The sequence below is a fragment of the Amycolatopsis sp. NPDC003731 genome, assembly GCF_053586895.1.
Map to the genome: position 1 here is coordinate 56,701 of NZ_JBSFNC010000015.1, position 44,152 is coordinate 100,852.

36 protein-coding genes, 2 tRNA genes and 1 riboswitch (1 of these 39 cut by a window edge) are annotated in these 44,152 nt (G+C 71.1%); of the genes, 12 read left to right on the forward strand and 26 right to left on the reverse strand.

The features are described 5' to 3' along the window. The 7 genes from ACWDN5_RS09220 to ACWDN5_RS09250 all read right to left on the reverse strand — a co-directional run. Nucleotides 1-1,847 carry the 5' end (the start) of a CHAT domain-containing protein gene (locus ACWDN5_RS09220; RefSeq protein WP_449675731.1) on the reverse strand. 2,044 nt of this gene lie to the left of the window's left edge, so 1,847 of the gene's 3,891 nt are visible here — the first part of the coding sequence; it begins with the start codon at nucleotides 1,845-1,847; its stop codon lies beyond the left edge, outside the window. A gap of 10 nt (nucleotides 1,848-1,857) precedes the next feature. Further along, on the reverse strand, nucleotides 1,858-3,402 hold the full coding sequence (locus ACWDN5_RS09225; protein ID WP_449675733.1) for an AAA family ATPase: 1,545 nt from the start codon (nucleotides 3,400-3,402) through the stop codon (nucleotides 1,858-1,860). A 13-nt stretch (nucleotides 3,403-3,415) separates the two neighbouring features. Then, the gene (locus ACWDN5_RS09230; protein WP_449675735.1) at nucleotides 3,416-3,898 is read right to left on the reverse strand and encodes a hypothetical protein; all 483 of its coding nucleotides are present in this window, start codon (nucleotides 3,896-3,898) and stop codon (nucleotides 3,416-3,418) included. A 37-nt stretch (nucleotides 3,899-3,935) separates the two neighbouring features. Further along, nucleotides 3,936-4,091, reverse strand: a complete 156-nt coding sequence (locus tag ACWDN5_RS09235; protein WP_449675736.1) for a hypothetical protein — start codon at nucleotides 4,089-4,091, stop codon at nucleotides 3,936-3,938. Nucleotide 4,092: 1 nt separating this feature from the next. Continuing rightward, a complete protein-coding gene (locus tag ACWDN5_RS09240; RefSeq protein ID WP_449675738.1) occupies nucleotides 4,093-5,829 on the reverse strand; it encodes a hypothetical protein in 1,737 nt (578 codons plus the stop codon). Next, a complete protein-coding gene (locus ACWDN5_RS09245) occupies nucleotides 5,826-6,284 on the reverse strand; it encodes a hypothetical protein (protein WP_449675740.1) in 459 nt (152 codons plus the stop codon). The genes ACWDN5_RS09240 and ACWDN5_RS09245 overlap by 4 nt, the downstream gene beginning before the upstream one ends. A 99-nt stretch (nucleotides 6,285-6,383) precedes the next feature. Continuing rightward, complete coding sequence (locus ACWDN5_RS09250) at nucleotides 6,384-6,917, reverse strand: hypothetical protein (RefSeq protein WP_449675741.1); 534 nt, start codon at nucleotides 6,915-6,917, stop codon at nucleotides 6,384-6,386. Nucleotides 6,918-7,252: 335 nt separating this feature from the next. On the opposite strand from ACWDN5_RS09250, the gene ACWDN5_RS09255 reads away from it, so the two are divergent. The 4 genes from ACWDN5_RS09255 (at nucleotide 7,253) to ACWDN5_RS09270 (ending at nucleotide 12,279) form a co-directional block, all read left to right on the forward strand. Then, nucleotides 7,253-8,173: a hypothetical protein gene (locus ACWDN5_RS09255; RefSeq protein WP_449675742.1), complete on the forward strand. Its 921-nt coding sequence runs from the start codon at nucleotides 7,253-7,255 to the stop codon at nucleotides 8,171-8,173. Between the two features lie 262 nt (nucleotides 8,174-8,435). Further along, complete coding sequence (locus ACWDN5_RS09260) at nucleotides 8,436-10,397, forward strand: NB-ARC domain-containing protein (RefSeq protein ID WP_449675744.1); 1,962 nt, start codon at nucleotides 8,436-8,438, stop codon at nucleotides 10,395-10,397. A gap of 14 nt (nucleotides 10,398-10,411) precedes the next feature. Further along, nucleotides 10,412-11,839, forward strand: a complete 1,428-nt coding sequence (locus ACWDN5_RS09265) for a hypothetical protein (protein WP_449675745.1) — start codon at nucleotides 10,412-10,414, stop codon at nucleotides 11,837-11,839. An 89-nt stretch (nucleotides 11,840-11,928) separates the two neighbouring features. Beyond that, nucleotides 11,929-12,279 (forward strand): UBP-type zinc finger domain-containing protein, encoded by a 351-nt coding sequence (locus ACWDN5_RS09270; protein WP_310971159.1) that lies wholly within the window; start codon nucleotides 11,929-11,931, stop codon nucleotides 12,277-12,279. A 213-nt stretch (nucleotides 12,280-12,492) separates the two neighbouring features. Here ACWDN5_RS09270 and ACWDN5_RS09275 read toward each other — a convergent pair whose 3' ends face one another. The 3 genes from ACWDN5_RS09275 to ACWDN5_RS09285 all read right to left on the reverse strand — a co-directional run bounded on the left by ACWDN5_RS09275 (nucleotide 12,493) and on the right by ACWDN5_RS09285 (nucleotide 16,930). After that, nucleotides 12,493-13,257 carry a DUF1206 domain-containing protein gene (locus tag ACWDN5_RS09275; RefSeq protein ID WP_310971170.1) on the reverse strand — a complete coding sequence of 255 codons (765 nt, stop codon included), beginning with the start codon at nucleotides 13,255-13,257 and terminating at the stop codon, nucleotides 12,493-12,495. Nucleotides 13,258-13,367: 110 nt separating this feature from the next. Continuing rightward, complete coding sequence (locus tag ACWDN5_RS09280) at nucleotides 13,368-16,154, reverse strand: ABC transporter substrate-binding protein (protein WP_449675748.1); 2,787 nt, start codon at nucleotides 16,152-16,154, stop codon at nucleotides 13,368-13,370. Between the two features lie 703 nt (nucleotides 16,155-16,857). Then, a tRNA-Lys gene (locus ACWDN5_RS09285) sits at nucleotides 16,858-16,930 on the reverse strand. 165 nt (nucleotides 16,931-17,095) lie between these two features. Here ACWDN5_RS09285 and ACWDN5_RS09290 point away from each other — a divergent pair. Next, nucleotides 17,096-18,277, forward strand: a complete 1,182-nt coding sequence (locus ACWDN5_RS09290) for an Ig-like domain-containing protein (protein WP_449675750.1) — start codon at nucleotides 17,096-17,098, stop codon at nucleotides 18,275-18,277. Here the strand turns inward: ACWDN5_RS09290 and proP are convergent. The 3 genes from proP to orn all read right to left on the reverse strand — a co-directional run bounded on the left by proP (nucleotide 18,274) and on the right by orn (nucleotide 20,559). Beyond that, nucleotides 18,274-19,701, reverse strand: coding sequence for a glycine betaine/L-proline transporter ProP (gene proP / locus ACWDN5_RS09295; protein WP_449675752.1), 1,428 nt, complete (start codon nucleotides 19,699-19,701; stop codon nucleotides 18,274-18,276). The two genes, ACWDN5_RS09290 and proP, sit on opposite strands and share 4 nt — an antisense overlap. A 96-nt stretch (nucleotides 19,702-19,797) precedes the next feature. Further along, nucleotides 19,798-19,873, reverse strand: a tRNA-His gene (locus ACWDN5_RS09300). Between the two features lie 77 nt (nucleotides 19,874-19,950). Then, complete coding sequence (orn, locus tag ACWDN5_RS09305; protein ID WP_310971174.1) at nucleotides 19,951-20,559, reverse strand: oligoribonuclease; 609 nt, start codon at nucleotides 20,557-20,559, stop codon at nucleotides 19,951-19,953. A gap of 102 nt (nucleotides 20,560-20,661) precedes the next feature. Here orn and ACWDN5_RS09310 point away from each other — a divergent pair, with 102 nt between their 5' ends. Together ACWDN5_RS09310 and ACWDN5_RS09315 are read left to right on the forward strand one after the other, a co-directional pair. Further along, complete coding sequence (locus tag ACWDN5_RS09310) at nucleotides 20,662-22,194, forward strand: helicase HerA-like domain-containing protein (RefSeq protein WP_449675754.1); 1,533 nt, start codon at nucleotides 20,662-20,664, stop codon at nucleotides 22,192-22,194. Between the two features lie 66 nt (nucleotides 22,195-22,260). Then, entirely contained in the window at nucleotides 22,261-22,638 is a 378-nt protein-coding gene (locus ACWDN5_RS09315; RefSeq protein WP_449675756.1) for a DUF3224 domain-containing protein, read from the forward strand. Nucleotides 22,639-22,753: 115 nt separating this feature from the next. Here ACWDN5_RS09315 and ACWDN5_RS09320 read toward each other — a convergent pair whose 3' ends face one another. The 4 genes from ACWDN5_RS09320 to ACWDN5_RS09335 all read right to left on the reverse strand — a co-directional run bounded on the left by ACWDN5_RS09320 (nucleotide 22,754) and on the right by ACWDN5_RS09335 (nucleotide 27,268). Further along, nucleotides 22,754-23,776: a S1C family serine protease gene (locus ACWDN5_RS09320; protein ID WP_449675758.1), complete on the reverse strand. Its 1,023-nt coding sequence runs from the start codon at nucleotides 23,774-23,776 to the stop codon at nucleotides 22,754-22,756. A 98-nt stretch (nucleotides 23,777-23,874) separates the two neighbouring features. Beyond that, the gene (locus ACWDN5_RS09325; RefSeq protein ID WP_449675760.1) at nucleotides 23,875-25,197 is read right to left on the reverse strand and encodes a M20 family metallopeptidase; all 1,323 of its coding nucleotides are present in this window, start codon (nucleotides 25,195-25,197) and stop codon (nucleotides 23,875-23,877) included. Between the two features lie 14 nt (nucleotides 25,198-25,211). Beyond that, on the reverse strand, nucleotides 25,212-26,267 hold the full coding sequence (locus ACWDN5_RS09330; protein WP_449675762.1) for an IS110 family transposase: 1,056 nt from the start codon (nucleotides 26,265-26,267) through the stop codon (nucleotides 25,212-25,214). Nucleotides 26,268-26,497: 230 nt separating this feature from the next. Next, nucleotides 26,498-27,268, reverse strand: a complete 771-nt coding sequence (locus ACWDN5_RS09335; RefSeq protein WP_449675764.1) for a class I SAM-dependent methyltransferase — start codon at nucleotides 27,266-27,268, stop codon at nucleotides 26,498-26,500. Between the two features lie 167 nt (nucleotides 27,269-27,435). Between ACWDN5_RS09335 and ACWDN5_RS09340 the strand changes: the two genes are divergently transcribed. From ACWDN5_RS09340 to ACWDN5_RS09350, 3 genes are all read left to right on the forward strand, one after another. Further along, nucleotides 27,436-28,341, forward strand: a complete 906-nt coding sequence (locus ACWDN5_RS09340; protein WP_449675766.1) for a DNA-3-methyladenine glycosylase family protein — start codon at nucleotides 27,436-27,438, stop codon at nucleotides 28,339-28,341. 756 nt (nucleotides 28,342-29,097) lie between these two features. Continuing rightward, complete coding sequence (locus ACWDN5_RS09345) at nucleotides 29,098-29,874, forward strand: M50 family metallopeptidase (RefSeq protein WP_449675768.1); 777 nt, start codon at nucleotides 29,098-29,100, stop codon at nucleotides 29,872-29,874. 104 nt (nucleotides 29,875-29,978) lie between these two features. Beyond that, a complete protein-coding gene (locus tag ACWDN5_RS09350; RefSeq protein WP_449675770.1) occupies nucleotides 29,979-31,211 on the forward strand; it encodes an aldehyde dehydrogenase family protein in 1,233 nt (410 codons plus the stop codon). An 11-nt stretch (nucleotides 31,212-31,222) separates the two neighbouring features. On the opposite strand, the gene ACWDN5_RS09355 is transcribed toward ACWDN5_RS09350, so the two are convergent. Next, nucleotides 31,223-31,474 carry a hypothetical protein gene (locus ACWDN5_RS09355; RefSeq protein ID WP_449675771.1) on the reverse strand — a complete coding sequence of 84 codons (252 nt, stop codon included), beginning with the start codon at nucleotides 31,472-31,474 and terminating at the stop codon, nucleotides 31,223-31,225. An 89-nt stretch (nucleotides 31,475-31,563) separates the two neighbouring features. Here ACWDN5_RS09355 and ACWDN5_RS09360 point away from each other — a divergent pair, with 89 nt between their 5' ends. After that, on the forward strand, nucleotides 31,564-32,655 hold the full coding sequence (locus ACWDN5_RS09360; protein ID WP_449675772.1) for a dihydrofolate reductase family protein: 1,092 nt from the start codon (nucleotides 31,564-31,566) through the stop codon (nucleotides 32,653-32,655). 14 nt (nucleotides 32,656-32,669) lie between these two features. Here the strand turns inward: ACWDN5_RS09360 and ACWDN5_RS09365 are convergent, their stop codons facing one another. From ACWDN5_RS09365 to cobN, 5 genes are all read right to left on the reverse strand, one after another. Next, nucleotides 32,670-33,875, reverse strand: coding sequence for a chitinase (locus ACWDN5_RS09365; RefSeq protein WP_310971185.1), 1,206 nt, complete (start codon nucleotides 33,873-33,875; stop codon nucleotides 32,670-32,672). A 146-nt stretch (nucleotides 33,876-34,021) separates the two neighbouring features. Further along, nucleotides 34,022-35,095 carry a sensor histidine kinase gene (locus tag ACWDN5_RS09370; RefSeq protein ID WP_449675773.1) on the reverse strand — a complete coding sequence of 358 codons (1,074 nt, stop codon included), beginning with the start codon at nucleotides 35,093-35,095 and terminating at the stop codon, nucleotides 34,022-34,024. Continuing rightward, complete coding sequence (locus ACWDN5_RS09375) at nucleotides 35,092-35,748, reverse strand: response regulator transcription factor (protein ID WP_310971187.1); 657 nt, start codon at nucleotides 35,746-35,748, stop codon at nucleotides 35,092-35,094. The genes ACWDN5_RS09370 and ACWDN5_RS09375 overlap by 4 nt, the downstream gene beginning before the upstream one ends. Nucleotides 35,749-35,783: 35 nt before the next feature. Further along, the gene (locus tag ACWDN5_RS09380; protein WP_449675774.1) at nucleotides 35,784-37,607 is read right to left on the reverse strand and encodes an ArnT family glycosyltransferase; all 1,824 of its coding nucleotides are present in this window, start codon (nucleotides 37,605-37,607) and stop codon (nucleotides 35,784-35,786) included. Nucleotides 37,608-37,698: 91 nt separating this feature from the next. Continuing rightward, complete coding sequence (gene cobN, locus ACWDN5_RS09385; RefSeq protein WP_449675775.1) at nucleotides 37,699-41,262, reverse strand: cobaltochelatase subunit CobN; 3,564 nt, start codon at nucleotides 41,260-41,262, stop codon at nucleotides 37,699-37,701. A gap of 31 nt (nucleotides 41,263-41,293) precedes the next feature. After that, a riboswitch (cobalamin riboswitch) is annotated at nucleotides 41,294-41,403 on the reverse strand. Nucleotides 41,404-41,468: 65 nt separating this feature from the next. Here cobN and ACWDN5_RS09390 point away from each other — a divergent pair. Continuing rightward, a complete protein-coding gene (locus ACWDN5_RS09390) occupies nucleotides 41,469-42,194 on the forward strand; it encodes a hypothetical protein (RefSeq protein WP_449675776.1) in 726 nt (241 codons plus the stop codon). On the opposite strand, the gene ACWDN5_RS09395 is transcribed toward ACWDN5_RS09390, so the two are convergent. From ACWDN5_RS09395 to ACWDN5_RS09405, 3 genes are read right to left on the reverse strand one after another with little or no spacing between them, the layout of a single operon-like run. After that, nucleotides 42,191-42,424 (reverse strand): helix-turn-helix transcriptional regulator, encoded by a 234-nt coding sequence (locus ACWDN5_RS09395; RefSeq protein ID WP_043784651.1) that lies wholly within the window; start codon nucleotides 42,422-42,424, stop codon nucleotides 42,191-42,193. The genes ACWDN5_RS09390 and ACWDN5_RS09395 overlap by 4 nt on opposite strands. A 2-nt stretch (nucleotides 42,425-42,426) precedes the next feature. Next, on the reverse strand, nucleotides 42,427-43,272 hold the full coding sequence (locus ACWDN5_RS09400) for an ABC transporter permease (RefSeq protein WP_310971191.1): 846 nt from the start codon (nucleotides 43,270-43,272) through the stop codon (nucleotides 42,427-42,429). Then, the gene (locus ACWDN5_RS09405; protein WP_449675777.1) at nucleotides 43,269-44,150 is read right to left on the reverse strand and encodes an ABC transporter ATP-binding protein; all 882 of its coding nucleotides are present in this window, start codon (nucleotides 44,148-44,150) and stop codon (nucleotides 43,269-43,271) included. Before ACWDN5_RS09405 ends, ACWDN5_RS09400 begins: the two co-directional genes overlap by 4 nt. Between the last annotated feature and the right edge of the window lie 2 nt (nucleotides 44,151-44,152).

Here is a 44,152-nt window from a genome sequence, read left to right on the forward strand (position 1 = left end):
GCACTCCGGGCGAGCTCGAAGATCTCCCGCATCTCCTTCCCCGCGTGGACGGCTCGGGTCACCTCGTATACCCGGTGAATTGCTGCGGCTTCGGCGCGGTCGGCCGGATCCGCGGCCTCGTCGTCACGGACGCCGGCGAAATGAGCCAGCCCCGCGTCGAACGCACTCAAGGATCCGGTGGCGGACCCCACCATGGCGAGCAAGGGGTTCATGAGCAGCGGAAGGTCGTCCAGGCCCTCCGACAGCTGCGGTTCGGCGAGCGTCCTTCGCAGGGCGGAGAAATCCGCGTCGCCGTCACCGGTGACGATGCGGGCGGTGTTGCCGAAGAATTCCGTCATCGCTTCCACGACGGACCGGAGCTCCGGAGTGAGCTCCAGGACGTCGAGGGCGTTCCGGAACAACGGGCTCATCGAGTCGAGCAGGGTGCGGAATGCGCCGAGGTCGGTGGTCACTTCGTGCGAGCTCTTGGTGACCAGGTAGTACCAGGACATCCCGACCGTGTACGAGAGCCAGGCCGCTTCTTCGGAGAGCGCGCCCGCGGCCGCCGCGTCGTCGACGGCCGCGTGTGCCTGCCGCACCCACCCCACCACCGGCTGCCGGGCCATCAGCTCGCGCAGGTCCGGCCGATGGCCGTCCTGGAAGACCGCCTGGAGCCGCCGAGCGTGGAATTCGTACGTCAAGGCCGGTTCCGGAACCGGGAGCCCGATGCCGTGGCCGACCGCTTCCAGGACCGCGTCCGCGTGGCGCTGGTCTCCGGTCTGTTCGAACAGGTCGCTGTGCGTCTCGGCGAGCCGGCTCCAGACGAGCCAGTCGTCCCCGGCGTCCGGGCCCTGTCCGGTGGCGCCGCGGGCCAGCCACTCGGCGGCCGCGGTGAGGTCGGCGAGGCTGCCGGTTTCCTCCCCCCGTTCGAGCAGTGCTTCGCCGTACCACACCGCGGTTTCCGGATCGGTCGGGTCGGCGACGACGGCGAGGCTGTCGATGATCCGGTCGAGGTCGTCGGGATCCGGGTTCCCGGCCCGGCGCGTCAGCAGGAGCCTGGCCAGCAGCAGGTGACGCATCGGCCGTGCGGGGTCGTCGTGCGGGGTGGCCTCGACGGCCGCCGTCGCCAAGGCGAGGGCGGTGTGGAGGTCGTCCGGGTCCTCGTCCTTCGCGTAGCGGTCGCGGTGGAGTCCCGCCAGTGCCGACATCCCCTCCGGCAGCATGGGATGCCCGGCCGGCAGGCACCCCACAGCGTTGTCCACCAACCGGATCGCGTGCCGCAGGTCGATGTCGGCGGCCAGGAGGTCGTACCGGACGCTGAGCAGCCGGCCGCGGTGCAGGTCCAACAGCGCGCGATCGGCGGGGTCCGCCAGTTGCTCGCCCAGCGCGGACAACACCGCCAGTGTGTCGTCGAGTTCGTGCCGCCGCGTCTCGGCGGACAGGTGTTCGTCGCTCCACAGCGCTGCCAGCCGGTCCGCGTGGATGTCGGCGACCGTGAGCACCGCTTCGGCGTGCTCATCGGCGGTCGTCGCGGTCGCGACCGCCTGCTCGCCCCAGTGCAGCGCCACGGTCCACTGTGCACTGTCCCCGGCGATGGCCCGGTAGGCGTGCCCCACTGCGAGCGCGGTCCGCCAGGAGCACGACAGCGGGTCGTCGGCGGCGAAGGCGAGCCCGTGCTCGAGCAGGAGTGCCGCGGTGTCGAGGTCGGCCGCGAAGCCGGGGGCCGAGTCGTCGAGTGAATCCACCAGGAGGTAGCCGACGGCCCCGGTCCGGCTCGCATCCACGGCCGCCGGATCACGCTCGACCTGCGCGGCCAGCTCGCCGGCCCGGCGGCGGAGCTCGGCTTCGCTCAGGTGCCCGGTCGTCATCGGAACAGCATCAGCCGAGCACCACGCGGCGCGAACCGACCTTCTCGGCCGAATCTCGCACCTTTCCCGACGCCGGGATGGCCCGGTCGCGCAACTGGCGGACCTCGTCGATCCGCTCCGGTGCCGAACGCACCAGGGGCACGATGTTGCGGAAGGCGTTGCGGTAGAACTCGACCGGCACGTCCCGGTCGTCGGCGGCGGCGATCGCCTCGTAACCGATCTCCTTCACGGCCGCTTCGACGTCCGAGCCGGCGAACCCGTCGCTCAGCTGCACGAGCTCCTCGACGACCTCGTCCGCCACCGGGACGCGCAGGTACTTGCGCAGGTAGATCCGGATGATCTCCCGGCGCTCGTCGGCGTCGGGCAGGTCCACGAAGAACATGTCGTCGAACCGGCCACTGCGCAGCAGCTCCTGCGGCAGCGCCCGGACGTCGTTCGCGGTCGCGACCACGAAGACCCGGGCCGGGGACTCCTGCAGCCAGTATAGGAACTGGCCGACCAGCCGGGTGGTGACGCCGGTGCTGTCCGTGCCCGAGCCGGCCAGCCCCTTCTCGATCTCGTCGATCCAGAGCACGCACGGCGCGACGGCGTCGGCCGTGGCGAGTGCCTCGCGAAAGCGGCTCTCGGACTGGCCGACGTAGTTCCCCAGCACCGACGCGATGTCCAGCCGGTACAGCGGGAGCTGCCAGTCACTCGCGATCGCTTTGGCCGACAACGACTTGCCGCACCCCGGGACGCCGACGAGGAGCACCCCGCGGGGCGGCCGCATCCCGCGGTCGCGCAGGTCCATGGTCAGCAGCGGACGCTTGCGGTCCAGCCACCGCCGCAGCCCGGCCAGACCGCCGACGAGGTGGTCGCCGGCGCGCACCGGGACCCGTTCGATGCCGGCCAGCTCGCTGAAGATGGAGTCTTTCGCCCGGCCCAGCTCGACCAGTTCGGCCTTCGTGATGGACTTCCGCACCACGAACGTGGCGAGGATGTTCAGTGCCTCGATCTTCGTGACCCCGGTGAGGATCGACGCGGCCTCCTCACACTCGGCGGGACCCCATTCGATGCGGATTTCGCCGGCGTACTGGTGCAGGAAACCCTCGATCTCCGCGCGCATCTCGTCCACGTCGGGCAGGTCGAGCGTGACCGCCATCCCCATGCGCTGCAGGGTGTTCCAGGTCGGATCGGCGGTGATCACCATGATGCACCCGCCGTGCTCCTCGGCCAGCTGGGCGAGGTCGACGAACCGCCGCGAGATCTCGTTGTCGTCGCCGAGGTGCTGGACGTCGGTGAACACGACGGTCTGGTTCGCTCGCGCCTGGAACCATTCGCCGGCCAGGTCGAGCGCACCGAGCAGCGACTTGTCGTCGGAGAGCACCTGCCGGTTCTTGAGGTCCCGCAGGCCCTGGCTGAGCGTGTGCACGACGATGTCGAGCTGTTTCTTCGTGGCGAGTTCGCCGAGCATCTCCAGCGCGCGCCCGCGTTCGACCGTGCGGACGGACACGAACGGAATGCGCGCCAGCAGGTACGACTCGATGCGAGCCTTGGTCTCCGCCCCGTTGGGCATGTTCCTGTTCTCCCTAGTCGAGGATGACCCGGCGGCCGCGCGCCGGTCCGGCGGGCGAGGGGGCCGCCGGCCGGGTCAGCGCGGGCTCGAGGCTGTTCTGCCGGACCGCGTTGCGCAGCGAAACCGGCGCGTCGCGCACGGAGTCCTCGAGACTTCGCTGCGCTGACGAGATCGTCTCCCGGAGCGCGTCGGCCACGCTGGTGCGCAGCTCGGCCGGCAGTCCGGGGTGGACGGTGAAGGTCACCAGGGGGCCGAGCCGCTTCCGCGCGTCCGCGAGGACGACCGGGAGCACGGTCATCGCCCGCTCCGGCCGGGCGAGCAGCAGCTGCTGGTCGCGCGAGAATGCCTCCTGCCAGCGGCGCACGCGGTCGTGGAAGGCGTCGGCGACGTGCCGGGCCAGCCGTTCGACCATCTGCGGCCCGAGTTCGGCGTCGATCGGCGGCAGGTGACCCGCCGGCAGGTCCTCGCCCCGGCCGAAGGCCGCGAGCCAGCTCACCCACGCGGCGTACGGTCCGGGCGTCCGGTACACGCCGTCACTTCCGGGGGTGCCGTCGAAGGAATTCGGCGGGCGGCAGCAGGTCCCAGCCGGGCAGGTCCAACGCGACCTCGTCGTCCTGGAGGGTGTGCCGGGGCTGCGGCTCCTCGGGACGTTCGGGGCCGTCCGGCCGACCGGTCATCGCTCTCGGCATCTCACGCTCCTCGCTTCGCGCCGGGCGCCGGTGCCGCGAACGCCGTGCTGTTCAACCGGTTCAGGTACGAGCGCAGGGCTCCGGCCAGGGCGAGTTCGCGCTCCCACTCGGCTCGCAGGTCCACCAGCTCGGCGATGCCACCCCGCAGCTGCGCGACCGCGACGGCCCGGCGCTGCTCGCCTTGGCGCCGCAGTTCCTGACGGCGTGCGGGTAGCGCGCGGGCCTGGTAGGCGGACCAGCCGGCGAGGCCCGCCGTGCCGAGGAGGAAGAACACCGCGAGTCCGGGATTGTGCGCCAAGCCCGCCCACAGCGCCAGCAGCAGCACCATCCCGGCGGTGATCGCGGACGCCAGCGGCGGGCCGGTGAACTTCACCTTCGCGACCGCCGCTTCGGTTTCGGCGTCGATGTGCGCGGCCAGGCCGGTGACGAGGTCGGCCTCACCGGTGGTCTGGTCGATCCGCGCCGACCACCCCTCGAGCCGGAATTCGACGGCCGCGGGCTGCGCGGCGACGTTGGCCGCCTCCAGCCGTCCGGCGCCCTCGACGATCCAGTCCTTCGCGAGCGCCACCGCGAACCGCTGGGTGCCCGGCGAAGTGCCGGTGCGCGGGTCGCCCACCGCCGCGTTGCTGACCAGGGTGAGGAAGTCGACCGTCTCCTCGTGCAGCGGGGCGGCCGTCTGAACCGCCTTCGCCGCTTTGGTCTTGTCGCCGTCGGCCTTGACGATCTCCTGCAGCTCGTGCTCCTTGCGCCGCAGGGGAGCTTCCTCGACGTCGTAGCCGGTGACGAGCCCGTCCAGGATGTCGTCGACGCGCTTGCGCAAGTCCTCGCTCTGCGGCAGCTCGCCGGTGAACAGGCCCCGGAACCGCTCCTCCGCGGTGCGGTGCACGGTCGCTCCTTCGTAGAGCTCCTTGAGCTGCGGCCAGGTGGGGCTGATGTCCGGCAGCACGGTGTACCGCGGGTCGACCGGCCGCCGGTCGGCGTCGAGCAGACGGGCCCACCGGTCCACCTGCCGGTCGACGATGTCGCGGTCGTCGGCGAGGCGCTCGTACCACTCGCCGAGCTGCCGCATCACGAGGTGCTTCGACTCGTGCCCGAACGCGCCGGTGCTGACCGCGTCGAGGATGACGGTGAACTCGCGCGACAGTCCGGTGGGGTCCTGACGCGCGGTGTACTGGCGCAGCCACCGCGCGGTGGCCTCGTTGCGCTGGTGCCGGCGAAGCACCAGTGCGAAGAAGAGGGCGGCCTTGTCGTTGTCCCGGCGGGTCGTTTCCACCAGGGCCTTCTGCGCGAGGTCCGGATCGTCGCGGATCCAGGCGGCGACGGCCACGAGCGCGGGGGCGAGCCAGTAGCGCGGGGTGACCAGCATCAGCTCTTCGGACAGCTGGCGCATCGTGCCGTGCGTGACGATCCCGATGTCCAGTGCCTGCAACGCGCCGGTGGCGAGCCGGCGCACTTCGGCGAAGTGCCCGAAGTTCGTTTCCAGCTCTTGGCGCACCTGGATGATCTCGGTGTGGGCGACCTGCAGGTTGTGCCGGAGCTCGTCGCGGCGCAGGAACTCGGTGAACTCCGCGCGCAGGCCGAGCAATTCACCCTGGGTTTGGTCCTGTGCGACGGCGACCTGGCCGATCGACTGCTGGAGCACGGCCTGCTGCTGGTGCAGCGCGTCCTGCGAGTCGGCGAGTTGGCCGACCGCCCGCCTGATGTCTCTGAAGGCATTGGCGACTTGGGGGTCGGTCACGATTCACCTTCCAGGAGCACGACCGAGCCGTCCGCGCGCACGCAGACGAGCCGGTCCGGGTAGACCTCGACGGCCAGGTAGGCCGGTGACACGGCGAGGGCACGGGCGCGTTCGAGTGCCGCGGGCAGCGCCTGACCGCGGCGGTAGTGCTCGACGATCGACCCGTCCAACGCCAGGGTGTGCACTTCGAACGGTTCGCCGAGAAAGCATTCGGCCACGATGCCGAACGGGATCGTGTGATATTTTTCGGCGAATTCGCGGCGGACTCCGTCGACGAACTCGTCGATCTCCACCGCGCTGAGACTTCCCGACGCGTCGAGAGCGCGAACCGCTCGGAGGTAGTTCTCGGATCGGCGACCGGATTTCAGCCTGCCGCCGCTCGCCGACGTGCTGGTCGTGGCGCGCTGCGACCGGGAAAGTATCCCGTTCTGCCGGGTGATCAATGGTTTCGGCACTGTGCCGGCTCCCTGGGGTGAGGCATTTCCTGTCCCTAGTCGTCGCGTGCGCGGCGGCTATTACGGATACCGTCAGCATCACCCGGATGGCCCAACGGATCAGCCCGCCGCCAGGACGAGCAGGGCCGCCGCGGCCGCGAACCAGGCCGCGGCGGCGGCCGCCGCGAAGACTCGGGTGAGCCGGCCGGACGCGGGCGGCCGAGGCCGCAGGACCCGGCCGGTGTCGGCGACCACCAGCTGCCGCACGATCACCCGGCCCGATCGGTCGCGCCGGCCGTAGGCTTCGACGGCCGTGCCCCTTCCCGGCATATCAGGGCCCAGGTTCCCGGCCACGACGCAGACGTGTTCCGTTCCCGTTACGTCCTTCAACACGAGGTCGGCGACGTCCACGGTTCGTGACCGCACTCGCTCCTGCAACGGCAGAACCCACGGCCACCAGGGTGTTTCGGGCTCCCTGGCGGACCGGGGCAGCGTCGACCTCAGGCCGGCGCCGACCAGCGGGAGAACCGCAGCGGCGGCGCCGCAGGCCACCAGCAGCGGGCCGAGTGACGCGTGTGCCAGCACGGCCAGAACCAGCGCTACGGCCGTGAGCGCCGCCCCGATCCGGCTCGCCCACACGAAGCTCCGGTGCACGACCGGTTCCTGACGGACGGGTCCGGATCGGACGACCGTCCCGGTCGCCAGGCGCCCGGGAACGCGGGGTGGCGGTTGCGTCCCGGCCGCGACTCGCCCCGTGGGCGCGACCGGGCGGCCGCCGCACGCCGGGCAATCGGTGTCCGTCGTGCTCAGCGGTGCGCCACAGGAAAGGCAGGATGCCGGCATGATCGTCATTCCTCACCATCGCGGAGTTCGCGGAACCCGAAACAGAACGCGAGCCGGATGCGATTGTGTCGGGTGATGGCGCGCCCGGGAAGTCTCGATTGAGAAACGCTCACCCCGCGCGGCCGCCGAGGTGAAAGGTGCCCGAAGTGAACGGATCTCCGGTTTTCGACGACCCCGGGAACGAGTCGCCCGCGCGGAGTTCGTTGTGGGGCCCGGCGCGGGCTCCCGCCGAATCGACGGAACGCCCGGAATACGCGGAGTTCCAGCCTGGCGGCCCGCCCACGGAACCGATCGCGGCGATCCCGCCCGAGCCGTCCGGTGCGGTCGAGGAGCCGCTACCAGCGTCCGGAGGGGCGAAGAGCACCAGCCGGGTGAAGGTCGTGATCGGCGCTGCCGTGACCGCGTTCGCCGCGGTGACGGCGGTCATCGTGGTTTCCGCGGTGACCTACCGGCCCGCACCGCGGTCCGACGCGAACAGTCAAGTCCTGGGGGCCGGAAGCGGCGCGGGCGCCTACTCCAGCTACGCCCCGACTTACGCTCCCACGTACGTCTTGACCGAGACGCCGACACCGACGACGGCGTCCACGACGGAAACCTCTTCGGCGACGTCGATGTCGTACTCCCCGGGCGCGGTGCCCGACGGCTACCAGCGGGTGACCGGCCCGGCGGGCGTGTCGGTCAGCATCCCGGCCGACTGGTCGGTGCAGCGGGGCGCGTTCGCGACGACCGACGAGGCCGACGCTCCGGACGGGTCCGGCTCGATCATCCGGTACAGCGGAAGCCCGACGCCGGTGCTGTCGCTGCGGGACGCGGTGGTGGAGCTGGAGCGGAACACGCCCACCATCCGCAAGGAGTACGAGCGGCTCCGCCTCGACGAGCTCGCCTCCGGCGATGTCGTGTGGGAGTTCCGGTTCACGACGAAGGCGGGCGTCCAGCGCCATGCGCTCGGCCGGTACTGGCGCGCGAACGACCACGACTACGCGGTCTACGGCTCGGTCGACGAATTCCACTGGACGGACTTCCAGCCGACTCTCGACGTCCTGGTGCAGACGGCGGCGCCACGCTGACCGGCGGCTGCTCGTAACGGCAGTGGCGACGGCAGCGAATGGTCCGGTGAACCGCCGCACCGAGACCGAGCAAGGCCGATCCGGCGCGGGCCAGCGCGGTGATCGGTGCCAGCCACGGCCATGCGGCCACGAGATCGAGCAGGGTGATCAGCATCGTTCTCCTCCAGACGGGGATTGCGGCCAGGACAGCGTCACCTCCCCGGTGTTCAACCTGCGGCAGCTGTCCTGAACTGAACGAACTGAACGAAGCGGGGGAGCGCCGGTGCGGGCGGAAAGCGGCCACGACGTGTTGCGGCTCTTGTACGAGGCCGTCGGATCGCCGGGCTACCAGGATCTGGTCGACTCCGCCGACCGGAAGGGCGCCCTGCTCAGCAAGGGCACGATCAGCAACCTGCTCGGCGCCAGGACCGAGCCGCGACGCCGCACGGTGCTGGTCTTCGTCGAGGCGTGCCTGACCCACAGCCCGCGCGCGCGGAGGTCCGCGCTGTTCCGCGAACTGCCCGCCGAGGCGCGCGATCCGGCCTATTGGGTCGACCGCTGGGACAAGGTGACCGGCAAGCCGGCCCGGGTTTCCGCGAGAGCCGGATGGGACTTCTTCATCGTCTGCCGCAGGCCCGACGCGCCCGCTGCCCAGCGCCTGACGGAACTGCTGCAGCCGCGCAGCCGCGTGTGCGGCAGCGTCGTCTTGGCTCCGGACACCCCGCGGCAGGAGTTCGAGCAGCAACACCGTGCCTCCGCCGTGACGGTCGTGCTCGTCTCCGAAGCCGGCCTCGGAGAAATCCGGCCATCGGTCGAAGTCGCCGCCGACCTCGTCCGGCGCGATCCGGACAGCCACCTCGTGGTTTCCGTTTTGCTCGACGCCACGGCGAAGCTCCCCGGGGAACTCGCCGGGACGGAAGTCCTCGACGATGCGCTGCCCGTCATCGCCGAACGCCTGCTGAAGCTCCTCTCCTCCCGGCGCCGCCCGCACGCACCGGGAGCGGCGGAGCTTTCCGACACGACAGTCGGCCTGCTGAGCGCGATCGACGACCACCTGCTGGGCCGGGCGTCACGCCACGGCCAGACGGTCGAGGCGCTGCTCGAAGAGTTCGGTGATCCCGCCTTCGCCGAGCGGGCACGCCGGCACGGGCTGCAGGCCGCGCTCGTCCTCCGCGGAGCGGAGAACCACGACGAAGCAGTGCGCCACTGGACCAGGGACGACGACGGGACCGCCGCACTCGCGCTCGACCGCTTCCGCGACCACCTGTCCGAGGCGATCGAAGCCGGCCGGTTCTCTCTGCCGGCCGCGCTCGCCGAGCAGGTCGCCGCCACGGTGCGCGGTGGTGCGACCGGGCAGCGCTTGCTCGAGGGCTTCACCGCGCCGGTCCGGTCGACCTCTCGCGAATTCGTCGTGGCGGAGAAGGCGCAGCTGGAAACCTTCCACACGAAACTCGACGAACGCGGTCGCCGGTTGACGCCGGCCGCGCGGCAGATGTGCGTGCTCCCACCGGTCGATCAGCGGTTCTGCGGACGCGACCGGCTGCTCGAAGCCGTGCCGGTCGCCTCCGTCGTCTGGCTCTTCGGTGCGCCGGGGACGGGCACGTCGGCGGTGGCCGTGCACCAGGCCCACCAGGTGTCGGAAGACTTCGACACGGTGCTGTACCTCGATCTGTACGGCATGACCCCGGAAAGCCGCCGCAGTGCGCGGACCGCCGCGCGGATCCTCCTGGATGCGCTGGGCGAGCGGATGGTCGCCGACCTCCGCGAAGACGAAGCACTCTACGAACGGCTGGCCGCGGCCCTTCGCCGGACGAAAACCCTGCTCGTCCTCGACAACGCCAGGGACGCCGACCACGTCGCACCGATCATCCGGGCCGGCGGCCCGCAGGCCACCCTGATCACGTCGCGTCAGCGAGTGCAGAGCTTCACCGAGCGCACGGTCCGGGTTCCCGCCCTGGACCGGAAGGCGTCGGTCGAGCTCCTGGACAGCTACGCCTCCGACATCACGGAAGACCTCCTCGACCGGCTGGCCGAACTCTGCGACGACCTGCCTCTCGCGTTGCGTCTCATCGCGGCCCGCCTCGGTGATCCCGAGCTCCCACCGGATGAGATCGCGCGACTGCTGGCCGCCGAACGCACCCGGCTCGACCTGTTGCAAGCCGGTGACCGAGCGGTTCGCGCCGCGATCGTCTTCACCTACAAGGATCTCAAACGGCTCGCCCGGCGTGCCGCCCGGTACCTGTGATCGGCTTCGGCGCCGTGAGCGACGCCGAGGAGATGGCGGCCGGGCTCGACGACTTCGAGGACCGCACTTCGCTGGCCCTGCACCGAGTCGTGGACGCCAGCCTGGCGCGGTGCGCGCGTGGCCCGAACGGCCCGATGCGGTTCCGGATGACGCCGCTGATCCGGCTGGCCATGCGCGAACGGTCGGCGAAGGAGGACGCGAGCAGCGACATCGCCGACTACCAGCGACGCGTGGCCCGGTACCTGGCCGACCAGCTCACCGCGATCGTCGGGCGGACGGGCGGCGACCCGGAACTCGAGGTCGACCCGACCAGGGCTCACGCGGCGCTCACGGCGGCGGTGACCGGTGAGTGGTGGAGCACGGCGTTGGACATCGGCGAGAACCTGCGGGCGATCTACCAGGCCGAGTTCGATCTCGCCGGGGTGGACGCCACGACCACCGAGCTGGTGAAGGTCCACCTGGCCCTCGGGGAGCCGAAGAAGGCCGTGCGAGCGGCCAAGGGCGCGGCGGTGGACCTGAGATCGAGCGCCCAGCACCGATCCTCGGCGCTCGGCTGGGCGCAGGAGAGCGTGGCATTGGCCCGGGTCCACGACGTCTCCGGCGAGCAGGTCGGGTGCTGCTTGTTGTGCGCGGGCATCGCCTTCCAGCTCGAAGACAAGGAAAAGGCCGTCGAATACTCGCGAATGGCGGTCGAACTGAGCGATCCCACGGCGGCCGGCGCCATCCGGCCCCTGGTCAACCTGGGAAAACTGCTCGTCGACGTCGGCGAGCCGGAAGAGGCGGCGGTCACCCTGCGCCGCGCCGCCGATCTGGCCGATCGGGCCGGTAGCGTCGACGACCGGGCTGCCGCCCACTTCGAATTCGCCGCCGCGTTGAGCGAGCTGGGAAACAACGCCGAGGCGGCAGCGGCCTGGGCCCGGTCCGCCGAGTTGTACGTCGCGGGGAACGAATGGATGAACGCCGCCATCGCGAAGGAGAACGAAGCCGGGGTTTCTCCCGAGCCCGCAGCGGTCGCGGCGCTGACGGACGCGGTGGCCAAATTCCGGAAGGCGGACGAGCCCGCCCGTGCGCTGGCCACCCTCTGCCAGTTGTCCGCGTCCGTCTTCAGGGCCACGCAGGCACCGGAGGAGGCGCTGCAGGTGCTGGATGAAGCCCACGACATCACGTCGGGCCAGCCGGAGCTCGCGCACGAGGTGGAAGTCCGCATGGCGTGTCTGCGTGCCATGCTCGGGCGATTGGCGAAACTGCCCGACGGCGAGCCGCCCCAGCGTCTGGCCGAACACGACGCCTACCGGAACGCCCGGGACGCGCTGCTGCACAGCCGCGACCCCGTGGCGCTGCTCCGGCTCGTTCTGCATCCGGTGATCGAGCAGCCGGAGTACCCGGATCCTTGGGTGTTCGAAGAACAGGGCAGCCATGACCGCAGACTCGAGATCGGCTAGAGCCGGCCCGGCGAGGTTCCGGCCGCCGCGGCCCCGCCGGCTCCACCGCACATAAGGTGGGCAGTGTCGTCACGAGCAGAGGAGTTCGCATGGAAGGCATCAACCCCGCGGTTCCGCCCAGCGGCACCGGCTGCGCGGACTGCGACAGCGCGAACCCGCCGGGCTGGTGGTTCCACCTGCGCCGCTGTGCCGAATGCGGGCACATCGGCTGCTGCGATTCCTCGCCCGCCCAGCACGCCAGTGCCCACGCCGCCGCCAGCGGGCACCGGATGGCGCGCAGCTTCGAGCCCGGCGAAGCCTGGTTCTGGGACTACACCGACGAGGTCCTCTACGAATCCGGCCCGGCGCTCGCCGCGCCCGAACACCGGCCGCTCAGCCAGGCCGTGCCCGGGCCCGCCGGCCGTGTGCCCGAAGACTGGACCCAGCACCTGCACCGGTAATCATTCCTGTCTCGGACAACCGCGCCGACGTCCGGGACAGCGGCCGCGTCACCGGCGCCGACTGGTCGCCACCGGTCCCGACGATTTCCTGCTGTGGCAGGTGAACACGACCACGCGATGTTCGCCGGGATCAACGCGGCCTTCCGCGGGGTGGTCGGCTCCGAGTGGACGCAGACCGCCCGCCACTGCGCCATGACCGTCCCGCAGTGACGTTCACAGCCGGCGGAACCGGGCCTCCAGCAGCGCGAACACGCCGAACACGGCGATCCCCGCCGCGAGGGTCAGCAGCAACGCCTGCCCGTACGGCTGCACGGCCAGGGTCTTTAACGCCGGGTCCAGGCCGCCGGCTTTGGCGGGGTCGTAGCGGACGGCCGCCAGGACGAACATCGCCCCCACCGTGGCGTAGAGGACGCCCACCGCGCACCAGCCGATCTGGCCGAGGCGGGTGGTCGACGTGCGCACGGTGGGGGAGGCGCCGCCGAAGTCGAGGTCGCGGAGGAACTTCTTCCGCGCGCCGCGGTAGGCCAGCCACGCCGCGACCGCGATGACCACGACGCCGGCCGCGATCACCGCGACCGCGCCCCACGGCCGGCTCAGCACGCTCGCGACCACCGAGCCCGCCTTGCCGGACGCGCCCATCGCCGTCTTGCCCGCGCTGTAGGCGACGAGGCCGTACAGCACCACTTCGACCCCGCTGACCGAGCGTCGCACCCACCGCCGCCGGGGTTCCACGTGCCGGTGGCCGGTGATCGCCTCGGCGAGCTGCCAGAGGGCGAGCACCCCGGTGCCGGCGGCGACCAGCCACAGCAGCCACGCGCCTCCCTCGGAGGCGACGATCTGCAGTGCGCCCGCCTTGTCGGCGCGCTCGTTGTCACCGAGCGCCACCTGCACGGCCAGCCACGCGACGATGAGGTGCACCGCCGCGTAGCAGGTCAGCCCGATCCGGGCGAGCAGGCTGAAAACTCTCAGTTCGGACATGAAAGTGAGTTTTACTCACCTTGGCGGGTTCGGCAGCGCGAAGCGGTGACCCGGTGCAGGCCGCCTCCGCAGGCAGGGTTCCGGCGCGACGGCCCGTCCGACCCCGCCGATCAGGGGTCGGGCGGGCACCAGGTGTCGGACGTCGGCCCGTCGGCGGCGCCGCAGAAGCCGTGCACCGACTTGTCGACTTCGCCGCCCGACACGCCCATCACCGCGACCGGCTTGTTCTGCGGCACGTTCCGGCCGATGTCGCCGCCGTAGTCGATCGTGCCGGTGACGCCTTCGAGGTACTTGTTGACCTGCTCGACCCCCGGGCGCGAGGTGTGGATGGCGGTGATCTCGCGCCAGATCGCGCCCGGCGTCACCGGGATCTCGGCCGCCGTCTCGCGCAGGTACGCCGCCGCGACGATCATCACCTGCGCGGCGTCGTAGGCGAGCGCGGCGTGGCCGTCGTACGAGCGGCCCTCCGGCGTCTGCTCGAACGGGAACAGCGTCTCGTCCAGCGTCTTGTAGAAGTCCAGCGCGGCGCCGCTCGGCTCGGTGACCGGCGAGGTGGCGAACGACAGGTAGTAGTAGGGCAGTGCGCGGTTGCGCTGCCGTTCGCCCTGGTCGGCGACGAACCGCGTGACGTCGTCGTCGCCGATCACCGTCGCCCGGCTGCCGCACTGCGCGGCGCTGCTGAGGAACTGGCCGAAGTCGGGCACGCCCCGGCCGGCGAAGAACGCCAGGCCGTCGAACGAACAGGTGTCCCGGCCCGCCGCGCCGGCGTTGCCCAGCAACGTCTCGCCGTACCGCACGTGCGACGGGGGCCCGCCGAGGCCGCCGTCCGGGGTGAACGCCCGCGCGTCGGCCTGGAAACCCTTGTCGCGGAACGACTTCAGGACGTCGTCGCGAAGGTTGGTGCTGTACACGTCGGCGTCGTCGTCGGAGTAGTAGACGCGCACCACGCGCGGACCCGGCAGCTGCTCGGCGAACCCGGCCGCCACCGCGGCCTCGCGCCGGTTCTGCGGTGTCACCTGGAAGTACATCGGATTCAGGTCGGCCAGCGGGTCCGCGGACAGCGTCGAGGCGACCATCGGCAGCCCGGCGTTGGTCAGGGCGGCGATGGTCCGCTGGGTCGGCGCGCTGCTCAGGTCCAGCCCGACCACCCCGACGATGCTCTTGTCCTGCTCGGCCTGCTGCCGCAGCTGGTTCGCCACCCGCACGCCTTCGCGCATGTTGCGGCCCGCGTTGGCGATGAGCAACCGGACGATCGGGTCGGCCGAGCCCGGCGCGTTGAGCTGCCGCAGCTGCGCGACCGCGAACCCTTCGAGGGATTCGCGTTCGGTGGTCAGCCCCTCCGCGAGGTTGTTGGACGAGGTCAGCGCCTCCAGCACGACGAGGGTGATGTACGGCCGTTCCGGGTGGGCTTCGTGCAGCCGTTCCGCGCGGTGGTTCTGGTCCAGCACGACCGCCTCGACCTGCCGGATCGTCGCGTCCGACGGCTGGAAGACGTCCTGGGAGCCGTCCGTGGCGCCGACGCACTCGGTGCCCGTCCAGGTCAGCCAGGGGTTGTCGGAGCCGCAGTGCTCGGCCCAGGTGTCGTGCCGGTCGTAGGCGACGAACCCGGCGACGAGGGCGACGAGGACGACCGGCACGCCGATCCGCGTCCACCGGCTCGCCCACCACGGCGGCCGGACCTGCTTGCGGAACCGGTAGTCACTGCCGAGGGTCTGCAGCATCTGCCGGACCTTCGGCTCGTCGTCGTCCCCGGGCGGCTGGACCCCGACCGGCAGGTACCACGCGGTCGGCCGGCGCTCCCGCCGGTCGCGTTCGAGCTGGTTCTGCCAGGCCACGTACGCAGCGCGCGCCTGCGCGGCCTGGAACTGCGGCCGGTGCGGCGTCGGCTCGGCGTCCGGCGGCGGCGCGGGGCTGGCGCTGACCACCAGCAGCGGGTCGAACCGCCCGACCTGGTTGCGGACGGAGTTGACCAGCTCCAGGAGCCGGTAGCCGCCGTTGCCGACGCTCACCTCGTCCAGCAGCAGCACGGGGTAGGTCATCCGGCGCCGCCGCCACACCCGCCACGGCCGCAGCCGGTAAGCCCGCCGCAGGTCCTCGAGGAAGGCGTTGAGCAGCAGGCGGCAGACGTATTCGGGGGCCTCTTCCTGCCACTGCCCTTCGGTGAGCCGCCGGGCGAACCGGACGAAGCTGCCGGACATCTCCGGCGCCAGGTGCGGTTGCCGCAGGAACCACCGGTACCGCCCGGAGAGCAGCGGCACCCGCCCGGTGACGGCGATCCGGAAGGTCAGCAGGGTGAGCCCGCGCACGAGCAGCGAAAAGACCTTCCAGACGCCCTGGTTTTCGGGCAGCTGCTTGACGGCGTCCTCGGCGGAGGAGCTGAACCGCTCGGCGAGGCTGATCCGCCGGATGGCCCGCCGCAGCACCCCGTCGGGATCCTCGCGGCCGTCGTGGTCCTGCAGCATCAGCCAGTAGACGAGGTCGAAGAGCGGGAAGGGAAGCCGGCTGGTGTGCGCGGTCGCGCTGTCGCCGAGTGCTTTCCGGGCGTCCCGCAGGATGTCCCGCACGACGGTGACGGAGTCGGCGGTCGCGGGCCCGGCTTCGTCCCGCCCTTCGTGCGCGGTGAGCTCCGGCCGCGCGTACCGGATGCTGCCCTGCGGTTTCGCGGTCTTGAGGCGTTCCGCGACGGCGGCGAGCACGTCCCCGCTTTCGGCGGGCCGCACGAGGCACACCATCGGCAGGCCCCGCCGTTCGGACCGTTCGTCCTGGTATTCGCCCCAGTGGCATTGTTCGTCGAGTTTCCGCGGCCGGTCCCCGAGCCGTGGCCGCAGGCAGAGCGCCCCGAGCAGCTTGACCAGTACGTCGGCACCGAGAAAGCCGAGCGGCCCTGTTCTCCCCATCGGGACAGAATGGCACATTTTCGGCGAAACCGGTTCCGCAGTTTTACCGTCACGGGCCCGGCGAGGCCTGGGTCACCCGGCTGCGCGGCGTGGAGACACCCGCCCTCGAAGCCCGGTTCGAACGAGGCAAGCCGGACAGGCGTAACAACTTACCTACGCAAACTCCGAAAAGCCCCGTCCGATTGTGTGTGCAGTTCGTGCACCCAAGTGCCGACTGTCCTCACTGGACTGTCCACAAACACCGCCTGGCCAAGCTGACTTGAGTGGACCGCGCCTCGCGGTCCAGCGGCCGAAAAACCTTTGCTCGGGGGAGTTCCACCGATTCGCGCGTGCCACCTACGCCCAGCTCGCGCCATGGCCATGTCCGCCTACCACGCCATCGACGCGCTGCCCGCGCCCGGAGGCAGCCGGGTCGCTCTGCACGCGGCCAAGTCGCCGCGCACCGTGGCGCTGATCGTGGCCTGCCTGCTCGGCCTGGCGGCCGTTCCTCGTGCCTTCCACCGAGCTGGGCGAGGACGCGCTGGAGACGCTCCTCGCACGGGCCGGCGCCACCCACGTGCTCACCGTCGAGGTCGAGAAGGCCAAGAACAACGGCCGACCGGCACGGCCTCCTTCGGCCCCACGTCGGCCTCACCATGACCAAAGCCCACCGGCAAGATCCTCATGAGAGAGGAACCCGCAGGTGGGCTTTGATTCAGTGGGGTGCGCCATCAGGGACTCGAACCCCGAACCCGCTGGTTAAGAGCCAGCTGCTCTGCCAATTGAGCTAATGGCGCCGGTGTCTGCCGGAGGCTTCCCTCGGCGACGTGGAAAAGATTAGCACCCCTCTCCGAGGCTGTTTCAGGGGGGTCCCCCAAGCCGGTTCCGGCATAGCTGCCCCGGCGTCGCGGCTGGTCGGGCACACTGTAGTCGGACATCGACGGCGAAACAGGCGGGTGGGCATGCGGGGTGTGACGGTGCGGCTGCTGGTGGTCGCCGGGGTGGTCGGACTGGCCGGGTGCAGCAGTACTCCTTCGGGTGAACCTCCCCGGGAGACAGCGCCGCCGTCGAGCCAGAGCAAGCCTGCGCCGAAGCCCGCCGTGCTCAGCCTTACGCCCGCCAAGGATGCGAAGGACGTCGCACCCGGGGAGCCGGTGAGCGTCACCGTCCAGGACGGGAAGGTCGGGGAGGTCAAGCTCACCGGGGCCGATGGCAAGGTCGTCGCCGGCAAGGCGCGGGCCGATGGGTCCGGGTGGGACTCCTCGGAGCCGCTCGGCTACAACAAGACCTACCAGCTGACCGCGACCGCCACCGGCTCCGACGGCAAACCGGTGACGCAGGAGTCGTCCTTCAGCACCGTCAAGCCCGCCCGGCAGCTCGGCGTCTCGGTGAACCTCGGCGAGGGCGAGACCGTCGGGGTCGGGATGCCGCTGATCTTCACCTTCACCGGCAACGTCGCCGACAAGGCCGCGGCCGAGAAGGCGCTGAAGGTCACCGCGGAGCCGGCCACCGAGGGCGCCTTCCGCTGGTTCGGCGACAAGCAGGTCACCTGGCGGCCGAAGGAGTACTGGAAGAGCGGCACCAAGATCAAGGTCGACGCCGCCGTCTACGGCAAGCCGCTCGGGAACGGCAGCTACGGCCGGGAGGACAAGGGAGCCAGCGCGACCGTCGGCGACAAGCTCGTCGCCGTCGCCGACGGCCAGACCCACCAGATGACGGTCACGATCAACGACAAGGAGGTCAAGACCATGCCGACCTCCATGGGCAAGCCCGGCCACAACACGCCGCAGGGCACCTATACCGTCATGAGCGAGCACACCGGCTACACGATGAACTCCGCCACCTACGGCGTCCCCGAGGACGCGCCCGGCGGCTACAGCACCTTCGTGCAGTACGCGGTCCGCCTGTCCTGGAGCGGCATCTTCTACCACTCCGCGCCCTGGTCGGTGCGGCAGCAGGGCCACAGCAACGTCAGCCACGGCTGCCTGAACCTGTCCACCGAGAACACGAAGTGGCTGATGGACACCTCCAAGAAGGGCGACATCGTCACCGTCCGGAACAGCGGCGGCCCGAAGCTCGAACCGACCGACGGCTGGAGCTTCTGGCAACTGTCCTGGGACGAGTGGCGGACGGCGGCGAACTAGCCCGAGCCGCGGACCAGCTCCCGCGCCTCGGCCTCGGTCGACACCGCGGGCCCCGAGCCCCACAGCGGCTTGTTCGCCGTCTCACGGCTGAAGTACACCGCGACCGCGCCGATCGCGCCCGCCGCCATCAGGTACCAGGCCGGCCAGAAGTCGTGGCCGGTGGCGGAGATCAGCGACTGCATCACCAGCGGGGTCGTGCCGCCGAAGAGCGACACCGAGATGTTGAATGCGATGGACAGCGCGCCGTACCGGATCGCCGTCGGGAACAGCGCGGGCAGCGCCGCGGGCATCGACACCTCGAAGCAGAGCAGCAGCAGGCCCAGCCCCATCAGCCCGAGGAACGTGAGCACGAGCCCGCCGTCGTGGACGAGCAGCATCAGCGGCCAGGACAGCACGAGGAACCCGAGGCAGCCGGCCATCATCACCGGCTTGCGGCCGACGTGGTCGGTGATCCGGCCGCCGACCATGATGATGAGCATCATCACGACCATGACGACGATGATCAGCAGCAGCCCGTGGGTGGCGTCGAGGTGCAGCTGCTCCGACAGGTACGTCGGCATGTAGGACAGCAGCATGTAGTCGGTGACGTTGAACACGAGGACCAGGCCGACGCAGATGAGCAGCGCGGGCCAGTACTCGGTGAACATCTTCCAGAAGGGCTCCCCGGACCGTCCCCGCTTCTCGGCCTCCTCGGCGTGCTTCTGGAACGCGGGCGTCTCCTCCAGCTTCAGCCGCATGTAGAGCCCGATGATCCCCAGCGGGCCGGCCACCAGGAACGGAACCCGCCACCCCCAGTCGAGCAACGTCTCGTGCGGCACCCAGGCCTTCATCCCGGTGACGACGGACGCGCCCAGCACGTACCCGGACAGCGTCCCGAACTCCAGCCAGGACCCCATGAACCCTCGCCGCTTGTCGGGTGAGTACTCGGCGATGAAGGTGGTGGCGCCGCCGTACTCGCCCCCGGTGGAGAAGCCCTGCACCATCCGCGCGAGCACCAGGAGGATGGGCGACCAGACGCCGATCGAGCTGTACGACGGGATCAGCCCGATGCACAGGGTGCCGATGGCCATCATGATCATGGTGACGGCGAGCACCTTCTGCCGCCCGATCCGGTCCCCGAGCGGCCCGAACACGAGCCCGCCGAGCGGCCGCATCAGGAAGGCGGCGGTGAAGGCGCCGAACGTCCCGATCAGCCGGACGCCGGGAGACACGCTGGCCGGGAAGAACACCTCGGCGATGGTGTCGGCGATGTAGGCGTAAACGCCGAAGTCGAACCACTCCATGGCGTTGCCGAGCGCGGCGGCCCCCACCGCCCGCTTGAGCAACGACCGGTCGACGACGGTGATGTCCTCGTACCGCAGCTTCTTCTTACGACCCCGGATCTTCGGTGCTGAACGTGCCACCAGAACACCGTGCACCGGCATTCGGCCGCTCGCACGCTGAGCCATCCGGTCGTGAGCGTTGCCACGGACGGCCGAACACAAAACCCCAGCTCGGACCGAAGATCCAAACTGGGGTGATGGGGTGAGCGACGGGTTTCGAACCCGCGACCTCCTGGACCACAACCAGGTGCTCTACCAGCTGAGCTACGCCCACCATCGCCGAGGGGATCCGCTTGCGATCACCTCGCTGGCAGTAATCGTAGCGGGTGCCCTCGACCGCTTTTCACCGGGTCACCTCTGGTGGTGTTCCTGCACTTCAGCGGCGGCGGCCTTGGCTTCTTCGCTGGTGGGGCCGGGCTGGGGGACGAAGGCGACGCGCCGGTAGTAGTCGAGTTCGCCGATGGATTCGCGGATGTCGGCGAGGGCCCGGTGGGCGAGGCCCTTCTCCGGCTTGGCGTAGTAGATGCGCGGGTACCAGCGGCGGACGAGTTCCTTGACGGAGGAGACGTCGACCATGCGGTAGTGCAGGTGGGCGTCGAGCGCGGGCATGTCGCGGGAGATGAAGCCGCGGTCGGTGGCGATGGAGTTGCCGGCGAGGGGCGCGGTGCCCGGCTCGGGGACGTGCTCGCGGATGTAGTCGAGGACGCGGCGTTCGGCTTCTTCGAGGGTCACCGTGGAGCGGCGGACTTCTTCGGTGAGGCCGGAGTGGGCGTGCATCTCGCGGACGACTTCGGGCATCCCGGCGAGCTTTTCCTCGTCGGCGTGGATGACGATGTCGACTCCGTCGCCGAGCACGTTCAGCTCCGCGTCGGTGACGAGGGCGGCGATTTCGATCAACGCTTCCTTGCCGAGGTCGAGCCCCGTCATTTCGCAGTCGATCCAGACTAGGCGGTCGGTCACCTGGTGACCCTAACCCGACACGGGGATGCGAAGGGCGTTACCTGCGCGTACGGCGCGTTACGCTCCCGGTGTGGTCCAGGACACACGATCGGGGAGCTGCGAGTGACCGAGCAGGCGTCGCCGGCGAGTGAGATCGCCGCCGGATATGCGAGTGAGGGTGCCGCGCTGGAGCTGGGTGCGGTGGTGATCGACGGGCAGGTGGACACGGCCGCGGCCGTGCGCCTGCCGTTGGCGACGCTGAACCGGCACGGGCTGGTCGCCGGCGCGACCGGGACCGGCAAGACGAAGACGTTGCAGCTGATCTCGGAGCAGCTGTCGGCGGCCGGGGTGCCGGTGGTGCTCGCCGACGTCAAGGGCGACCTGTCCGGACTGGCTGCGGCCGGCGAGGCGAACGACAAGGTCACCAAGCGTGCGCAGGAACTCGGCGACGACTGGGCGGGCGCGGCGTTCCCGGTGCAGTTCCTGTCGCTGGGCACCGGCGGGAAGGGCTCGCCGATCCGGGCGACGATCACCAGTTTCGGGCCGGTGCTGCTGTCCAAGGTGCTGGGGCTCAACGAGACGCAGGAGTCCACGCTCGGGCTGATCTTCCACTGGGCCGACCAGCGCGGCTTGGCGTTGCTGGACACGAAGGACCTCCGGTCGGTGATCACGCACCTGACCAGTGACGAGGGCAAGGCGGACCTCAAGGGGATCGGCGGGGTCTCGGCGGCGACGGCCGGGGTGATCCTGCGCGCGCTGTCCAATCTGGAGGCGCAGGGCGGGGAGGACTTCTTCGGCGAGCCCGAACTGGACGTGCACGACCTCATGCGCGCTCGCGACGGCAAGGGCGTCGTCACGCTGCTGGAGCTGGACAACCTGCAGTCGAAGCCGGCGCTGTTCTCGACGTTCCTGATGTGGCTGCTGGCCGAGCTGTTCGAGGAACTGCCCGAGGAGGGCGATCTCGACCAGCCGAAGCTCGTGTTCTTCTTCGACGAGGCCCACCTGCTCTTCGCCGACGCGTCGAAGGCGTTCCTCGAGCGCATCGAGCAGACCGTGAAGCTGATCCGGTCGAAGGGCGTCGGCGTGTTCTTCTGCACGCAGCTGCCCACGGACATCCCGAACGCCGTGCTTTCGCAGCTCGGCGCGCGGATCCAGCACGCGCTGCGGGCGTTCACCCCGGACGACCAGGCGGCGCTGGCCAAGACGGTGAAGACCTACCCGAAGACGAAGTTCTACGAGCTCGACACGGCGTTGACGTCGCTGGGCATCGGCGAGGCCGTCGTCACGGTGCTGTCGGAGCGCGGTGCGCCGACGCCGGTGGCGTGGACGCGGCTGCGGGCGCCGCGGTCGAAGATGGGCTCGATCGGCGACGAGGCGATTGCCGCTGCGGTGTCTTCGTCGGACCTGCACGCGAAGTACGCCGAGACGATCGACCGGGAGTCGGCCTACGAGAAGCTGGCCGCGAAGGTCGCCGCCGCCCCTGAGGCCGCGCCGGCTCCCGCGCCCGAGGCGCCGGCACCTGCGCCCGAGAAGGACGAGCCCGGCTTCATCGAGTCCGCCATGAAGAACCCGGCCGTGAAGTCGTTCATGCGGTCCGCGGCGAGCGCGCTGGGCCGGGAGATCACGCGCGGGCTGTTCGGCAACCGGAGGCGCTGACAAAACCTGACGCAAGCTGTCAGGTATGGCTGCCAGGCTGGTGCCACCTTCGAAAGGAAATCAGCCATGACCAGCACTGCCGCCGCGTCGTTCGTCCTCGACAAGTGGGAACCGCGGGCGACCGACGAGGCCGGGGGCACCGAGTTCGCCCGGGTGGCGATCGGCAAGACGTTCACCGGCGCGGTCGAGGGGACCAGCACCGTCGAGATGCTTTCGGCGTCCAACGCGACTTCGCGCGCGTACGTCGCCTTCGAACGTCTCGAGGTCTCGGTCGACGGCCGCAAGGGCGGCTTCGTCCTGCATCACTCGGCCGACGACTCCGGCCTGGCGCTGAAGATCCTCACCGGCTCGGGCTTCGGCGAACTCGCCGGGATCGCCGGGATGGCGAGCATCGAGATCGACGAGGAGAAGAACCACCTCTTCACCCTCACCTACACGCTCTGAGCAGCGCGAAGGCCGTTTCGAGAGCCCCCGATTGACTCTCGAAACGGCCTTCGCGGTGTTCTCCCGCTCCCCGAAGCGGGGGGACGGGCCGCCCCGACCACGGCCCGTCCGCGTCCTAGTTGTTCACGATCTGGTCGACGATCTTCTTGGCGTCGTTGATCGGGATGGCGAACCCGATCCCGACGCTGCCCGCCGCACCGTTGGCCGAGGCCGAGGGGCTGTAGAGCGCCGAGTTGATGCCGATCACGTTGCCCTGGGTGTCGACCAGCGCGCCACCGGAGTTGCCCTGGTTGATCGCGGCGTCGGTCTGGATCGCGGTGTAGCTGGGTGAGTCTTCGCTCTGGTTCGACGTGCGGCTGAACGGCGAGCGCTGCTGCTCGCCCTGCCCGATGTCGGACAGGTTCCGGTTCAGCGCGCTGACGATGCCGGTGGTGACGGTGTTCTGCAGGCCGCCCGGCGAGCCGATCGCGACCACCGACTGGCCGACGACGAGCTTGCTCGAGTCGCCCAGGCCGGCCGCGGTCAGGCCGCTGGCGTTCTGGGCCTGGACCACGGCGATGTCCGCCTTGGTGTCCGCGCCGACCACGCTGGCCTGGTACTTCTTGCCGTCGGAGGTGGTGATGACGACGTTCTGGGCGCCGTCGACGACGTGCGCGTTGGTCAGGATCCGGCCGTTCGAGGTGAGGATGACGCCGGAGCCGATGGCCTCGCCCTGGGCGGTCGTGACGTTGATCTGGACGACGCTCGGCGTCACCTTCGCCGCGACCGCGCTGACGTCGCCGGAGGTCGAGTTCGCGACCGTCTGCCCGTTCGCCGCCGGCGTGCTGACCGACGTCGTCGCGCCGTCCGCCGAGGTCGTCGTGAGCCCGACGATCGCGGCGCCGCCGACGCCGCCGACCAGCGCGGCGCCGAGCGCGGTCGCGCTGACGAACATCGCGACCCGGCCACCCTTGCGCGGCTTGGCCTTCAGCGCCGTGGGCGCCTGGGAGCCCGGCGGCGGCTGCGGGGTGAAGAGCGGATTCGGCGCGGCCTGCTGCTGGTAGGCGTACTGCGCGTACGGCCCGTACTGCTGGGTGCTCTGGTGCGGCTGGTGCCCACCGGTTGAGGCGGGGCCGGGCCGACTCTCGTTCTCGGTCATGGCACCAGATTCGCGCCCGTGCTTGTGAGCAGCCTGTGGAAATACCTCAGGCTTTGCTGAGAAGAATCAGCTGAGAAAACTCAGGTAATCCTCAGGCGTCAGACGAAGAACGACGGGACGTCCAGGGCACCTCCCGCCGCTTCGAACTCGTCGTGCACGGCCTTGCGCAGCTCGGCGTCGCCGAGGTAGTCGGCGGCGGTCAGAGCCAGCCCCAGCGCGCCGTCGCGGACTCCCTGGTCGCCCGTCTCGGACCCGGCCGCGGCCGCGAACTCCTTGGTGTGCAACGCAACCGTGGGCCCCGCGATCGCCAGCATCGGGTGCAGCGCCGGGACGCGGTAGGAGAGGTTGCCGAGGTCGGTGGAGCCGGTGAGCGACTCCGGCACGATGCCCGGTGGGAGTGGCTTGCGGCCGGTGATCACCTGGTTGGCCGACCAGCGCCCGGCGAGCGCGGTGTTGAACCGGATGGGCAGGTAGGCCGGCTGGGCGTCCCAGATCAGCTCGACGCCGCAGCCGGTCATCGCCGCGGCGCCTTCGGCGATCGACGTCATGCGGGCGGCGAGGTCGCGCAGGGTTTCCGGGGACTGGGACCGGAGGTAGAACAGCAGCGCGGCCCGGGCCGGGATGACGTTGGGCCGGGCGCCGCCGTCGGTGAACACGCCGTGAACGCGGTCGCTCTGCGGGAGCTGCTGGCGCAGCGCCGAGACACCTTGGTATGCGGCGACGGCGGCGTCGAGCGCGTTGCGGCCCATGAACGGCTGGGCGCTCGCGTGTGCGCCGACGCCGTGGAAGACCATCTCCAGCTGACGCCGCCCGAGGAACGGGTGCAGGGCGATGTCGTGACTGAACGGGTGCAGCATGATCACCGCGTCGACGTCGTCGAACACGCCGGCGCGGGCCAGGATCTCCTTGCCGCCCCCGCCTTCCTCGGCCGGTGTGCCGATCAGGCTGACGCGCCCGCCGAGCCGCTCGGCGACGGTCGCGGCGCCGAGGAACCCGCCCGCGGCGGTGGTGCAGATGACGTTGTGGCCGCAGGCGTGGCCCAGCCCGGGCAGCGCGTCGTACTCGGCGAGGATCGCGATGTGCGGGCCTTGTTGCTGTCGCGTGCTGACGCGCAGCGCGGTGTCGAGCCCGCCGACGCCGACCGTGGCTTCGTGGCCGTGACGCTGCAGGAGGTCGGCCAGGGCGCGGACCGACCGGTGCTCGGTGAACCCCTCCTCGGGGTGGGTGTGCAGATCTTGGCTCAACGCCACCAGATCGGGTGAGCTGCGTTCGACCGCGGCGGTCACTTCGGCCCGCGTCGCCTCGTCCGCGCCGGTGTGCGGCGAGGACAGCGGTTCGGCGGCCGCGACGGCGTCGGCGGTGGCCTCGACCAGGGAACGCAGGTAGCTGTCGTCGGGCGGGACGGGGGCGGTGTCGGTCATGGGTTGCTCCTATGTCAAGCCGCTGCGGGGGGCGTGGTTGGTTGCTGGGTTGTGTCGTGGTGGAGGGTGTTGTAGACGATGCGGGCGAGGCGTCGTTTGAGGGCGCGGAGTGCTTCCATGGTGGTGTCTGCGGTGGTTCGTCGGCGGTGGATGTAGTCGCGGCCGGGACCGTTCAGGCGGGTCTGGGTGACGGCGATGCGGTGCAGTGCGGCGTTGAGTTGCCGGTTGCCGCCGCGGGCCAGCCGGTGTCGGTTGGTCTTGCCGGAGGAGGTGGGGATGGGGGCGACGCCGGCGTGCATGGCGAAGCAGGCTTCGGAGCGGAACCGGGTCACGTTGGCGGTTTCACCGACGATTTTCGCCGCGGTCAGCGCACCACAGCCGGGTATGGCGAGCAGGCGGGGTGCGACGTGCGCCATCCGCTGGGCGAGTTCCCGCTCCAGCGCGTTGGCGCGCACGGTGAGTGCCCGGATGTCGGTGACCAGTTCGGCGGCGACGCGCACCACGATCGATGCCGGCTGCTGGGCCAGCCATGCGGTGAGCCGGTCGAGTTCGCAGAGCCGGTTCAGGCCGCGGGCGGTGGGGTCGAGTTCGGGGTCGAGTTCCTGCAGGTGCCAGCGCAGCCGGTTCTGCATCTGGGTGCGAGTGTTGACCAGGTCTTCGCGGAGGTCGACGAGCAGTTTGACCTCGCGGGAGACGCTGTCGTGTGTGGCGGCCGGCAGGTTCGGTTCGCGCAGCGCGGCCCGGGCGATGGCCAGTGCGTCGATCGGGTCGGACTTTCCGCGCGTGCGGGCCGAGGAGCGGGCCCCGGCCATCAGTTTCGGCGGTACCCGGACCACGGTCTGTCCCGCGGCCAGCAGCGCCCGTTCCAGCCGGGTCGACACGTGCCGGCAGTCTTCCACCGCGAACACCAGCTCGGTGTCCGGCCAGTTCCGCAGTGCCCAGCGCAGCAGCTGCCGGTGACCGGCATCCGTCGCCAGCATCGTCTTCTGGTCGAGTTTGCGTCCGACCTGCTCGACCGCGACCGCGGTGTGGGTGTCTTTATGGACATCGATACCCAGCATCACCACCATGGGGATGGTCTCCTTCCAGCTCGAAGGGACGGCTGGGCCGGCCGGCGGACACACCTCAGTGGGGCGCTGCCACGCTCCTATCAAGTCACGCCGGTCGGCCCTGGCTCACCGGTGACCGGCACAACGCATGATCGCCAACCCACGGGCGGCAGCGACGCTACGAGCCAGGTCACCGGCCAGGATCCCAACCACCGCAACAGCGGCAACAACACCCTGACACTGAGGCGATGCTAACCGGGACCTCCGACATTTTGCGGTGCTCGGCCCGCGACGATCTGCGTGACGCCGGCGTACCGTTCGGTGAGCTCCGTGAAGCCGCGGGCACGGAGGCTCGCCGCGATTTCGCCACGGTCGAACATCTTCTGGCCGCTCACGATCCCGCCGGCCGTCTCGATCAGACGCGCGGGTTGCCAGCCGCGGCGGGCGCTGGTCAGCAGCACAATCCGGCCGCCTGGTTTCACTACGCGCGCGAAGGAGTCCAGGGCGGTCTCCTGCTCGGCGAACATGTGCAGCGCGGCGAAGCAGCAAATGCCGTCTACTGTGGACGGTTTCAGCGGAAGGTGCACGGCGTCGGCGCGCAGGTAGGCGACGGTGTCCGGGCCGCCCTCGGCGACGGCCTTGGCGAGCATGGTGCGGGCGCCGTCGAGGCCGATCGCGAGTCCGTCCGGGCCGACGGCCGCGCCGAACGCGCGGGTGAACCGGCCGGTCCCGCAGGCGACGTCCAGCGCGGTGTGGCCGGGTTTCAGCCGGAGGAGTTCCGTGGCGATCCTGATTTCGCCCGTCATGCTCGGCCCGAGCGGGCCCTTGAGCGCGCGGCCGAGGGCGGGGCGCCAGTAGCGTTCGTAGACCTGCGGGAGCAGGGTGGTGCGCATCAGGCGCTGAGTGAGACCGGTCGGCGGGCCGGCCTGGTGCGCGGCGCCGAGCAGGTCGAGGTAGCCGTCGTCCACTTCGGCCGGCGTCCCGAGCAGGGCCTGGAGACGGTCGGATGCGCTGGTCGGCACGGGTTCTCCTCGCTTTCGGATACCGCCAGTATGTCAACCGTCTGGCCACTCGTTCGAGTGAACAAATCCGGGCTCAGGCGTTCGACGCCCGGAATTGTCGGTCCCCCTTCCTAACGTCGCAGGCGAGGCCCGATCCAGCCCGATCGGGCCCGAGCCGAGGAGGAGAGATGACGACGATTTCCCGTCCCTGTGGCGAGATCTCGGTAATCGGTGAGTTCGACCTGGCCGCGGCAGCCCGCTTCCTGACCGGGTTCGCCCCGGCCGGCCGGCCGGACGCCGAACCCGGCGCCCTGCGGGTGGCGTTCACGCTCGACGGCGAATGGACGCCGGTGGGAGCGGTGCTGCGGCAGAGATCGCCCGGCGAGGTCACGGTCGAGGTCCACGGCCCGCCCGCGCACACCGACGCCGTGGTGGCGCAGGTGAGGAGGATGTGCTCCCTGGACATCGACGGCACGGCATTCCCGGAAGCCGGCGCCCGCGATCCGGTGGTTTCGCTGCTGCAAGGGTTGCACCCGGGCCTGCGCCCGGTCTTGTTCGCATCGCCGTACGAGGCAGCGTGCTGGGCGGTGCTGAGCCACCGGATCTGGATGACACAGGCGGTCAGGCTGCGCCGGCGCTTGACCGAGCGCTACGGCACCGAGGTCGACGTGGGCGGAAGCAGGCTGAGGACGCTCCCGGCCCCGGAGGCGCTGGCGAAGGCGGAGTACCAGCCGGGCTTGCCGGGTCCGAAGCTTCCCCGTCTGAGAGCCATCGCCGAGGCAGCGGCGGAGGGCAAACTGGACGCGGCGACGTTGCGAGCCATGCCGGCTGAGGAAGCACTGAAGCAGCTTCAGTTGCTGCCGGGCGTCGGCCGCTTCAGCGCGGAGCTGATCTTGATCCGCGGTGCCGGTCATCCGGATGTGTTTCCCCGTAGTGAGACACGCCTCCACGAGATCATGCGGGAGGCGTACCACGCCCCGGAGGCGGGAGTCGCGGAGCTGGCGGAGATCGCAGAGGCCTGGGCCCCGTTCCGAAGCTGGGTGTCGTTCCTGTTCCGCGTCGAGGGCGAGGCCCGGATGCGGGAGTCGCGATGACCTGACCCAGCCCCGCCGGCCCCCGGGGCAACCTGGCTGGCCTCGGCCAGACCTGGCCCGACCGACCGGACCCGGGCTGGTCCGCCCCGCCCCGCCCCGCCCCGTCCCGCCCGGGCTCTTCCCGCCCGGCCCGGCCCGGCTCGGTGTTGGCCCGCTTCGGTCCCGGCCCGGCTCGGCCCAGGTCCCGCTTGGCCTGGTCTGGCTTGGCCCGGCCCGGCCCGGCCCGGCCCGGCCCGGCCTGGCCTGGCTCGGCTCGGTGTTGGCCTGCTTCGGTCCTGGCCCGGCTCGGCCCAGGTTCCGCCTGACCTGGTCTGGCTCGGCCTGGTCCGGCCTGACCTGACCCGGCTCGGCCCTGGTCCCGCTTGACCTGGTCCGGCTCGGCCTGGCCCGGCCGAACGGACCAGGCCAAGGCGGCTGACTGGATCGAGGCTAGCTCGACCCCGAGCTGGTCCGTCCCTGCCGGACCGGGGCGACCCGAACCGATGGCGGTCCAGCGGGGCCCGGCCTGGGCTGCGGCCCGCCGTCCAACCGGCGGCCGTCGCATCAGCTGCTCGTCGAGTCCGGATCCGGCTTGGCGCGGCAATGGCTCAGCCGTGTGCGGCGAGTCCCGCTGAAACCCTCGCGCGCCAGCCGACCGGCCGCCAAGCCGATCGACCAGACAGAAAGGAGACCGCCACGACCCAATACCGGAAGCCGCGCAGCAGCAGACGGTGGGGACTCACAGTAGCCAGATATCGCCTGTGGTGAGGTGTCCGGGTGAGCTCGCCCGTTCATTCCGCGCTCGGCGGCCCGGCCGGTGACACCCTGTCAGCACTCCGCGCAGCTGCCGCCACCGATACCGGCTCTCTGCTCGAGCAGGCCCAGGCGCCCGCCGTGGTCACCCTGATCGCCGGTGGTGTGGCGCTGCTCGTCGTACTGGTCGGCGGTACGCCGTGGCGGCGGGCGCGCAACGTCGTCACGATGGTGCACGAGGCCGGCCACGCGCTGGCCGCCGTGCTGGTCGGGCGGCGGCTGCAGGGCATCAAGCTGCACTCGGACACCTCGGGCGTCACCGTCTCGCGCGGCAAGCCCGAGGGGCCGGGCATGGCGTTCACCGCGATGGCCGGGTACCTGGCGCCGTCGGTCCTGGGGCTGCTGTTCGCCAGCCTGCTGGGCGCCGACCTGGTCGGCACGGTACTGGTCCTGATCGCGCTGCTGCTGCTCGGCGTGCTGGTGATGGTGCGCAACGCGTACGGCGTCTTCACCGTCGTCGCCAGCGCTGCGGTGCTGGCGCTGATCGCGTTCGTCGCCCCGGTCGAGCTGCAGGCTCCGTTCGGCTACCTGGTGACGTGGTTCCTACTGTTCGGAGGCGTGCGGCCGGTCGCCGAGCTGCAGGTCAAGCGTCGGCGGGGGCAGGCCCGCGACTCCGACGCGGACCAGCTGGGCCGCTTGACCGCGGTCCCGCCGGTCCTGTGGGTCCTGGTCTTCGCGGTGGCGACGGTCAGCTGCCTGATCGCCGGCGCGCTCTGGCTGCTGGAGCCCGTGGCCAAGTGAGCCGCGGCGCCTGACGGCAGACGAGCCCGTCCGCGGTGGAGCCCGTGGCCGGTCACCGGCGTGCATGCGGCAAACTGGTGGTCCGCGCGGAGGGAGACGTAACGATGGACGAGGTCGCCAAGGCCGTCGAAGAGTGCGCACGGGCGGCGAAGCTCGCCGCGCCGTCGCTGGCTGCCGCGAGCGCCGAGGCCGTCGATGCCGCTCTCAGCGGGATGGCCGAGCGGCTGCTTGCGCACCGTGACGAGATCCTCGAGGCGAACCAGGCCGACGTCGAGCGCGCCAAGGCCGACGGCATGAGCGCCGGCCTGCTCGACCGGCTCACCATAACCCCGGAGCGGCTCACCGGCATGGCCGAACAGCTGCGGCTGCTCGCCGGCGCGCCGCACCAGGAGCGCTCCGTCGACGTATCCACCCTGGACGGCGGGCTGCGGCTGGTCGAACGGCGGCGGCCGGTCGGCGTCATCGGCGCGAACTACGAGGCGCGGCCGAACGTCACCGTCGACGTGGCTTCCCAGCTGGTCAAGTCGCGCAACGCCGGTGTGCTGCGCACCGGCTCGGCCGCGCTCGGGTCGGCCCAGCGGCTGCGGGAGGTCGTCATCGCGCCGGCGCTCGCCGAAGCGGGCATCGACGCCGACTGCGTGCAGCTCGTGCCGCGCGTCGAGCGCGAGGCCGCGTCCGCGCTCGTGCGGCTGCCCGGTCTCGTGCCGTTGGTGATCCTGCGCGGCAGCGGCGACAGCACGCGGGCCCTCGCCACCGAGGCGGCCGTCCACGGCGTGCGCACCCTCGCCCACGCCGACGGCGGTGGCGTCCTCTACGTCGACCGGGGTGCGGACGTCACCAAGGCGCGCGACCTCGTCTACGCCAGCCTCGACCGCTTGGGCGTCTGCAACCGGCTGAACCTGCTGCTCATCCACGAAGACATCCACGACGACGCCTGGCCGGCGATCTCGGACGCGCTCGCCGAGCGCGGCGTCACACCTTCCCTCGCCCCGCACGAGCACCCGATCGGCTACGAGTGGGCGCTGGACTCCGACCGCGAGGCGACCGTCACCGTCGCGAAGGTCGGCTCGCTGTCCGACGCCGTCGAGATCGCCAACGAGCGCACGTCCGGCCTGGCGGCGGGCATCACCACCGAGGACGAGTCGGCCGCCGACGCCTTCTTCGACGGCTACACCGGCACGGGCGTCTTCTGGAACGCCCCGACCCGCCTCCTCGACGGCTTCAAGCTGCTCGCCGTCCCGGAAACCGGCATCAACCTCGACAAGGTCCCCGGTCCCCGCGGCCCGGTGACCTACACCGACCTCTACGTCCGCCAGTACGCGGTCCTGCCGGCCTGAACCGGACGGCGTCAGCGCGTCGGCGGGACACCGGCGAGCCTGCGGAGCTCCTTCACCGTCTCGGCAGCGTTGGTGACCAGCTCGGACGGCCCGTCGGCCTCGCCGGAGTAGCGGTAGATCGCCGTCGGGCCGTCGCTGATGGCGATGGCCGCGACCAGGCGGCCTTCGGGGTCGCGGGTGAGCCCGGTCGTCACCGACACCTCCCGGCCGACGGTGTCGACCGTGGTGAGCGTCCGCTCCTTGTACCAGCCTCGCGTTGTCATGATCAAAAAGCTCCGGGGGAATGGGCACGACAGGGGGATACGTCCTAGGACGCGGGGACCGCCCCGCGCGTTACGGCATACTGGGCCGGGTGATCTCCCGGCCGCACGTCCTGCTGTCCGCCGCGCAGTCGCTCGACGGCTACCTCGACGACAGTTCGCCCGAGCGGCTCGTGCTGTCCACAGAGGACGATTTCGCCGTCGTCGACCGGTTGCGGGCCGAGGCCGACGCCATCTTCGTCGGGGCCGGCACCGTGCGGGCCGACAACCCGCGGCTGCTCGTCCGCTCGCCCGAGCTGCGGCGGCAACGCCTGGACCAGGGGAAGCCCGAACAACCCGTCAAGGTCACCGTGACCACGCGCGGCCTCGACCCGGACGCGCAGTTCTTCACCGTCGGGGACACCGAAAAGATCGTCTACGCCCCACCCGGTGCCGCGGACGCGCTCAAGCACGCCGCCACCGTCGTCGACGCGGGGGACCCGCCCGACTTCGGGCGCATCCTCGACGACCTCGGCGCGCGCGGCATCGAACGCCTGCTGGTCGAGGGCGGCGGCGGGATCCACACGCGGTTCCTCACCGAAGGCCTCGCCGACGAGCTGCGGCTCGCGATCGCGCCGTTCTTCGTCGGGCAGCCGGACGCGCCCCGGTTCGTCGGGCCCGGCCTCTACCCGCGGCCGCTCGTACTGACCGCCGCGAACGAACTGCAGGGCATGGCGATCCTCGAGTATCGCGCCGCCGACGAGCCGGCCGGCCGGGACGTCCAGCGTCTCAAGGAAGCCATCGCGCTCGCCGCCGAGTGCCCGCCCAGCCATACCTTCCGGGTCGGCGCCGTCATCACCGACGCCGACGGCGAAGTCGTCGCCACCGGGCACTCCGGCGAGGGCGACCCGAACAACCACGCCGAAGAAGCCGCGCTGGCCAAGTGCGCCGGCGACCCGCGGCTGGCCGGCGCGACCATGTACAGCTCACTGGAACCGTGCAGTCACCGCAGTTCGCACCCGCGCAGCTGCACCCAGCTCGTCCTCGACGCCGGCATCCCGCGTGTCGTGTTCGCCTGGCGGGAGCCGCCCGTCTTCGTCGACGCCCGGGGCACCGAGCTGCTGCGGCAGGCCGGGCGGCACGTCGTGGAGGTTCCCGCGCTGACCCCGGAGGTCCAGCGCGAGAACACCCACCTCGACTTCTGAAACTCGCGAAGAGATCAGCAGGCGCCGTTGTCCTGCCAGACGCCCCATTCGCCGGTGGTCCCGGGCTCCTCGCCCTGCGTCCACCACTTGGCGGTCCACTTGTGGCTGTTGTGCGAGACGACGTTGTCCTTGACGTAGACCTTCGTCCGGTCCCACTCCGCCGCGGTGCACGAGCCGCCGCCCGGCGTGGTCGGGGTGGTCGTCACCGGCGGGGTCGTCTGCGGCGGCGTCGCCCCGGCGAAGCGGACGCTGAACTTCGTGAAGTCCCAGTCGTTCTGCGGGACGTTGCTGCAGACGCCGTTGTCCGTGGTGCCGACGCAGGCGCGGTCCCGGTTGACCGACCAGAACGTGAAGCGGCCGAGGCCGTGGCTGGTCGCGTAGTCGTACACCGTCTGGAAGTCCGACGTGTAGAACATCTCGGCCGCGTCCGACTTGCCGTTCATGCCGGAAAAGCCTTCGTGCGAGTACGCGGTGGCGCTGTCCCAGCCCATGTGTGACATCAGCAGGCCGTGGAGCGCTTCCAGCGCCGACACCTGCGACGAGCCGCCGTTGAAGCCGCCGTCGAAGGGCATGATCGAGAAGTTGTTCGGCGTGAAGCCGATCGACTTCGCCTGGTCGATCAGCTGCGTGCCGAACCAGCCGGTGCCGGCCGCGGTGCCCGGCATGGTCACCGAGACGAACAGGCCGGGGTTGTTGGCCTGCAACGTCTTCGCGGCGCCGAGCTCGTTCGCGATCGCGGCGGTGTTTTCGTACTCGGGCTCTTCGAGGTCGAAGTCGATCGCCTTGAGCGAGTACTTCGTGATGACCTGCTGGTACGCGGCGGCCGTCGCGGCCACCGTGCCGCAGGTCTGGCCGAGCTTGGTGCCGCCGTACCCGCCGACGGACACCGAGACGTCGCCACCCGCGCCGCGGATCCGCGAGATCACGCCCGCGACGGCGGTGTCGGACGAGACCGCGGACGTGCCGTCCCAGGTGGGGCTGCAGCCGCCGCCGTTCGGCGCGAGGATGAACGCGAGCTGGAACGCCTTGAGCCCGGTCGCGTTCATCACGGTGATCGGGTCCGGCGGGTTGTTGCTCTGGGGCATCAGGTACGGCGCCGCGGCGTACCAGTTGGTGCTCAACGCCGCGGTCGCCGACGGTGCGCCGAGCACGAGGCTGACGGCGGTGGCGGCGAAAGTGGCGGCGGCGAGCCCGACGGCGGCCAGTCTGCTCCTGCGCATGAGCTGTCCTCCCGGTGGGGATCGAGGTGGACAGATCATTGGACTAGACCATTGATGAAGTCAAGGCGCGAAAGTCGGTTCGGTGAAAAGCGCGGGCGAAAAGCGCCGGAATATCCGAAATTCGTCCACGGGACGAGCCGGGAAAGTCACGCCGCGGGCAGCGACACGACCACCACGAGGCCGCCGTCCGCGCGTGCGCTCGCCGTCACCTCGCCGCCGTGGGCGTGGGCCACCGAGCGGACGATCGACAACCCGAGCCCGGTCCCTTCCGCCGCCACGCGGGCGCGGCGGTGGAACGGGTCGAACAGCGCCGGCACCTCGGCCGGCGGGATCACCGGCCCGCTGTTCGCGACCTCCAGCTCCACCCGCCCCGGCAGCGACCGGGTCGCCACGCGCACCCAGCCGCCGGGCACGTTGTGGCGCATCGCGTTCTCCACCAGGTTGCCGGCCAAGCGCTCCAGCAGCACCGCGTCGCCGGCCGTCACCGCTTCGGCCAGGGACTGTTCCACCTCCGGCGGCGCCACCTGCGCGACCAGCGCCGCGAGATCCACCGGGCTTCGCGAGGTCAGCGCGCTCTCCGACTTCGCCAGCAGCAGCAACCCGCTGATCAGCTTTTCGTTCCGCGCGTTGATCTGCAGCAGCTTGCCGCCGAGCTCCCGGACGTCGCCCCCGCGGCGCATCGCCACCTCGACCAGGGACCGGTTCAGCGTCAGCGGCGTGCGCAACTCGTGCGAAGCGTTCGCGACGAACCGCCGCTGGGCGTCGAACGACCGGTCGAGGCGCTCGACCATCACGTCGAACGCGTCGGCGAGGTTCTTCACCTCGTCGTCGGGCCCGCGCAGGGCGATCCGCGCCTGCCCGCCCGGGTCGGCCGCCGCGGCGATGCGGCGCGCGGTGTCGGTGACCTGCCGCAACGGCGCCAGCGCCCGCCCCGCCACCAGCCACCCGAGACCGGCCGCCAGCACCGCGACCGCGCCGAGGGCGATCGCCCCTTGCGTCAGCAGCGACGTCGCCGCCGCCGCGCGGAGCTGGCGGGCCTGCTCGTCGAGGGCGTCCAGGGACGGCAGCGGCGGCGCCCCGGGCGGCGGGGCACCGTTGAGCACCGCGACCCGCTGCCCGACCTGCCGCGTGAACAGCAGGTACGTCACGCCCAGCAGCGCCACGCCGGCCAGCAGGAACAGGCCGCCGTAGAGCACGGTCAGCCGCAGCCGGAGGTTCACCGGAGCCGGTAGCCGACGCCGGTGACCGTCTCCACTAGCGGTGGGTCGCCGAGCTTGCGGCGCAGTTTGAGGACGGTGAGCCGGACCGCGCCGGTGAAGGGGTCCGCGTGCTCGTCCCACACCTTCTCCAGTAGGTGTTCGGCGGACACGGCGGCGCCGTCCGCGCGCAGCAGCTCGGCGAGCACGGCGAACTCCTTTTTGGACAGTGGTAGGCCGCGCCCGTCGCGGAACGCCTCGTGCCGCGCCGGGTCGAGCGTGACGCCGGACCGGCTCAGGACGGGCGGCGCGGCCGGTCGGCAGCGCCGCCCCAGCGACTGGATGCGGGCGGCCAGCTCGGGGAACGCGAACGGCTTCGTCAGGTAGTCGTCCGCGCCGAGGGACAGCCCGGCGACGCGGTCGGTGATCTCCACGGCCGCGGTCAGCATCAGCACCCGCGTCGCCGCTTCGGATGCGACGACCTGCCGGCAGACGTCGTCGCCGTGCACGACCGGCAGGTCCCGGTCGAGCACGACGACGTCGTAGTCGTGCACGGCGATCCGCTCGAGCGCCGCGCCGCCGTCGTGGGCGATGTCGACCGCGTGGGCGTCCTCGCGTAGCCACTCCGCGATCGCGTCCGCGAGCATCGGCTCGTCCTCCACCACCAGGACCCGCATGCCCCGATGATCGCCGCGCCCGTGTTTCTTCGCCGTTAGCACCGGTAGAGCGTGTCCGCGCCCCCGATGACGCGGGTCGGCCGGCCGCCGTACTCGGCGGGGTCGACGACCGTGCAGTGCCGCTCGATCCAGCGTTGCCGTTCGCCCTGGACAGGGCTTCGAGGCGGTCCGGGCGGGGTGCCGGCGCCGCTCAGGACGAACCGCAGCTTGCCTTCGGCGAGCCAGCGCTCCAGCTGGGCGACGGACGGCGCGTTGTCCCGGCCGCCGAAGCCGCCCATGCCGATCACGGTCGCGTCGGAGTCGATGAGGAACGGCGCGACCACCCCCGCCTCGGCGTTCACGGCGAGAGTGATTTCGGTGCCGTTGCGGCGGGCGTAGTCGAGGATGCGGCGTTGCTCGTCCGACAGCTTCGTCGCGCCGTCGCCTCCCACGAGCATCAACCGCGGACCGCCGGGTGACGGCGGCGGAGGAGGAGCTCCCGGGCCGGTGGCGGGCCCGGCGGCGGGCAGTGTCCCGGCCGACGTGCTCTGCGCGGCGGCGTACGACCAGACGGCGGGCGTGAGCAGCAGCGGCACCAGCGCGGTCAACAGCGTGACCCGGCTTCGCCCGAAGTACAGGCCGGCGATGGCTGCGACCCCCGTGCCGAGCACGGCCCAGCGTGTCCAGCCGTGGAACGACGTGTCCCGCGAGGTCAACACGAACGCCCACGCCGCGGTCAGCGCGACGACCAGCGGGAGCAGAGTGCGCCGGTGCTGCCGCCACAGCAGCGCCAGCCCGGCGGCGGAAACCGCGGCGACGGCGGGGGCCAGCGCCGTCGTGTAGTACGGGTGCCAGATGCCGCCGGCGAAGCTGAAGACCACGGTGGTCACGAGCAGCCAGCCGCCCCAGAGCAGCCACCCGGCGTCGCGCCACCGGCGGCCGAGGACGACCAGCACGAGCAGGCACAGCGGCAGTAGCCACGAGATCTGCCCGCCGACGACGTCGTTGAACATCCGGCCGGGTCCGGGTTCACCGCCGAACGACGACATGGTCTGCTGCCCGTTGCGCATGATCATCATGCCGCCGCCCTCGCCGTTGCCGGAGAGCCGGCCGAAGCCGTTGTAGCCGAAGACGAGGTCCCACGCGGAGCCGTCTTCGCTGCCGCCCATGTAGGGCTTGGCGCCGGGCCACCAGTCGTACAGGGCGATCCACCAGAACGAGGAGACGACGAGGACGAGACCGGCGCCGAGGACGTCGAGCAGCCGCCGGCGCAGCGGCCCGCTCGTCCCGGCGAGGTAGGCGGCGACCAGGGCGGGAACGATGATCCACGCCTGCAGCATCTTGGTCAGGAAGCCGCAGCCGACGAAGAAAGCGCACCACCACAGCCACTTCCGGCCGTCCCGCAGCGCGCGGGTGAGCGCGTACGCGGCAGCGACGAGGAAGAGGACGAGCAGCGTGTCGGGGTTGTTGTCCCGGTTGATGATCACGGTGACGGGTGTCAGCGCGAGGATGGCGGCGGCCAGGAGGGCGACGTTCTCGCCGGCCCAGAGCCGGACAGTGCGGTGCAGGAGGAACACCGCGGCGACGCCTTCGAGGACTTGGGGCAGCAGCAGCGCCCAGCCGTGGTAGCCGAAGATCAGCACCGAAAGCGCTTGCGGCCACAACGCGAGAGGCGGTTTGTCGACCGTGACGACGCCGTAGGGATCGAAGGAGCCGAAGAGGAAGTCGGTGAAGTTCTCCGTCATCGACTTGGCGGCGGCGGAGTAGTAGGTGTTCCCGAACTGGCCGTCGCCGATCTTCCAGGCGTAGAGGACGGCGGCGCCGAGGCAGACGAGCGGAAGCGCCCAGGGGCGGGTACGCGGAGGGGCGGCGGTGATCATGCCCGCCACCCAACTCCGGCCCGCGTTTCCCGGGCGTTTCCGTTTTACTGTCGGTGACGCAGTTGCCGGTGCCGCAGCGGTACGCCGGCAGTCACTCCGACTCGAGGTCGCCCTCCAGCGACAGGTACACCTCGCGCATCTTCGCCAGCAGCTCCGGGTCCGGCTCCTCCCACAGGCCCCGGTCCGCGGCCTCGTTCAGCCGCTCCACGATCCCGCGCAACGCCCACGGATTGGCCTTCCGCAGGAACTCCTGGTTCACCTCGTCCAGCACGTACGACTCGGTCAGCTTCTCGTACATCCAGTCTCCGACGACGCCCGCCGTCGCGTCGAAGCCGAACAGGTAGTCCACTGTGGCCGCCAGCTCGAACGCGCCCTTGTAGCCGTGGCGGCGCATCGCCGCGAGCCAGCGCGGGTTGACGACGCGCGCCCGGAACACCCGGGCCGTCTCCTCGCCCAGCGTGCGCGTGCGGACCGCGTCCGGCGAGGTGCTGTCACCCACGTAGGACGCCGGGGCCGAGCCCGTCAGGGCGCGTACCGTCGCAATCATGCCACCGTGGTACTGAAAATAGTCGTCCGAGTCCGCGATGTCGTGCTCGCGCGTGTCGGTGTTCTTCGCCGCCACCACGATGCGCTTGTACGAACTTTCCATGTCCTCGCGCGCCGGACGGCCGTCCAGGTCGCGGCCGTACGCGAAGCCGCCCCACACCGCGTACACCTCCGCGAGGTCCTTGTCGTCGCGCCAGTTGCCGCTGTCCATCAGCGGCAGCAGGCCCGCGCCGTACGCACCCGGCTTCGACCCGAAGATCCGCGTGGTCGCGCGGCGGGCATCTCCGTGCGAAGCCAGGTCCGCCGAGACGTGCGCGCGGACGAAGTTTTCGTCGAGAGGTTCGTCCAAACCGGCCACCAGCCGGACGGCGTCATCGAGGAGCGTGATCACGTGCGGGAACGCGTCGCGGAAGAACCCGCTGATCCGGACCGTGACGTCGATCCGGGGCCGGCCCAGCTCCTCCAGGGGGATCGCCTCGATGCCGGTGACGCGCCGGGATGCTTCGTCCCACACCGGCTGGACACCCAGCAGCGCCAGGACTTCCGCCGCGTCGTCGCCGGACGTCCGCATCGCCGACGTGCCCCACACCGACAGCCCGACCGACCGCGGCCAGTCGCCGGTGTCCTCCCGGTAGCGGCGAAGCAGCGAATCGGCGAGGGCCTGCCCGGTCTCCCAGGCGAGCCGGCTCGGGATGGCCTTCGGGTCGACGGTGTAGAAGTTCCGCCCGGTCGGCAGCACGTTGATCAGCCCGCGCAGCGGCGACCCGCTCGGTCCGGCCGGGATGTACCCGCCGTCCAGCGCGTGCAGCACCGCGTCCAGCTCGCCCGAGGTGCCTGCGAGGCGGGGCACGATCTCCTCGGCCGCGAAGGAAAGTACCCGGGCGACCGCGGGATCCGGCGCCACCGACGCCACCGCGGTCGCGTCCCAGCCCCGCATCTCCATCGTCCGGACGAGCTCGCGCGCCGTCTTCTCGACCGCGTCCACTTCGGACATCGGCGCGTCTTCCTTGAGCCCCAGCGCCGAGCGCAGTCCCGGCACCGCACCCTGCTTGCCGCCCCACATCTGCGACGCGCGCAGCATCGCCAGCACCAGGTTGACGCGCGCTTCGCCGGTGGGCGCCGCGCCGAGAACGTGCAGCCCGTCGCGGATCTGCGCGTCCTTGACCTCGCACAGCCAGCCGTCGATGTGCAGCAGGAAGTCGTCGAACTCCGCGTCGTGCGGCCGTTCCTCGACGCCGAGGTCGTGGTCCAGCTTGGCGGCCTGGATCAGCGTCCAGATCTGCTGGCGCACGGCCGGCAGCTTCGCCGGGTCCATCGCCGCGATGTTCGCGTGCTCGTCGAGCAGCTGCTCCAGCCGGGCCATGTCGCCGTAGGACTCCGCGCGCGCCATCGGCGGGATCAGGTGATCGACGATCGTCGCGTGCGCCCGCCGCTTGGCCTGCGCGCCCTCGCCCGGGTCGTTGATCAGGAACGGGTAGACCAGCGGCAGGTTCCCGAGCACGGCGTCCGGCGCGCACGAGGCCGAGAGCCCGGCGGTCTTGCCCGGCAGCCATTCGAGCGACCCGTGCTTGCCCAGGTGGACGACGGCGTGCGCGCCGAACTCCTCCTCGAGCCACCGGTACGCGGCCAGGTAGTGGTGGCTCGGCGGCAGGTCCGGGTTGTGGTAGATCGCGACCGGGTTTTCGCCGAACCCGCGCGGCGGCTGGATCATGATGATCACGTTGCCGCTCTGCAGCGACGCCAGCACGATGTCGCCGTTGTCGACGTACAGCTCGCCCGGCGCGGGACCCCAGTGCTCCTCGACGCCGTCACGCAGTCCGGCCGGCAGCGCGTCGAACCACTCCTGGTACCGCGCGGCCGGAACGCGGATCGGGTTCCCGGCCAGCTGTTCCTCGGTGAGCCACTCCGGGTCCTGGCCGCCGGCGGCGATCAGCGCGTGGATCAGCGCGTCGCCGTCGGGCTGGTCGGTGCCGGTCGGGTCGACGCCCGGAAAGGCGTCCGGGCCCAGGTCGTAACCCAGCGCGCGCATCCGCCGCAGCAGCTCGATCGCCGACGCCGGCGTGTCCAGCCCGACCGCGTTGCCGACGCGAGAGTGCTTCGTCGGGTACGCGGAGAGCATCAGCGCGATGCGACGTTGTGACGGCGGCGTGTGCCGCAGCCGGGCGTGCGCCAGGGCGATGCGAGCGACGCGGGACGCGCGTTCGGCGTCCGGCACGTACCGGGGGAGGCCGTCTTCGTCGAGTTCCTTGAACGAGAACGGCACCGTGATCAGCCGTCCGTCGAACTCCGGGACGGCCATCTGGTTCCCGGCGTCGAGCGGCGAGAGACCGTCGTCGTTGGCCGCCCACGTCTCGCGGTCGCTGGTCAGGCACAGCGCCTGCAGGATCGGGACGTCGAGCGCGGCCATCTCGGCGACGTCCCAGGCCTCGTCGTCGCCGCCCGCGCCCACCTCGGACGGCCGCGTGCCGCCCGCCGCGAGCACGGTGACCAGCAGAGCGTCCACGGAAGCCAGCTCGGCCATCATCTCCGGCTCGCGCGTACGCAGCGAAGCACAGTAGATCGGCAGCGCGCGCCCGCCCGCGGCTTCGATCTCGTCGGCGAGCGCGTGCACGAAGGCCGTGTTCCCGGACAGGTGGTGCGCGCGGTAGTACAGGATGCCGATGACCGGGCCGTCGCTCTTCGCCGGGCGCTCGAGAACGCCCCACGCGGGCTGTGCCGCGGGAGGCTCGAAGCCGTCGCCGGTGAGCAGGAGCGTGTCGGAGAGGAACCGGTGGAGCTGGGTGAGGTTCGCCGGGCCGCCCTGCGCGAGGTAGGCGTGGGCCTCGGCGGCGATGCCGGCCGGGACGGTCGAGAGGTTCATCAGCTCGGCGTCCGGCGTCTGCTCCCCGCCGAGGACGACGACGTGGGCGCCCGACGCCCGCAGCGTGTCCAGGCCGTCCTGCCAGCTCCGCGGGGTGCCGAGGATCCGCGCGACGACGATCTTCACACCGTCCAGGAGCTCCGGCAGCTCGGCGACGTCGAGCCGGGCGGGGTTGCCGAGCCGGTACTCGCCGCCGGAGGAACGGGCGCTGAGCAGGTCGGTGTCCGAAGTGGACAGAAGCAGGATCACGAGGTTCCTCCTCGGGGTCCGCGCCCCGGGTCGACGGGCGCGCCGGCCGGAGTTCCTGGCTCCCGGAATCTCTTCCGGTCACAGTGGCGGGACCGCCCCGGATTCTCACCGGGTTCCTCCACCTGCCGACGCGTGGGTTATCGCCCTCACTCTCCGGTGCCGGTCGAGGCGCGTCAAGGTGACGTTGCCCCGGGTAACCTGACGGCTTGGAATCCCTGCTCCGGAGCTTCACCGCCGCACAGTCGACCCGCCAGCCGTACCGCCACCCCACGGCGGCCGAGCTCGAAACCGCCGGAACCCGCTTCGCCGCGTGGCTCGACGGCCGTCCCCACCACCTGGCTGACCTGGGCTTCTCCGTGAGCGGCGACGTCGTCGTCCAGGAGCCCGGCACCGAGCGGGCCTGGGGGCTCTACGCGATCGACCGGTCCGCGCCGCCGTCGCTGGTGGTCGAGGTGCCGCACCCGTCGTCCGACCTGCGGACCGACCGGGTCGGCCTGGCGCTCTTCCGGCGGGTGCCCGGCGCCGTCCTCGCGGTGGCCGGCGCGCACCGCCGCCGGGAGGACCCGGCGCACGACCCGCGGACCGTCTTCCACGTCGTCAGCACGCTGCTCGCCCGCCGCGGCCTGCCGCAAGTGCAGCTCCACGGCTTCAACGACCGCACGATGCCCGCGGCCGACGTCGTCGTTTCGGCCGGGGCCGCGGAAGCCGGCGACGCGGCTCGCCGGGCCGCGGACCGCCTGGAAGCCGCCGGGTTCCGCGTCCGGCGGGCCTGGGCCGACCCCTGCCGCGGCCTGGCCGGGACGACGAACGTCCAGAGCCAGGCCGCCGGCGACACCCCGTTCCTGCACGTCGAGCTCAACCGGACGACCCGCGAGACCCGCCGCGACGACGTCGTCCGCGCGCTCGCCGAGGCCGACCTGCGCAAGCCCTAGGCGGACCGCTCACCCAGGCGGGGGAAGGGCTTCGTCGAGAACAGCACTTCGACGGACACCTCGAAGAACTCCGCGATCCGCAACGCCAGGTAGAGCGAAGGGCTGTACTCGCCGCGCTCCAGGTAGCCGATCGTCTGGTAGTGCACCCCGAGGGCCTCGGCCAGCTGCCGCCGCGAGATCGACCGTTCCGCGCGCAGCATCGCGATCCGGTTGTAGACGACCTCACTCATCACTACCCCACACGCTGCATGGCCTTCTGCCGCCGTTCGGCCACCGACGAGCCCGCCTCGCGTCGCGCCATGCGGCGGAGCAGGACCGGGGCCAGCGCGAAGCCGAGCACCGCCCATGCGAGCAGGACCGCCACGGTCGCCACCGGCCGCCAAGACTGGCCGATCTCGACGACGACCGCGCCGTCCGGCAGCAGCGCCGAGCGCATCCCGAGGCCGAGCCAGTACATCGGGAACACCTGCGCGATGTCCTGCACCCACACCGGCAGCGCCGTGATCGGGTAGAAGATCCCCGAGATCGCGCCCATGCCCATCACCGGCAGGGTGATCAGCCCGATGGATCGCGCGCTGTTGGCCAGCGAGCCCAGCGCCGCGCCGATCGGCATCGTCGCGGCCATGCCGAGCACCAGCACCCCGAGCAGGTGCAGGTACGACCCGACGCCGTCGGGCGCCAGCGCGGAGAACGCGAACAGGCAGGGGACCAGGACCGCGGCGACGGAGGTGAGCTGGGCGAGCGACAGCGCCGTCGTCTTCCCGATCAGGTACCCGAGCATCCCGTTCGGGGTCGCCTTCGCCCGCAGCAGCGTGCCGTCCTCGCGGTCGATGGCCAGGTAGCCCGCCGCGCCGGTCAGGCCCTGGAACACGATGCCGGCGCCGAGCACGCCGGGCACGGTCGCCGCGCCGAGCGAGAACGACGTGCCGGGCAGGGTGGCGTTGCGCATGAAGAACAACGTACCGAGGAAGAGCAGCACGAAGACGACCTGCCCGACCACGTCGTCGAGGTTGGTCCACGTCTGCTTGAACTCGATCCAGCCGCGGGCCACCCCGGCCCGCACGGCGACGGCGTTCATCGCGCACCCGCTTCCTGGAGGCCGAGCTCCGTCTCGCCGCCGGTCTCGGCGCGGTGGACCAGCGTCATGTAGGTGTCCTCCAGCGACGCCCGCCGGACCTCGAGGTCCGCGACGGCCTCGCCGTGCTGCTTGAACAGGTCGTACACGTACTTCGTCGCTTCGGTCGTCGAGTGCACGAAGCGCTGCCCGCCGATGCTCCAGCGGACCTCGGCCTCGCCGGAGATCTGCCGGCTCAGCTCGTCGGCCGAGCCGTCGGCGACGATCCGGCCGCCGTTGAGGATGAGGATCCGGTCGGCCAGCTTCTCGGCCTCGTCGAGGTCGTGCGTGGTCAGCAGGATCGTCGTGTCGAGCTCGTCGGACAGGCGGTGCACCAGGTCGTGGAACTCCCGCCGGGCCTCCGGGTCGAAGCCCGCGGTCGGCTCGTCGAGGAACAGCAGCTCGGGGCGGCCGACGATGCCGATGGCGACGTCGAGCCGCCGCCGCTGACCGCCGGAAAGCTGCTTGAGCTTCTTGCCCGCGTGCTCGGTGAGGCCGACCGCGGCGATCAGCTCGTCGGCGTCCCACGGCCGCGGGTGCGACGCCGTCGAGTACGGCGCGTAGTACCGGCCGAGGTGGGCGAGCAGCTCGCGGACACGCCATTTCCCGTGGTCACGCCAGGACTGGAGCACGACCCCCAGCCGTGCCCGCCAGTCCTCGCCGCCGTGCGCCGGGTCGACGCCCAGCACGCTCACCTCGCCGGCCGACCGCATGCGGAAGCCTTCGAGGATCTCGATCGTCGTCGTCTTGCCCGCGCCGTTCGGCCCGAGCAGGCAGACGACCTCCCCCCGGTACGCCTCGAATTCGACGCCGTGGAGCACGTCGTTCGTGCCGTACCGCATCC

Bases quoted from the DNA above. Each gene is read 5' to 3' on its own strand.
- ACWDN5_RS09225 (WP_449675733.1), bottom strand. From the start codon at position 3,402: ATGCCCAACGGGGCGGAGACCAAGGCTCGCATCGAGTCGTACCTGCTG.
- ACWDN5_RS09235 (WP_449675736.1), bottom strand. From the start codon at position 4,091: ATGCCGAGAGCGATGACCGGTCGGCCGGACGGCCCCGAACGTCCCGAG.
- ACWDN5_RS09270 (WP_310971159.1), top strand. From the start codon at position 11,929: ATGGAAGGCATCAACCCCGCGGTTCCGCCCAGCGGCACCGGCTGCGCG.
- ACWDN5_RS09275 (WP_310971170.1), bottom strand. From the start codon at position 13,257: ATGTCCGAACTGAGAGTTTTCAGCCTGCTCGCCCGGATCGGGCTGACC.
- ACWDN5_RS09280 (WP_449675748.1), bottom strand. From the start codon at position 16,154: ATGGGGAGAACAGGGCCGCTCGGCTTTCTCGGTGCCGACGTACTGGTC.
- ACWDN5_RS09290 (WP_449675750.1), top strand. From the start codon at position 17,096: ATGCGGGGTGTGACGGTGCGGCTGCTGGTGGTCGCCGGGGTGGTCGGA.
- proP (WP_449675752.1), bottom strand. From the start codon at position 19,701: ATGCCGGTGCACGGTGTTCTGGTGGCACGTTCAGCACCGAAGATCCGG.
- ACWDN5_RS09315 (WP_449675756.1), top strand. From the start codon at position 22,261: ATGACCAGCACTGCCGCCGCGTCGTTCGTCCTCGACAAGTGGGAACCG.
- ACWDN5_RS09320 (WP_449675758.1), bottom strand. From the start codon at position 23,776: ATGACCGAGAACGAGAGTCGGCCCGGCCCCGCCTCAACCGGTGGGCAC.
- ACWDN5_RS09325 (WP_449675760.1), bottom strand. From the start codon at position 25,197: ATGACCGACACCGCCCCCGTCCCGCCCGACGACAGCTACCTGCGTTCC.
- ACWDN5_RS09330 (WP_449675762.1), bottom strand. From the start codon at position 26,267: ATGGTGGTGATGCTGGGTATCGATGTCCATAAAGACACCCACACCGCG.
- ACWDN5_RS09340 (WP_449675766.1), top strand. From the start codon at position 27,436: ATGACGACGATTTCCCGTCCCTGTGGCGAGATCTCGGTAATCGGTGAG.
- ACWDN5_RS09350 (WP_449675770.1), top strand. From the start codon at position 29,979: ATGGACGAGGTCGCCAAGGCCGTCGAAGAGTGCGCACGGGCGGCGAAG.
- ACWDN5_RS09355 (WP_449675771.1), bottom strand. From the start codon at position 31,474: ATGACAACGCGAGGCTGGTACAAGGAGCGGACGCTCACCACGGTCGAC.
- ACWDN5_RS09365 (WP_310971185.1), bottom strand. From the start codon at position 33,875: ATGCGCAGGAGCAGACTGGCCGCCGTCGGGCTCGCCGCCGCCACTTTC.
- ACWDN5_RS09375 (WP_310971187.1), bottom strand. From the start codon at position 35,748: ATGCGGGTCCTGGTGGTGGAGGACGAGCCGATGCTCGCGGACGCGATC.
- ACWDN5_RS09380 (WP_449675774.1), bottom strand. From the start codon at position 37,607: ATGATCACCGCCGCCCCTCCGCGTACCCGCCCCTGGGCGCTTCCGCTC.
- ACWDN5_RS09395 (WP_043784651.1), bottom strand. From the start codon at position 42,424: ATGAGTGAGGTCGTCTACAACCGGATCGCGATGCTGCGCGCGGAACGG.
- ACWDN5_RS09400 (WP_310971191.1), bottom strand. From the start codon at position 43,272: ATGAACGCCGTCGCCGTGCGGGCCGGGGTGGCCCGCGGCTGGATCGAG.
- ACWDN5_RS09405 (WP_449675777.1), bottom strand. From the start codon at position 44,150: ATGCGGTACGGCACGAACGACGTGCTCCACGGCGTCGAATTCGAGGCG.